This is a genomic window from Sulfuriroseicoccus oceanibius (assembly GCF_010681825.2).
Classification (GTDB): domain Bacteria; phylum Verrucomicrobiota; class Verrucomicrobiia; order Verrucomicrobiales; family SLCJ01; genus Sulfuriroseicoccus; species Sulfuriroseicoccus oceanibius.
On sequence record NZ_CP066776.1, the window covers coordinates 2939164 to 2995805 of the forward strand.

The following is a 56642-nucleotide window of genomic DNA, read 5'->3' on the forward strand; positions in this document are numbered from 1 at the left end:
GCCTCGATCATCACATTCACACACACCGATGCTCCAGGCGACGCCCCCAACAACGCCGAAATCGACTTGTCCGCACTGGTCACCACTTCCGTGCCAAAATGCACAATCCCCGCCGAGCCATCCTCCTCGGTGATCGCCTGCACGCGGATCCCCGCATCGATCAACCTCCAGTCCTTCTCGTCAGCTGCCGGGTAAAACCGATGCAACACATCCATTCGGTCCTTCATGCTCTGCGTGCCCTGCTGCACCAAATACTTCACCAGGCCGAGGTTGTAAGCTCCCACTTTCAACAGGGTGAACAGATTGCTAGGCTTCACCGACTTCATCAAGTCAGTCTGCTTGCCGCCCTGATGAAGAAACTTCATCGTCCACGACGCAAACGGCCCAAACAGAATCGCCTTTTTGCCGTCAATCACACGGGTGTCCAAATGGGGTACCGCCATGGTTGGTGCCTCTTCCTGTGCCTGACCGTAAACCTTCGCCTCATGCTGGCTCACGATCTCCGGATCGTCACACACCAGCCACTGACCACCAATCGGAAAACCGCCATAGCCGTGAGCCTCAGGAATCCCAGCCTTTTGCAACAGCGGCAAACTCCCGCCCCCCGCACCCACGAACACAAACTTTGCCGTGTTCTTCTTCACCTCGCCGGTCTTGAGATCCCGCACTTCAATCTCCCAGCGCCCATCTCTCTTCGACAGATCCGTCACCCGGTGCGATGCCACCGCATTGCACCCATCTTGCGCAGAAAGCCACGCAATCAGTTTCCGCGAGACCTCACCAAAGTTCACATCCGTCCCATTCTCCATCTTGGTCGCCGCCACCGGCACGTCGCCCCGCCCGTCCATCAACAATGGCGCCCACTCACCAATCATCTCGCGATCCGTCGTGTACTCCATCGTTGAAAAGAAGTGATGCTTGGAAAGCGCCGCGTGCCGGTCCTTCAAAAAGTCCACCTGCTCCTGCCCATGCACGAAACTCAAATGCGGCACCCGGTTGATGAAATCTCTCGGATTCTCGATCATCCCACTGCGCACCGCATACGCCCAAAACTGCCGCGTCTGCTCAAACTGCTCAAAAACCTCGAACGCCTTGTCCACATCCACCGTTCCATCCGCACGACGGTTCGGCGTGTAGCTCAACTCACAGATCCCCGCATGCCCGGTCCCCGCGTTGTTCCACGCATTGGACGCCTCCTCGGCAAACCCATCAGCCACCTCATAAAGCTGAATCCTCAACTTCGGGTCCAATTTCTTGAGCAACGCTCCAAGATTCGCCGACATCACGCCACTGCCAATCAACACAACATCCGGGTTCTCAATCTGCATGCGCCGAATCTAATCAAAAGCTATCATATAGGAAGCGGGAAATTCGCCTAATACACCAATTTGTTTCCAAATTCACTCCACCGCATAGCACGCCCTCCCGTGGACTCATTTCCCCAAAAAAAGCTGTAAGAAACCTCGTCCCATCGTGTATCCACCTGCACATAAAGTTGCACAAACAGACCGCCATCTAATCCCAACGCACGCCCGCCCCCAACGATCACCTTCAAGCCCTGCCAACCATGCCAAAAACACTCACCCTCGCCTCGCTCGCTCTCGTAACCAGTACTCTCGCGGCAGACCAGAAAATCATTCAGTCCTATCAGTTCACCGGCAAGGAAACCGCTGCAGAGAAAATCGAGATCGCCGCAAATATCGTCCCTCACGAACGACAACTGGCCTATCACCACGAAGAGTTCATCGCGTTCATCCACTTCGGACCTAACACCTTCACAGGAAAGGAATGGGGCAACGGCATGGAAGATCCAAAAGTCTTCAACCCCACCAAGGTCGACACAGACCAGTGGTGCCGGATCATGAAGGACGCAGGCATGACCAAGGTCATCATCACCATGAAGCACCACGACGGGTTCTGCACTTGGCAAACCCGCTACAATGACCAGTTCTCTGTGCTGGCCTCACCATGGAAGGACGGCCAAGGGGATGTCCTCAAACTCCTTTCCGCCTCAGCCAAGAAATACGGCCTCAAGCTCGGTGTCTACTTATCACCAGCCGACCTCTATCAGATCGAGCACCCCGAAGGCCTTTACGGAAACCTCTCAAAAAAGGTCGATAGCGTCATTCCCACAGCACCGGACTCATTCCACTCCGACCCCATGAAGCAGCGCGAGATCGACCACGATATGCCTGTCTTTCACGCCAAGGTCGACGATTACAACCGCTACTTCATGAACCAGCTCTACGAACTGCTCACCGAGTATGGAGAAATCCACGAGGTCTGGTTTGATGGAGCCCATCCAAAGCGCAAGGGCGGCCAAACCTACGACAAAAAATCGTGGTTCAAAATGATCCGTCAACTCGCCCCTGACGCCGTCATTTTCGGCGGACCAGACATCCGGTGGTGCGGAAACGAACACGGAGGCACCCGGAAAAACGAATGGAACGTGATCACCATGCACGACATGGACGATCATTCCGGTCTCGATCGCCGCGAAGAAACCATCGGTTACGAGTCGGAAATCGTAAAACCGTCCTTCACCGTCTACGGCAAGGAGTGGAAAGCAAATTTCCTCAACTACTCTATCTCTGAAGTCGACACCTCGATCCGCGGTGGATGGTTCTGGCGCAATGATCATGAACAACCCGTCAAAAGCGCAGACTGGGTATTCGACGTCTATGAACGCTCGGTCGGAGGCAACGCCGTCTTCTTGCTCAACATCCCACCGAACAAAGATGGCGTCTTCTCTGAACGGGATACCCAATCGCTCCTCGAAGCCGGTCGCCGTATCAAAGCCACCTACAGAACGAATCTCGCCGCAGGATTGCAATCTGATGCCCCTAATCTGGATGATCAGGACCTCAACACCTTCTGGCAACCCGATGGCTTGTCCGGCCAGTTCACGCTGACGCTGCCACAACCACAAACCATCAACCGCTTCACCCTCCAGGAGTCCATTACCAAAGTGGGCCAACGGGTCAAATCCCATGCCGTAGACGCATGGATCAACAACCAATGGCAGGAAGTCTCGGCGGCCGAAGCCATCGGCTACAAACGCATCCACCGCTTCCCGGCTGTCACTACGAATCAATTCCGCGTCCGCATTCTCGACGCCCGGGCAACACCCTCCATCGCCGAAGTCGCCGCCCATTATTATCAAGCCCCTCCGAAGAGCGTTACCATCACCGCGCATCACGGTATCGTCACCTTGAACACCGCCTCCACCGCCGGCCACGACACGCCTTCCCCGGACTCACTTGAAATCCGATACACGCTCGATGGCACTGAACCCACCCAGACATCGCCACTCTACTCCGGCCCCATCACACTCAATGAGGGCGGCACTGTATCTGCCCGCAGCTTCGCCGGCAACGCGATGGGGGAAGTCACAACCACTCGCGTCGGGATAAGCTCCGAGGGATGGAAAACCACCGCAAGCAGCGCCCACGCCGGGTACGACGCCTCCAAAGCCACCGATGGAAATCCAAACACATTCTGGCATACATCGTGGGCACCCGGAGCTCCCGCACACCCACACACGCTTACCATCGAACTCCCTCAGCCTCGCAAAATTACCGGCTTCACCTATCTGCCCCGCCAAGACAAACGAGTTCCAGACTCCATGATCGAGAGCTTCAAGCTCGAAGCATCTCTCGATGGCAGCACCTGGTTCGCTCTGGGACATGGAGAGTTCGGCAACATCCTTAACGATCCTTCACAGCGCACGCATCTCTTCAAAAAAACGACACACCTCAAATTCTTCCGCCTCACCTCTTTGAGTTCCCCACAAGGCAAACCCTACGCCGGCGCCGCCGAAATCAGCCTCCTCGCAAACTAGCCTCCCAGCACTCTCTCGTCCTCGCCCCGACCGCGATTTGATGCCAGCCATCAATTGCAATCAATTGCACTCGCAGCACCACCAAAACACACAACCGACTCATAGCAAATCACTTCCAAACCACTAGAAATAGAAACCAACTGACCAACGTTGGCGCAGAGATGGCGCAGAAAAGATCACACCACGTCTCCATCGCCGCCTACTCCGAATCAAGAAAATCTTCCCTCCCGGAAAAATATGAAATATTTCTCTATTTCTACCTAATCCATTGCCTAACTCCACCGTTCCTTACACAGCGGAGGCTCTCGCGCTTATGTTGCGGCGCAAAGCTCCGTTAGTCGCTAGTTAGACTGGGGTTGTTCTGACTAGCGACGTTTTTTTGCCCAGATCTCACTCAGTTCACCTTAGCCCCAGACATCCTTCACAAGATTCTTCATCGTGAAGTGATTCTCATCCTGCAGCCTCCCCCGTTTATCAGGAACGCGTATCCGACTCGCCAAAGTCTTTCTCTTGTCAGAGAAGCTCCCCGCGTAGCGCCGGAAGGCATCCTCCACAAAGCCCCGCGTTCCAATAACCAAGCTGTCGCTGAAATACCGCGTCCTCCGCATCAAATGACGCGTAAGCGCTGAATCGTTGGTGGAACCCTGTCGATCACCAACACGAGCTTCACGTGCGATTACAAAAGCCAACGCCTCCCGGTAGAGCTTACGCGCCGTCCCGTCACCTCGCTCCCAACTGTCCACCGCACAGTGCACAGCCTTGCAGATCCCTCGGCGAGCCCGGCGACTCCCACCAGCCTCAGCTTCCGCCCAGCCGCACCATCGATAATTCACGGGATCATCCACAAGCCTGGCCCTCACTGGGTTCAGATCAATATACAGAGCCACACTACGCATCGCCGCATCACTGCCAATCAACACACTCTTGAACCGCTCCATCCAAAGCGTGCCTTTGCGTTCATGCCTACGATTGTACCAACGGGTAAACCGGACCTTCACCTCATTCACAAAGCGTGACACATCGCACATTCGCGCCAGCAATCGCTCGATAATCTCTTTTCTCGCCTTCTCCTCTCCCCGCTTGCGCAGCGTCTGCAGCTGGTTCTCTAGGATCTGCACCGCATCGAGCGAGTACAAACACGAGATATGCTTCAGCAGCAATTTTTCTCCGCCAGGTTGCCTGAACTTCTCCAACGTCTTCTCCGCATCCGGCACCACGGCCAACACGTGGAAATGGTTTCCCATCACCGCGTACGTCACCACCTTCACCATCGAAAAGCGCGCCATCTTCCAGATCAGCTTTCTCAGAGCCTCCTTTTCCACATCATCGAAGAACACCTCGCCCCCCACGGTGCGACTCATCACGTGGTAACAAGCATCACGCCCCTTCTCCCCGAGAATCCGCTTTCGTTTGCGCTGCATACTCACCACTTTTCCGTCCGGTCCCTCGCGCAGATCCCACCATCCTGCGCCAACTTTCGCCGCGGTCTTTGCCTCGATACCAACCAACGCCCTACGCAAATCATCGCCCATTCCACGGGCCTTCGCTGTCGTTCTCATACCAATGATTACGTCGCGAAATGGTGCGCGGCCGCATTTGATGGCTGGCATCAAATTGTAGCTTCCTTTGCCTGATGGGTGTTAGCGGGCGCTTGAAAAGCGCAACATGGAGCAAGGCGAGGCATCTGATTTTGGCTGCGCCTCGTAGGTGGGGTGCGCGCGCTGTTACCACATGGCGCGAAGGAATCTACCACCTCAAAGACCACCAACGATGAGCGAACTTGGAAAATGCCCGATCACCGGAATGTCCGCCCGCCCTGCTGCCAGCGACGGAACAACTAACAAAGACTGGTGGCCCGACCAGCTCGATCTATCGATCCTTCATCAAAACCCACCGGCAGGTGACCCGCTGGGAGCGGACTTTAACTATGCCGAGGCGTTTCAGCAGCTAGACCTTAAGGCGCTCAAGGAGGATCTCTACGCGCTGATGACGGATTCGCAGGACTGGTGGCCGGCTGACTACGGGCACTACGGTCCGTTCTTCATCCGCATGGCCTGGCACAGCGCCGGCACGTACCGCACCGGAGACGGCCGCGGCGGCGCACGTTCCGGAGGACAACGCTTCGCCCCGCTCAACAGCTGGCCTGACAACGTTAACTTGGACAAAGCACGACGTTTGCTCTGGCCGATCAAACAAAAGTACGGCGAAAAAATTTCCTGGGCTGACCTGATGATTCTTGCCGGCAACTGCGCGCTCGAATCAATGGGGTGCCCAAGCTTCGGCTTCGGTGGCGGCCGAGAAGACGTCTGGGAAGCGGAAAAAGACATCTACTGGGGCACCGAAACCGAGTGGCTGGGCGACAAGCGCTACTCCGGCGACCGCGACTTGGAAGATCCGCTCGCTGCAGTACAGATGGGACTCATCTACGTCAACCCCGAGGGGCCAAACGGAGATCCAGATCCAGTCGCCTCCGGGCGTGATATCCGCGAAACCTTCGGCCGCATGGCAATGAACGACGAAGAAACCGTCGCACTCATCGCCGGCGGGCACACCTTTGGCAAATGCCACGGTGCTGGTGACCCCGATCTCGTCGGCCGCGAGCCCGAAGGCGCCCCGATCGAACAACAAGGCCTCGGCTGGATGAGCAGCCACGGCTGCGGCAACGCCGGCGACACCATCAGCAGCGGCATCGAGGGTGCTTGGAAAGCCAAGCCCGCCGAATGGAACATGGGCTACCTGAACACACTCTTCAAGTACGACTGGGAATTGGTCAAGAGCCCGGCAGGTGCCCATCAATGGCTGGCCAAAGACGTCGACGAAGAAGACATGGTCGAAGATGCCTTTGACCCGGCAAAGAAGCATCGCCCGATGATGACCACCGCCGATCTCTCCTTGAAGTTCGACCCAATTTACGAGCCCATCGCGCGTGACTACCAGCAGAACCCGGAAAAGTTCGCCGACGCCTTTGCCCGTGCGTGGTTCAAGCTCACCCACCGCGACATGGGGCCTCGCGTTTGCTATCTCGGACCGGAAGTCCCAGACGAAGACCTCATCTGGCAGGATCCCGTCCCTGCAGTTGATCACGAGTTGGTCAATCCACACGACATCGCCGATCTAAAACAACAGATCCTCGCCAGCGGACTGACAACCGCCGAACTGGTCGCCACTGCGTGGGCGGCGGCCTCCAGCTTCCGCGAGTCCGACCGCCGCGGGGGCGCTAACGGCGCCCGCATCCGTCTGGCACCGCAGAAAGACTGGGCGGCCAACGAACCGGAACAACTCACCAAGGTACTGACCGCTCTGGAAGGGATCCAATCCGCGTTCCATATCGCTCATGGCGACTCCAAACGAGTATCGCTGGCAGACCTGATTGTCCTTGGCGGGTGTGCAGCGGTCGAGCAAGCCGCGCTCAGCGCCGGGCATGCAGTGCAAGTCCCCTTCACCCCGGGCCGCACCGACGCCAGCCAAGAGCAAACAGACGCCGAAGCCTTCGCTCCGCTTGAGCCCATCGCCGACGGCTTCCGCAACTTCCTCAAACCCAATGTCGCCACCAAAGCGGAGAAATTGTTACTCGACCGGGCCCAACTGCTCACGCTCACTGCACCGGAGATGACCGTCTTGGTAGGTGGCCTACGTGTGCTGGGGGCCAACCACAAACAATCCGAGCACGGAGTCTTCACCAAGCACCCGGGCACGCTCACCAACGACTTCTTCACCAACCTGCTGGACATGCGCACCACGTGGCATCCATCCAACGACGTCGAGGGGATGTTCGAGGGGCGCGACCGCAGCACAGGTGCGGTGAAATGGTCTGCCACCCGGGTGGACCTGATCTTCGGGTCCAATTCGCAACTGCGCGCTCTGGCCGAGGTATACGCGGCGCAAGATGCCGAAGCCCGGTTCGTCAGCGACTTCATTACAGCCTGGGACAAAGTCATGAACCTCGACCGCTTCGACCTCGCCTAGTCCCACCTCTCAAAGCACGTGCCGGCACGCCAACGACAGCCGACGCGTGCTTCCCATATACCCCACCCCTTGCCTCCCATGAAAAAGGCCATCCTTCTCATCGATCTCCAAATGGACTACTTCCCTGGAGGTTTGTTCCCGTTATGGAATGCAGACCCATGCCTCGATGCGGTCAAACACGCCATCGATCTCGCAAAACAACGCGAAGTCGAGATCATCCACATCCAACACATCGCGAATCCGGAGGCTGGCATCGCCCCGTTCTTCAACAAAGGTACCGACGGCGCAGCCATCCACCCAGATGTACTCGCCGCCGCACCGGAAGCTCCGGTAGTGATCAAAGAATACGCTGACTCGTTTCATGAAACCGGTCTCGAGCAACTACTCACCGACCTCGGAGTCGGGGAGCTCTTCATCTGCGGAATGATGACCCAAAACTGCGTCACCCACACTGCAATCTCGAAAGCAGCCGAGAAATACAAAGTCACTATTCTGCCCGACTGCTGCACCTCGGTCAGCGAGCCAATCCACCTGATCGGCCTCCACGCTGTCTCCACCCGCGTCCCGCTCATTCCCGCCGATCAAGCACTCGGCAGTCAATAAACTGCGCACCATTTCCAACTGCTCCCCCATTCTCCGCAATGAAACATCCACTCACCGTGTTGCTGGCTGGCGCTCTGATCGCCTGCCCGCCAGCCCATGCTCAGAAGGACGGCCAGCCGCCGCTCAAAGTCGAAGCCTCATCGGCCAAACAATGGACCGGAGTCGCGATTAGCTCCGACGGACGGCTATTCGTGAACTATCCGTATTGGTCCGATAACGTTCCCGTCAGCGTAGCGGAGATCAAAGACGGCAAAGCAGTTCCCTACCCGTCGCCCGAGTGGAACGACCGCACCAGCGACGCGCATTTCAACGCGGTGCAATCCGTAGTCATCGATGCCAAAGACCGCCTTTGGGTCCTCGATACCAACAACCCGCAATTCAAAGGCGTACAGAAGCAGGGCCCCGTGCTCTACCAAATCGACCTCAAAACCAACCAAAAGGTCAAAGCCTACCCATTCCCGGAAGGAGTCTACCGCCCCAACTCCTACTTCAATGATGTGCGCATCGACACCGAATCCAACGTCGCCTACCTCACCGATTCCGGTAACGGTGCGTTGATCGTGCTCGATCTCAAATCCGGCGAATCACGCCGCCTGCTCGAAGGACATCCGTCGGTGAAAAGCGAACTCGACCAGCTCGTGTGCGACGGCGTCGTCTGGAAAAACAGCGTGGACGCCGACGGCATCGCCCTGACTCCTGACCGGCAGTATATCTACTTCATCGCCCTCACCAGCCACACGCTCTACCGGGTTGAAACCGCAGCTCTCACAAATCCCGAGCTCTCCCCAGACGAGCTGGCAGAGCAGGTCGAACAGGTCGCCAAGGTCCCAGCCACCGACGGGATGATGTTCGATTCCACTGGCAACCTCTGGCTCGGAGGCCTCGAAACCAACAGCATCAACCAACTCCACCCCGACCACAAAGTCAGCGAAGTCCTGCAGGCGCCGAGCATCCGCTGGGCCGACTCATTCGCCATCGGCCGCGATGGACGGATCTACTTCACCACCTCACAGATCCACATTCCAGAGGACAAGCGCCAGCAATACCAAGTGCTCTCGTTCACCCCCGCTGATCCTGCGGACACCACCGCTCCACCAGAACCCTAACCTCACCCGCTAATGAGCAATCAAACCATTCTCATCACCGGAGGCAACGCCGGCATCGGTCTTGCAACCGCCAAGCTCTTCGCCTCCAATGGATACAATGTCGCGATCATAGGGCGTCGCGCGGAGCAAAATGAATCCGCGGCCGTTGCTATCAAGGAGATCGGCGCAAGCTGCCTTCCCCTCACAGGCGATGTCACCGACGAAACATTCATCCGCGATGCCGTGGCTCGGACCAAAAGCGAATTCGGCGGCCTGCACCATGTGTTCAACAACGCGGGCGTCGAACAGGTTCCATCGCCACTCCCCGACCAAACGATCGACGACTACCGCAAGATCATAGATGTCAACGTGATGGGCGTGTGGCTGGTGATGCGCGAGACCATTCCAACCATCATCGAATCCGGAGGGGGCTGCGTGGTGAACACATCATCCGTCGCGGGACTCATCGGCATGGTTCAAATCCCACTCTACATTGCCGCCAAGCACGCCGTGATCGGCCTCACCAAAGCCGTCGCGCTTGAATACGCGCAACAAGGCGTGCGCATCAATGCCGTCTGCCCCGGTGCCGTGCAAACCGATCTCTACGATCGCTTCACCGGCAAAAACGCGGAGATGGAACAAGCCATCGAAGCCATGCACCCCATGGGCCGCAGCGGCACACCTGAGGAAGTCGCCTCCGCCGTGCTCTACCTCTGCCGCGACGCCACCTGGACCACCGGCCAAAGCATCGTCATGGACGGCGGGTTCACCGCGCAATAGCGCCAGCACATCGCCTCGAGCACCGGGCAAGGCTCACTGATGCATGGTGGGCTCCCGGTGGCTCCAGCGCATAAATGGGAGCAAAAATCCTCTTGTTGAGAACTCGCTAGCCCCCCTAAGCTCCGCGCGATATCCGTGCCTCGTTAACCATTTGGTTAACCAGTGCAAGAGAGCTCAACAAACGATCTTCGCCCCTATGAAATACCCCACCCTGATCCTTCTTTCTTTGCACCTTGGCTTCAGCGCATACGCTGACGATGCACTCTCCGCCTGTGTCGCGGAAGTTGAGCAAAAGTTCGTCGACATCGACCAAACCATCACCAACTACTTCAACCAGAGCGACGCCACAGCCGAGCCGCTCCCAGCCAGTGAGGTGATCGTCCGCCAAGTGTGCATGGAAGGGATCGAAGAAAATACCCAAAAGGTCAACAGTCTGAGCGCAGACGACAAGGTCAAGAGGGCCGCCAGAAAAGAGACCAAACGCATCAAAAATGCACTGGTTCACCAGCACCAAGCCGAACTTACCCAAATCGCGCTCGACATTCTCCAGCGCAAAATCAGTGAATCGCTCAAGAGGGGCAGCGAGCTGATTGTTAAAAAGGCCCGCTCCGAGGACCACACCTTAAAGGGCTTCGACGGTGAATGGCTTCAAGAAGCCATCACCACCTACCGCATCTCAAAGCGCCGCCTGGATGCGATTGAAAGCGCTGCCGCAGAGTAATCGGAGCGGCTTTATCCTCCGCACGCCAGCTTCCCGGCAGGGTTTCTCTCCCCCATCCCCCGAGCGATGTACTATTTCGTAACCGCCACCTGGCTTGTCGTAACCACCGTCAGCTACGTTCAGGGCAACCGTAAGTTCCCCATGGTGCTTGCGGTTCTTGGAGTATTGCTTCAGCTGGGAATCTGGATGCTGGGCATCGGCTACATCGGAATGGTTGGTTTGGCGATCCTTGCAATCGCCGGAATGTTCTCCGTACCTGAGATCTTTTTCCCGGGGCGTTGATGACTTGTCTGCTAGAGTCACTGCCGAATGGTCAATATCCAGACATGGCATAGGATTTGCCTTAGCGCTTACTTGATTTTTCCAAGTATCCTCGCCGTATGGATGCTTCCGAAAGACTCGCCTTGGCAGCTAGCCGCGATCATCGGGATAGGATGGGGACTCTTCATCGCGGTGACCGGCGCCGTCATCGGAGTCATTTTCACCTTTGGCAAACTGCGCTTCGGCTGCCCCCGCTGTCATGCTCCGAGTTTGGCAACTGGAGGCGGCCGAACCATGGGCCTGCAGTGCCCACGTTGTGGCATTTTAGAACTCCAGCCAGGGCGACTTTCCGGGCTATACGTTCAGCCCAAGAAAAGACCATCACAGCTTGCGGAGAAGCTCCGGCTAGCACCGATCTCACCGCTGCTAGCTCCGATGCGGCATTGGTTCGCCTTCTCCATCATCTTCTCCCCCGTCGTAGCATCAGTGATCGCTGCGTCGGTGATTCACAGGTTCAGTTTCATTTACCTCCTAATCCCAGGCTTCTGGTGCTATGCCGTCGGCGGCTTCATCATTGCAGCGATCGCTAGCGGCCAAATCAGCGACAATCAGGGCACCGCCACTCGAACGCAGTCGCCGCTTCGCTTTTGGAGCAAAGTGGGACTGTGGAGCCTGTTCTATCTTTTTGCGGCAGCATCTCCCATCGGCATCGCCCTGCAAGAAAGCGCCAAATAGCCATTCAGCAAGGATCCACAACGAGACTGCCAACGACTTGCCAACGTTTCCTGCCCTCGACTTTCCAGCACCCTCTCAGGGTGCGCGATCGGGGCGTCCATCAACCCACAGGGCTGAAGCCCTGTGCTTTGGTCCAACCTCCTTTCAGGAGGGATGCTGGAAGGACAGCGCTGCAGCCTGATGATTGGCCGCACCAACGCATTCTTCGGGATGAATGATTGTTGCGACGCGATGCCGATAAATGAAAAGCGATGTCCACGCCTTAGCCGACGCTGCCGCTTCCGCATCGACAGAAAATCCACCAGGCAACTCGATGCGGGCCATACCTTCCCTGAAAGGGAAATGGAACCCAGCCCAGGGTGACGGGAGCCTCAGGCGACCACACCCTGGGGAATCGCACCGCACCAGCCAACCGGCCGAGCGGGCGTCGCCACCGAAGCGGACTGCCTACCCGATGGCCGCCTCCTGCCATCATCGGACACCTTAATGTCGTGCAGCGCGGCTGCGTCAATCAGGACACGTTTTGTTCAATTCGACCTGAAGCAAAGCGCGTTGATCACCACCACCGGCTCCGCCTGCAATCGAAAGCAGTGATTCTCACTGCACTCCCAAACGCCATCGCTTCATCGGCCGGTAATCTGCAAAGTCCCACGCAAAAAGATCAGATTACCGAGTCGCCTACCTTTTCGTGGCTTCTCGTGTTTCTTGCGGCCCATCCGTCAGGACACGTTCGTCCTGCCTTCCCTACCCTCGGGCGACTTGGCGGAGCATGTCTTTGAGCGCTTTGGCGGAGGCTAGCAACGCTTGCTTTTCCTTCGGCCACAAATCGATCTCAAGATGCTTCTCCACCCCGTGTCGTCCTACAATAGTCGGTACACTCAGGCAGACATCGCGCAGACCGTAGGCTCCCTGTTGGAGACTCGAGACGGGCAACAACTGCTTCTTATCGAGCGCGATGGCGTGAACAGTTTCGGCAATCGATGCCCCGACCGCCCATCCGGCCCCGCCCTTGCGCGAGATCACTTCGGCTCCGCTCTTCTTGGTACGTTCAAAAACCTGGCGCTGGTAATTGGCGTCGCACCCATTCACTCCGGCAAGCGGCAAGCCGCCCACAGTAGCAGACGACCACACCGGCAACATACTGTCGCCGTGCTCGCCGAGAATCAGCGCCTTCACCTGGGTCGGAGCCAGCTCAAGGTCGTTGGCGATCAGCGAGCGGAAACGTGCCGTGTCGAGCATCGTGCCCAGTCCGATCACCTGTTGCCATGGCAAACCGAGATAGCTCACCGCGAGATGCGTCAGAATATCCACCGGGTTCGAGACGACGAACACAATCGCGTCGTCCTTCATTCCCGCCGACTTGATGCTGTGGAGGATCTGGGAAAACAACCCCACGTTCCGGTTGATCAAATCGAGTCGTGATTCGTCCGGCTTGCGGCGCAGACCTGCGGTGATGATGAACACATCCGAGTCCGCGGCACGGGCATAGTCGCCGGCATAGATGCGCTGGTCTGACAAGCACGAGGCCCCGTGGAGCAAATCGAGCGCCTCGCCCTCGGCGAGCGCTTCATTGGCATCGAGAATCTGGATCTCGGAGACGATGCCGGCGCACTGGAGGCAGATCGCCGCATTCGACCCGACGCGGCCACCGCCGCCGATGATGGAAACTTTCATGAACTGGTTATTGGGGATTGGTTACTAGGGACTAGTAATTAGGGAGAAGTGCGACGCTGGGGCGTCGGGCTATTTCTTGGCCGCCATGATCTCGTCGGTGATGCGTTTGACCAACGCCTCGGCATCCGGCACGAAGTCGGCCGAGTCATCGACCATCGCGGGGCTGATTGCGGTGAACGTACCAGGGCGGAAATCGTCGTGGCACAACTCACATTCCTTCATCCCCTCGCGAGGATCCTCCATCCCGATCGAGCGCCGGATGTCGAAGATATCCTGCATCTTGTCGCTCGGGATGCGCTGGAGCTTGCCGCCATTGAGCTGGCTTGCCACCCACACGGTCTGGCAGGCGGTCTCCATATTTTCCAACTTCCAATAAGCATCCTCCACGTCCGTGCCCCAGGTCATCACGCCGTGGTTAGCGAGCAGGATGGCGGGGTTGTCTTTTCCGATCTCCGCCACCGCCGACGCATTTTCCGGGCTACCCGGCGTCTGGTACGGCACGAGGCGAATGGGTCCGGTGAAGATTTCGGCTTCCGAGCAAAGGCAGGTCGGCGGTTCGATCCCCGCCACCGCGTAAGCCGTGGAATACGGAGGGTGTCCGTGGATCACGCTCTTGGCCTTCGGCTGCAACTTCATGATCGCCAGGTGCGTGTTCGCCTCACTGGTTCGCTTGCGCCAGCCGGCTTTCTGATTCCCGTCGAGATCAACCAGCGCGATGTCATCGGCGACCAATTCCCCCTTCGAGCGCAGGGTCGGCGTGCAGAGCACCAAGTTGTCCCCGACTCGCACCGTGATGTTACCGCCATTGCCGTCGACCATATTGCGCATCCACATCTTGTGGCCAACGTGCACGATGGCCTCCTTCAACTTCTGGATCTCCGGAGAATAGAAGAACCGCTGGATCTCCTCGGGCGTCTGAGGGTCCTGCCCGGCAGGCCAGTGATACTCAAAACTCGGGACAATCGGCTCCGGCGGCACGGTCGGCACGCCGGGTGGCAACGGTGGAAATCGGTCGGCGGCAGATGGGGCGGACTTAATTCCCTGCCCCGATGCGTATGCCGGTGCTTGTTTGCCCGCTGCGCGGATCGCATCACGCGCCGACGGTGTGAGCACCGCCCCCGCGGGGATGGTGTCGAGGCTCATGCCGCTGCGCAGCATTTGCTGGATGTCTCGTTCGGTAAATACCTTCTTCATACTAGCTAACAGGCTGGTAATGGATTGAATCAAAAATCGTGACGCTGATAGCGTCGATGGGTGTGGGTCGGTCGAATGGCGCGGCGGCTTCCGCTCCCTCGACAAACCCGATAATGTCGCCCTGCCCCGCTCCAACGGCGTCGTACACGACCAGTGTCGGCTGGGCGGTGATGGCAGGTGCTTGGGTGAGGCAATCGTTGAGCTGCCCGGCGTCCACAGGGTTCACCAACAACCAGCGGCCGCCATCGAGCGACGGTTCCTGGGTGTTCATGACCACTCTGCCGATAACGTGTCCGATCCTCATGCCTCTACCTCGTCAATGATTGCCTGGATGAACATGCGGGCCGGTGACTTTTCATCGTGGACTAGTCCGCGGGCGGCGATGCCGTCGCTGCTCACGACCACCCGTTGGTGCAAGCCGGCACCCAGCGTATCGAGCGCCACAATCGGCGTCCCCGCGGCTGCACCGTCGGCATCCAACGGTTGCACCAGCAACATCTTGAAGCCACCCAACGACGGGTGCTTGGTAGATGCGACTGCGTTTCCAACGACTTGGGCGTGAAGCATAGGGTTGATCAGTTCAGCGATGGGAAATTGTCAGACTTGAGCCTCGTGGCATCACACGATGCGCAGGTTCTCGACCATGACGCAGCGGCGTGTGCGGGTGAATGTCTTCGGTGTGGTGATCCCTTCCCCCGTGGTCGTGGCGATCGAGTAACTCAGGTAGCCTTCGCCGCCCAATCCGAGCCCCGCCACGCACGAGCCATTTTTGATGAAGATCGTGGTATCCAAAGCTCGCGCCATGTAGGTCATGCGGTCGACATTGGTCGAGTGAATGATCGCCGAATGGCGGTAGCCGTGCTCGGTCTCCTTGGCCTGCGCCACCCCGGTCTCAAAGTCAGGAACGCGCACCACTGGCAGCATCGGCATCATTTGCTCTTTTTGCACAAACGGATGCTCGAGCGGAGCCTCGGCAAAAAGCAGCTCTGTCTTGGATGGAACCGTGACGCCCGCGTGCTTCGCCAGCACCGCCGCATCCGCACCGATCAGGTCGCGGTTGAGTACCTTCTGCGCACACCCACCGCCGCCGTCGACGGTTGAAAACGCCACATCACCGAGCTTCTCGAGCTGTGCTCCGTTCAAGCGCACGGCGCCGGCTCGCTCCATCTGCTGCAGGAACGCCTCAAATACGGAGTCCACCACAAACACGGCCTTCTCACCGATGCAGAGCAAATTGTTATCGTAGGCAGCACCAGCGATGATGCATTCCGCTGCCTTATCGAGGTTGGCGGTTTCATCCACCACCACCACCGGATTGCCGGGACCGGCGCAGATCGAGCGCTTGCCCGACTTCATCGCAGCTTCTACCACGGCAGGGCCACCGGTGATGGCCAGCAGCGCGATGTGTGGGTTGTTACAAATTTTATCGAACGTTTCGATGGTAGGCTCCTCGATCGTGCAGATCAGATGCGAGATCCCGAGCTCCTTTTCGATCGCCTGGTTGTAGGCGCGCACCGCCATTGCCGCGCTCTTGGCTCCGCCTGGATGCGGGTTGAAAACCACCGCATTGCCAGCTGCCACCATGTTGATCACATTGCCGGTCAAGGTCGGCACCGAATGGGTGACCGGCAGGATCGCCCCGATCACACCAAAAGGCGCGTACTCCTCGAGCATGATCCCATAGTCGCCGCTCATCGCATCCGGCCGCAGCCACTCGACCCCCGGCACCTTGTCGATAATCTGCAACTTCTCGATCTTGTGGTCGAGGCGGCCGATCTTCGTCTCGTTCAATTCAAACCGTCCCCACGCTTCGGCGTTGGTCAAACAAACGCGTTTGACGATCTCAATCACTTTGGCACGCCCCTCCACCCCAAGCTCCTTGAGCTGGAGAAACGCCTGATGCGCCGCCTCCGACGCCTGACACACGTGCTTGAACACACCATACGTGCCCCCCACACCCGGTGCCTTGGCGCAGGGCTTCTCCGCCGACGCTTGCGCTGGCGCTGATGCCGCAGGCGCAGGTGCGCTTGGTGCCTGCCCTTCGATGACTCCCAGGCGGGCGATCACGTCTTCCACCACCCCGCGCAATGTGTCTTGATCGATTGTTCTCATACCTTTCTTTACCCGTTGCAGCGATAGATTTTGCTTCCCTGGACGTCGACCGAATCCACGATCGCGATCACCGCGGCGTCCACCGGCAAGGGCTTGAGCCCCTCCGCCAACCGCGCCGAACTTCCCTGGACAAACATCACCAACTCCCCTTCTCCAGCTCCCACATTGTCCACCGCGACAATCGTGTTCGACCCATCGCGGAAGCGCGTCGGATCCTTTTCATCGACCAATTGCGGCCGCAGCATCAGCAGCTTCTTGCCACTCATGCTCTCGTCTTTCTTGGTGGCCACCACGTGGCCGATGACTTTTGCTAGAAACATGGGATCTGGGAGTTGAAATAAGGTAAGACCTGGTGCCTGTCGGCCCGCCCGATCTGTTCATCGGGCCGCCGTGGCGTTACTTGCCCTTGGCTGCGGTTGTTGGCAGCACGTCGCTGATCGCTTCATCCGGGCGTGCGATCACGTGGGCGCTGATCACTTCGCCGATTTGGGAAGCGGCGGCGGCACCGGTATCAATCGCCGCCTTCACAGCGGCCACATCGCCCTCGACGACCACGTTGCACATCGCGCTACCGATCTGCTGCATCGGCGCGGCGAGTTGAACGTCTGCGGATTTGAGCATCGCATCAACACCAGCAACCAGGCAGGTGAGTCCACGGGTTTCTAGAATTCCAATTGCTTTATTAGCCATAATATTTGGTTGGTTTGGTTAGAAAATGAATCATTTGCAGGTCGCACATCCGGCGACCTTGCGTTGGACCTCGCGCACCAGCACGAGCTCCTCGTTTGCCGGGATAACCAGCACGCGAACCTTGGAGGCGTCGCTGCTGACCACCGCCTCGCCGCCCCGGCAGTCGGCATTGCGTTTTGGATCGATCTCCACGCCAAAGCCCTCGAGCCCACGGCAAATCGCATCGCGCAGCCACGCGTTGTGCTCGCCGATCCCAGCGGTAAAGACCAAGGCGTCGAGCCCGCCGAGATCGAACAAAAAGCTCGATGCCCATTGACGCGCCGAGTGGACCAACAACTCGATCGCACGCTGTGCGTCGGCATTCCCATCATCGGCAGCTGCCCTCACGTCACGCAGGTCGTTGCTCACACCGGAAACTCCGAGCAAGCCGGACTCCTTGGTCAGCACGCGCTCGGCCTCATCCAACGTGATGCCGAATGTCTTGAGCGCATAAGGCAGCGCCCCCGAGTCGAGATCCCCTACCCGGTTGTTCTGCGGCAACCCGCTCTGCGGAGAGAACCCCATGCTGGTGCCGATCGCGACACCATTGCGGATCGCCGTGACCGAACTACTGCCCCCCAGGTGAAACGAAATCACCCGCAACGGAGCGCCGGCCACCTCGCGAGGGCCATCGGTGTACAATCCCCGCGCCACCTTAGCCACGTCGTCGCGCCCGAGCAGTTCCGCCGATCGCTCGGCAATGAACTTGTGGCTGGCGCCGTGGAACCCATAACGGCGGATCCCGGCGTCGTGCCACGTTTTCGGAACCGCATACCACGTCGCCGCTTCCGGCACCCACTGGTAGAACGCAGTCTCAAACAATGCGATCAATCGCGCCTGCGGCAACAAGTGCTGAAACTGACGAATCCCTTCCGCATACGGCGGATTGTGCGCTGGTGCCACGGCGGCAAAGCCTTCGAGCGCGGCGATCACCGAGTCATCGGCATCGACACAACCCGACAAATCCTTGCCCAGCACAGTCTTGAATCCCACCGCATCAATCTGCGATGGCTCGTCAACCGCACCGTCGGCCACCAATGCGTCCAGCGCCTGGCGGATCACATCGGCATAATCGGTGACACGCTCGTAACCACCGGACGCGACCACGGATTCGGTGCCGCCCTCTACCCTGTAGAGACGGTACTTGAATGAGGTGGACCCCAGGTTGGCAATCAGAATTCGCACGGCGATCAGATCAGTATGAAATGCGCTGACGGATCAGTTACTTGATCCAAGGACCAAGCTTGCCCAAATCCTCGTGAGGGCGTGGGATCACCAACACCGAGTTCACTTCGCCCACCTGCGCTGCAGCTTCCGCGCCGGCATCCACGCCAGCTTTCACCGCAGCGACGTCGCCGACAAAGAACCCACAAACGAGTCCCGAGCCGATTTTCTCCCATCCGGTCATCGTCACATCCGCAGCCTTGATTGCTGCGTCCGATGCTTCGATCAACGCGGTGAGCCCTTTGGTTTCGATCATTCCAAGTGCTTGTTTTGCCATAACTTTCTCCTTTTGAATTGTGGAAGGTTTCTTATCGATCGGTGGTTAGATCCCGAACTGCTTGAGCAAGCCAGCTACCGGACGGGCGATGACGTGCGCGCTGACCAACTCGCCGACACGCGCGGCGGCTTCCGCACCGGCATCAACAGCGGACTTCACGCTGCCGACATCGCCCTGCACGAGAATCGTGAGGTAGCCCGCACCGATCTGCACCTGCTTGACGATTTCCACGTCCGCCGATTTGGCCATCGCATCCGATGCCTCGACGCTGCCGACGTAGCCTACTGTTTCGATCATACCCAGAGCCTTGTTCATGGTAGTTTTGTGTTAGTGGTATTGGTTGATGGTTAGCGCGCTGAGATTCACTTGATCAGCTCGCAAAATGTGTCCGGCTTGAGCCCGCAGGCATTGCCTTCATCGGTGTCGATATGCGCCTCGAGCTTGAAGCTCTCGTCCACGCGCACGACCAGGTTGTCGAAGGTCACACCGCACTCGCCGTGGACCTTGAGTTTCATTTTGTCCATGTGGGAGACGCCGTAATACGCCGCGTCATCCGGGTGCATGTGCACATGCGGCGCGGCGCGGATCACGCCCTCCTCCATTTTGAAGTAGCCGTTCGGCCCCATCAGCATGCAGCCCGGCGTCCCCGCCACATCGCCAGACATCCGGGTGGGAATATCAAAGCCCAGCGAGATCGCATCAGTGTACGCCAGCTCGATCTGGTTGAGATCGCGGCACGGACCGAGCACCCGCAGGTTCGAGATCACCCGGCTGCGCGGACCGATCAAGGTCACCGCCTCAGCCGCGGCATAGGCACCATGTTGGTAGAGGTCTTTGACCGGCGTCAGCTGGTGGCCCGGCCCGAATAGAGCTTCCACCGCCTCTTGGGTCAGGTGGCAATGACGGGCACTCACATTTACTACCAAGCCATTTGGCGCCTTCGCCTGACGCGGCAACGGCAATCCCATTTCCCGATAGACCCGCTCCCGAACCAAGTGTTCGACAACGGCGCGAGGTGTTTGTTGATTGAAGGATCCAGCCATGAAAAATTTCGTTCGATCCGAGTCGATTTCCCATATTGCGATTGACAAGTCAACGCATAATCAAGATTTTCCCAAATAAACCCAACCAAACGCAGATTTCCACCATGCTTGCCGCCGAGAGACACCACCAGATCATGAACAAGATTGCGTCCCAGGGTTCGGTCCGCACCAAGGAGCTCGCCGATGAACTCGAAGTCACCGACGAGACCATCCGGAAGGACCTGGAGCTCTTGGAAGGCCAAGGCGTACTGGTGCGCACGCACGGTGGCGCCGTTCCCGCGCGCCGCGGCCAGCGCGAGTTGACCCTGACCGAACGCCAGCTCCTCAACCGGGAAGCCAAGCAAGCCATCGCCAAAGCGGCAGCACAGCGCATCCAACCCGAGGAGACCATCTTCATCGACGCCAGCTCGACCGCGCTTGGAGTGACCCAATACCTCCCCGACTTTCCCATCACCGTCATCACCAACTCCCACGACGTCATCTCCGCACTGGCGGGGATCAGCACGGTGGAGCTGGTCTCTACCGGCGGCGTGTTCGAATCGCGCTCGCGCTCGTTCATCGGACTCGACGCCGAGCGCTCGCTGCAACGTTACAACATCCACCGCATGTTCTTCTCCGGCAACGGGCTCGACCTGCAGCGCGGAGTAAGCGAAGGCAACTCCAGACAGGCCGCATTCAAAGAGCACGTGATGGCGGCTTCGGAGGACGTCTGCTTGCTAGCCGACGAAAGTAAAATCGGCCGCCGCTCCGCCTTCTTCTTCGGCGACTGCACGCAACTGAGCACGCTCATCACCACCTCCAAGGCGGACAAGAGTATCACCGACTCGCTAAAAAACTTGGGAATCGAAGTGATCACTGCTTGAGATAATCCCAAAAATTCCCAAGCATCCAAAAATCTCCCCCACCTGATGCAAGTATTCCTCGCCATTGATCTAGGAGCCGGATCCGGCCGTCTCGTCGCCGGAAAATTCGACGGCGCCCATCTCAGCCTCGATGAAGTCCACCGGTTCGGCAACGAAGGCGTCGAGATCAACGGCGGCTCGTACTGGGACACGACCCGGCTATTCCACGACATCCTCGACGGCCTGCAAATTGCCGCCAAACGTTATGGCGAGTCGCTCGTCTCCGTTGCCACCGACACCTGGGGCTGTGACCACGCGCTGCTCGATGCCAACGGCAACCTGCTGGGCGGCCACCACCAATACCGCGACCCTCGCAGCAACGGCATGCAGGAAGCCATGTCCGAGCGTATCCCGCTCGACCAGGTCTACGCCAGCACCGGTATCCAACCGGCATTTTACAACTCGAGCCTCCACCTGTTAGCCGAGCGGATCAAAGGCAACCCGTGCTTCCAGATTGCGCACCGTTTGCTCTTCACTCCCGACCTGCTCGCCTACTGGCTGAGCGGTGTGATGGCCAACGAACGATCGATTGCCAGCACCAGCCAGCTCTACAACCCATTAACCCGCGACTGGGCGTGGGACGTCATCGACGCACTGGAGCTCCCCCGCTCCATTTTCGGTGAAATCGTCCGTATCGGCACGGTGTTGGGTGAGATCACCGAATCCGTCGCTGCCAGAACCGGTGCGCCGGCCAAGCTAAAAGTCGTGGCATCCGCCGGGCACGACACCGCGTCCGCCGTGGCAGGGCTCCCGATGGAGCGCGGCGGGCTTTGGCTCTCGTCCGGCACGTGGTCCATCCTCGGAGTGGAGTCGGAAAAACCGGTCACCACACCGGATGCGTTTGCCGCAGGGCTTTCCAACGAAGGTGGCGTCAACAGAACCACGCGCCTGCTACACAACGTCTCGGGTCTCTGGTTGATCCAAGAATGCCGCCGCCACTGGGCGGACAACGGGGACGATCTGAGCTACGCAGAGATGGCAGATCTTGCCGAAGCCGCCCCCGCGCACACCGCGTTCATCGACCCGAACGATCCGTCATTCGCCACACCCGGCGACATGCCGCAGAAGATTCAGGCATTCTGCCGCAACAGCAGCCAACCCGTCCCAGAAACCAAAGGCGAAATCCTGCGCGTGGCCACCGAGAGCCTCGCACTGAAATACCGCCAAGTGGTCGAATCACTCCGCTCGGTGACCGGACGCACATTCGCCCAACTTCACGCCGGCGGCGGAGGCATCCAGAACGAGTTGCTGATGCAGTCCACCGCCAACGCCATCGGGATTCCCGTCGTAAGCGGACCTACCGAAGCCACATCCTGCGGCAACATCATCACCCAAATGGTCGCCACCGGAACCATCCGCGACGTCACCGAAGGACGCGGGATCGTCGCCCGCTCGATGGAGACCAAAACCTTTACCCCTGATCCAGAGCAGTCATGGGACGCGCATTACCAGCGTTTCCTCGCCATCGCTCATCACTAGGCCCATTCAACCTGTATTACCCCCAACTATGAAATCCGTGTTCACACCTGACAACCTACCGAAAATCGGTATCCGCCCGACCATCGACGGCCGCCGCGGCGGCGTCCGCGAGTCGCTCGAAGAACAAACCATGAACCAGGCCAAGGCCACCGCCGCCTTGATCTCGCAATCGCTGCGCTACCCGGATGGCTCGCCGGTCGAATGCGTCATCGCCGACACCTGCATCGGCGGCGTGGCGGAAGCCGCGGCCTGTGCCGACAAGTTCCGCAAAGAAAATGTCGGCGTCTCGCTCACGGTGACTCCATGTTGGTGCTACGGATCCGAGACCATGGACATGGACCCGCACACACCAAAGGCGGTTTGGGGGTTCAACGGGACCGAGCGCCCAGGCGCGGTCTACCTTGCCGCGGCGTTGGCGGGGCATTCGCAGAAAGGGTTGCCGGCCTTTGGCATCTACGGTCGTGACGTGCAGGAAGCCTCTGACACATCGATCCCGGACGACGTCGCCGCCAAGATCCTCGCCTTCTGCCGCGCCGGATTGTCGGTCGCGTTGATGCGCGGCAAGTCCTATCTTTCTCTGGGCGGCACGTCGATGGGCATCGCCGGCTCGGTCGTCGATCCCGACTTCTTCCAAGACTACCTCGGCATCCGCGTCGAAGCCGTCGACATGACCGAAGTCGCCAGACGCATGGAACGCGGCATCTACGACCCGGACGAATACGAAAAGGCCCTCGCTTGGGTGAAGCAGAACTGTCCGGAAGGCAAAGACTACAACTCGCCGGAAACCCAGCGCTCCCGCGAGCAACTCGACTCGGAATGGGAGCAATCAGTCAAAATGGCGATCATCGCGCGTGACCTGATGGTCGGCAACGAGCGCCTGGCCGAGCTCGGCTACGGTGAAGAAGCCCACGGCCGCAACGCGATCTGCGGTGGATTCCAAGGCCAGCGCCAATGGACCGACCACTACCCGAATGGCGACTTCATGGAAGCCATTCTCACCACGTCCTTCGACTGGAATGGAAAGCGCGCGCCTTATCAGTTTGCCACGGAGAACGACGCCCTCAACGCAGTGACCATGCTCTTTGGCAACTTGCTCACCAACACGGCACAGATCTTCGCCGACCTGCGCACCTATTGGTCACCGGACGCGGTCAAACGCGTGGCGGGCCACGACCTCACCGGCGCGGCATCCGACGGTCTGCTCCATTTGATCAACTCGGGACCGGCGGCACTCGACGGCACCGGCAAAATGTCCGTCGACGGCAAACCTGCGATGAAGCCGTTCTGGGACATCACCGACGACGAAGTCAAAGCCTGCCTCGACGCCACCACCTGGCATCCCTCGATCACCGAATACTTCCCGGGCGGCGGCATGAGCACCCGCTACGCAACCAAAGGGGGCATGCCCGCCACCATCGCCCGCCTCAATTTGATCAAAGGCATCGGTCCCGTGCTTCAGTTGGCCGAGGGCGTCACCGTCGAGCTGCCGCAAGACGTCCACGACGCGCTCGACGAGCGCACCAACCCATCGTGGCCTACGACTTGGTTCTGCCCGAAACTTACCGGCGAAGGCGCGTTCACCGACACGTATTCCGTGATGAACAACTGGGGCGCCAACCACTGCGTCATGAGCTACGGCCACATCGGTGCCGATCTGATCACCCTCGCCTCCATGCTGCGCATCCCGGTCTACATGCACAACGTCAGCCACGAGCGCATCTTCCGCCCATCCTCGTGGGCCGGCCACGGCACGGCTGACAAGGAGTCCGCCGATTTCCGCGCCTGCACCAACTACGGGCCGCTCTACAGCTAACCGAGCATCTGAGTTCGTGCTTCAGATTCGCAGTCAACCCGCCGCAGTCCTTCCGGGCCGGCGGGTTGATTTGTGTTCAAAATGGGTAAGTTATGCCGATCTATAATACGGTAATCACAAGAGAGTTGCCCTTGCCCAACCTCAATCCGTGAGGCATGAGTTACATTTTGACCGATCACCCACCCGCAGCCATGTCCAAAACGAGCCCCACACCAGGTCACGACGAGCATGTTTCCCTCAGTGCCAAGGTTGAGCACAGCTTGAAAGAGCGCATCCTCAACGGCGATTGGGAAGAAGGATTCAAATTGCCATCCGAAGGCAAGCTCTGCACCGAGTTTGGCGTCAGCCGTACCGCGGTACGTGAAGCCATGCGCCAGCTGCGCGGTCAGGGGTTGATCGAAACCATCAATGGCAGCGGCAGCTACGTCAGTGGCGGACGCTTGGAAAACGTAGCCCAGGCCATGGTCGCCTACTCGCGCCTCGCCGGCACCCGCGATGCCTCTCAGGACTTGGTCGACTTCCGCATCGTCATCGAAGGGGAAGCCGCCAGCCGCCTCGCCGAACAGGACGACCGCAGCGCCTTGGCCAGCAAAATGTGGGAGGCCTACCACGAAATGGAAAGCGCCGACAACGGCCTCGACTTCGCCAACGCCGACATCCGCTTCCATTTGTCCCTCCTCGAGACCTGCGGCAATGCATTCATCAACATGATGGGCCAGGCGCTCAACGCTCACTACGAGCGCTTCATCCGCCTCGCCCACTCGGCCGACGACCCAACCACCCGCAACATGACCCTCGACGAACACAAGCGCATCCTCGATGCCATCGAGTCGGGCGACAGTACCATGGCTCGCGACACCATCGGCGCCCACCTCGGGTCCGCCGCCAGCCGCCTGCGCAAGATCGACGAGTGATCATCACCAATTTCCACCAAGCGCCGCCTCCTCCCCGGGACGCGGCGCTTTTTTCGTACTCACGCAGAGCCGCCAAGACGCAGAGGCTCTGCTTCTCAATATCTCTCTGCCCTACGTGGTTCCAATCACATCACCCGTGATCGCTTTTACGGATCCGCAGATGACGCCGATTCCGCAGATTTCTTTTGGCAGGAACGGTATTCAGGAAGTCCGGTCATCTGCGCAAAGGGCCACGTCGCCATCATCCGGTTTAATAGCCACGAAAAACACAAAGAGCCACAAAGAGGCTTCGTCTCTCCGCAACACGCAACGCCCCCTCGGACCGCCGGTTTCCCATCCGGCCACCAAACCCAACGGAGCGCAGCGACCACTCCCCCTCGGATTGGCAGATCCCCGGTCGCTCGTGACCGATACTCACGCAAAGTCCCCAAAGACCCAAAGAGGAAGACATACTAAAACTTCGTGCTCCTCATGCCCTTCGTGGTTCCAATCACATCACTCGCAGTCGCTTTTTAGGATCCGCAGATTCCACCGATTCAAATCATGTCGATCATGTAAATCCTGTCTAAAAAACACCTACCCCGAGCGCAGCGACCATTTTCCAAACATAAAACCTAATCACCTAACCACGTAAAACAGGGAACCTCACGCAAAGCGCTCAATAAACGAAAGGCGTCGCCGCTCCGAAAACCTCCCCTCCACCAATAAAAATGCGCCCCACCCACCGGAGATTTCCGGGAATGGGACGCATGATAAATTCATCGAGAACCACCCTTAGTCACGGCGGCCGAGAAGGATCATCAGCCAGTAGCCCAACTGAGCAAGCGCGGTGAGCGCACCGACGACATAGGTCATCGCCGCCCAGAACAACGCATTCTTCGCGCGATCGTGCTCAATGCGTCCGGCAATGCCGCTGCGCTCCATCCACGCCAGTGCGCGGTTACTCGCATCGAATTCCACCGGCAACGTGACCAACGAGAAACCAGCGATCACCGCCAGCGAAATCACCATCGCCCACAGCATCCATACCGAGCCCGTGTAAAACAGACCGAAGATAAACGCGAACATCAAGTACTGCTGGATCTGGCTGGCAAAGCTCACCGCCGGCACCATCTTCGAGCGCAGCTGCAACCAGTGGTACGCCTTTTGGTGCTGCACCGCGTGGCCGCATTCGTGCGCCGCCACGGCTGCCGCCGCAACATTCGCCATGTGGTAGACCGGCTCACTCAGGTTCACCGTCTTATCCATCGGATTGTAGTGGTCGGTCAATTGGCCAGGTGTACTGATCACCTGGACGTCCGTGATGCCATTGTCGCGCAGCATTCTTTCCGCCACCTCGCGCCCGGTCATCGGCAGAGGAATGTCGGAGTACTCGTGGAAGCGCCGCTTGAGCGTGTGGCTCACCAGCATACTCAGCAGCATCATGCCGCCGATGATAATCAGGTAGGACATGCTGAATCCGCCACCCTGGCTTTGCTGGGTAGCGGCGATCACGTCTGGGAGGAAGTCGATGTTCATCATAGATTCTATACGAGTCGATCTACTAAACGTCACCGGAATCACATCGCGACTAGAAATCAGATGGAATTTTCCACCCGCCCGCAGCCGGTGCCTGCCTGCCCAATTTGCACAGGATCCGCACAGACTCAGGAGACGCAATGGCCGGTTGGTTGCAAATCGTGTAAAATGATCGACTTTGCACCACTTTTATTCCCGCTTTTCCCATGCTCCACTGGCTCCAAGACAAATCCGCGTTCCCCCTCTACCTGGCTCCCATGGCCGGGGTGACCGACTACGTCTTCCGCCAGATCTGCCACGAGCTCGGCGCCGACGTCATGGTCACAGAGTTCGTCTCCGCGGAAGGCATCATCCAGCAGGACGAGCGTACCCGTCGTTACACCGAGTTCCCGGACGAACAGCGCCCCGTCGGGGTTCAGCTCTTTGGCGCCAATCCGGAGAACCTCGCCAAAGCCGCACAGAAGGTCGTGGCCTGGAAGCGCCCCGACTTCATCGACATCAACTTCGGCTGCCCGGTGAACAAAGTGGTCTCCCGCAACGGCGGATCTTCGCTCTTGCGCGACTGCCCATTGCTCGGCTCGGTTGCTGAGGCCATCGTCAAAGCCGTCGATGTCCCCGTCACCGCCAAAATCCGCGTCGGCTGGGACCAGCAATCCATCAACGCGGTCGAGGTCTGCAAACTACTCGAAAATGTCGGCGTCCAAGCTGTCGCTATCCATGGCCGCACCCGCTCGCAGGGCTACACCGGCGAAGCCAACTGGGACATCATCGGCGAATGCGCCGACAACGTGAACATCCCCGTCATCGGCAACGGCGACATCGCCACCGGCGCCGACGTCCAGAAGCGCAAGACCGAAACCAATGTCGCAGGTGTCATGATCGGCCGCGCCGCCATGCAGTACCCATGGGTCTTCCGCGACGCCAAACATTTCCTCAAGACCGGCGAACTACCAGAACCCGCCTCCGTCCAGGAGCGATGGGAGTTGATGCGCCGCCACGCCACCCTCGCCATCGAACGAGGCCACAAAGGCAACGAGCGCCAAACCCTCACCGGCATGCGCTCACGCTTGATGGCCTATTCGAAAGGCTTGCCTGGCGGTCGCACACTGCGCACACAGTTCTCCCAAGTCTCATCCATCAGCGAACTCGAAGACATCGCAGCGACCCACATGGCATCGTTAGACGACCTTCCGGAGCACCAGCGCTCCCTGTCGCACCCACAGATTTCCGGCAAAGGCATCTAACCCCACGCCCTTCCGCCTCCCCTTCCCAGGTCCCCGTCTCTATCACATGACTCCCTTCGCCATTGCGCTCCTCATCATCGTCGGTGTTTTTCTTTTGGAAAGTGTCGCCACCGTTCTAAATAGCAGATCCACAGCACCGCGTCCGCCGAAGGGATTCGAAGGAGTTTACGATCTCGACCGCTACGCCCGCTCGCAGGAGTACAAGCGCACCAACTCGGAGTTCGGCTTGTTCCAGAACATCCTCTCGCTCGCGGCACTGCTGGCATTCTGGTTGCTCGGCGGCTTTGGCTGGTTGCACGAGTGGTCGCAGACCTGGCAGATGAACGAAATCCTGCGCGGTGTCTGCGTGATCGGCCTCGTCGGAGCGGTATCAAGCCTGATCTCGCTGCCATTCTCGATCTACGACACCTTCGTCATCGAGGAACGTTTCGGCTTCAACAAAACCACGCCACGCACGTTCATCACCGACCAACTCAAGTCCATCCTGCTGGCGGTGCTCCTTGGCGGACCGCTGATCGCCGGCGTGCTCTGGATCTTCCACACCTTCGACAACGCCTGGCTGTGGGCGTGGGGCAGCCTTACCGCCGTCACACTCCTCCTGTCCTATCTGGCACCGCGCTTCATCATGCCGCTCTTCTACAAGTTCACCCCACTTGAGGATGGTGAGCTGCAAAGTGCCATCAACGTCATGGCGGAGCGCTGTGGGTTCCCCGTCACCGGCATCTACGTCATCGACGGATCGCGCCGCTCGTCCAAGGCCAACGCCTTCTTCACCGGCTTCGGCAAAAACCGCAAGATCGCTCTCTTCGACACCTTGATCGACAACCACACCACCGAAGAACTCGTCGGTGTGCTCGCCCATGAGATCGGCCATTTCAAACTTCGCCACATCATCCAGCAAATGGCGTTCGGCATCCTGCAGACAGGCCTGATGCTCTATTTGCTCAACTACTTCGTCACCAAGCCGGAGATCTACCAAGCCTTCAACGTGAACCCAGGAACTGATCTGCCCGTTCACTTCGGCATTATTTTCTTCATGATGCTCTACGGCCCGATCGCCCTGATCCTCGGCATCATCACCAACAAACTCAGCCGCATCCACGAGTTCCAAGCCGATGCCTACGCCGCCAAGGCCACCGGCACGCCGAAAGCCCTCGCCTCCGCGCTGAAAAAACTCACCGCCGACAGCCTCGGCAATCTCACCCCGCATCCAATGGAGGTCTTCCTCCACTACTCCCACCCGCCGACACCAAAACGCGTCGCGGCCCTGGAACAGATGCCCGTCAAACCTCTCGACCCCGCCCCAGCAGCTGCCCAGGGAGAAAGCGCGTAATTCCATTAAACGGTCACCTTGGTATAGCCGATAGGATTGACTGGGTGGGATCAGAGATGAAGAAAGTGATCTTGGAGGGATCTTTTCGAGTGCTGCTGCGCTGCCCATATCTCAGGTAGCCCGCTAGCATCGCGGTTCGCGCCTTGCCTCACTCGAAAAAGCTCTCCGCCATTCCGTCAAGTTGACCGTTCAATTGCTATTAGACCGCCCTTGCAGGGCCCGCCTCCGGCGCAGGGTGAGATCCGAGTGCGTGGGCTGTCGATTGCGTGGGCTGTGTGGGATCCAAGAACGCAGGACGAGTGTGGATCCGTGGAGCACGGGTAGCTGAACGCGAGATAGCGCCGGAGGTGCGGACTAGCTCAGCCCACGGCAACGCCGTGGGGATTGGCGAGTTAGACGATGGAGCCCTGCAGGGGCGGTCCAATTGGTGATTCAAGGAACTGATGGCGGATCTTCGGGGATTACACCATTTGAACGGTCACCTTGGCGTAACCGATGGTGAATAGGATTCCGCCCCCTAAATAACGACGACTTTCGCCGAGAGTAGGTGCACATTGGTGATCAACGCCGTCGCGAAGCGACAGATTACCGGCTAGCCGGAGGTTTCAACCTCCGGATATCAGTGCTCGGGTGCAGCGTCCCGTAGGGACGGTTTACACGAGTCGGGGGGGCTGCGAGGTAAACCGCACCTCCGGCGTAAATTGATTAGAGCGACCAGACCTGCGGATGAATCCGCTGGCTAACCGGTAAGTCATCACTTCGCGATGGAGGGTGAGCTAGGTTTGTCCGGAATGGAACTAACTGAAGCCCTCTGGCGTAAAAACCTCCCTGCAAGGGAGACGCAAACCAGCCCAGGGTGCAGGGAGCCTCAGGCGACCACACCCTGGGATATCCCGCGCAGAAGCAGGCAAGGCCAAGCCAGCGACACCGCCGACGCGCATCACCCACCCGCCGGCCGCTCCCGACACGGCGAGATGCATCAAGAGTCTGTCGGACATTGCCGTTAAAGCTCCTGAGAATCGCATATTCGCACGCACAAGATTTTCAAAACCCAATGAATTGAGACTGTGGCCATCAAGAGCGCATCTTATTGATATTGGGCGAAAAATTACCGCAAGTCCGACAGACTCTTCAGCCCCGGCAGCATCAATTTCTCGCTGAATGCGAGTCTCATAACAGCCTGGGGTCAGCGCACCTCAGGCGAGTGCCCCCCCAGGAAAATCCACCACAGCCCCTCGGCCGAGCGTGCGATACCGCCAACGCGCAGCCCCCGTCCCGACGGCCGCTCCCAACACGCCAAGGCGCGTTAAAGCCCCCTGAATCGGTGCCGGCAATCGCCCGCGACATCACTCCATCAACTCGATCTCACCTGGCTTCCAGCTCTGGTCGAACCACGACTCCAGTGGCCCGTAGATCCGCAAAATCGCAAACCACCCCTTGCCTCGCACGGTTTGGATCCAGTTGGCTTCCTTGCCCTCTGGGGCTCTGGGACCAAAGTACAGATCCACCGACCCGTCGGCATTGGTCTCATACTCGCTCTTCTTACTATTCAGACTTGGGAGCGGCTGATCCGTCTGGAGCTGCGACCTGGTCTGTGGGTCGTACACCACCACCGACCAGAAATCCTTCGCCGGCACGTCGGCCGGAATATTGAGCCGATAGGTCTCAGATCCATTGAGGAAGTCCCCCTCCTTGTCGCGGTCGATCCACGCATACTGAGATCCAACTCCCACCATCTTTGCAGCCATGGCCGGAGTGTTCACCGTCGCGAAGTAAAAGAACATCGTGCGCGCATCTTGGTAGCGTCCACCATGACCGCCATCCTTGAGCCAGCGATAATCGCCCCCAATAAATGCCGTCTTCCATTGACTGTCTTCGTAGATGAACGCTGCCGGATCACGCGCATCGAAGCTAATCGCACGCGCCATCCCATTACCAACCGCCGCCGCCTCCTTGAGTAGCTCCGCAGTTCGTGCGTCCGGTTTGAACGGCTTGCCTTTCTCAATCCCGATCGCTGCCGCCAGTCCCCGCAGCTCAGGGTCCACCAAACCGACCGGTTCCTTCTGGATCACGTGGTTCAGCTCCTCATAGAACATTTCATTGTTCGCGTGGATGGTATTGAGCACCTTTTTGGAAAGGTTGAGAAACTTCATCTGCGGCGGCCGCTTGGCATCCTTCAGTGGGTAAATCTTCAGTCCGTCCTTGAACATCTTCACCGACGCGTCCGGCTTTCCATCCACGAGGAACCCTCGCAGGATCAGCCAGTTGGTATACGACGGCGATTGCACCACATAATAACTCTCTGTCTTGCCCTCGACCGTCACCGGCACCACTTGCCCCGCTTGCGAAAACGCTATCGGCATCCCGATATAATCCGGCGGCAAAATCAAATACTTCCCCCCTTGCCCGCGGTCAGGTCCCGGAGCGCCCATGTCCACCACAAACCGAAAGAACGCATCGTTCACCGTTCCCGGCCCGCAGTTCGGAGGGATCTCCACCACCGTCGGCCCATCGCGCTCCAAATCCAGCATCGCCGAGGCATACACCGTGTCTGTGTTCCCCGTCAGAAACAGCGGATTCGAATCCATCAAATCCTCAGTGATCCCTACATGATGCGCTTCCGTCACCCCTGCTTGCAGGTGCCCCACTCGCAGCGCCTCAATCGAACAAGCCGGCATCCAGTTCAGAAAAACCTCCACCGCCCGCAGGTACACTAGGTGGTCGTAGAGCTTCTGCGACGTCTCCTCACTCGGACGACCATCATCAAAAACCAACTCCCCCAAATACGCCGTGTCCACTTTGTCAGGCGTTAGAATCTCCGGTGGAATGATTGTGTTATACCCCTTCGGAACCTCGGGATCGGCAGAGAGAGGGTGAATAGCAAGAGAGGACAGTGCGGCAATGACTGCAAGCTGGGAAGTTTTCATGACAAAGCGGAGTGAATCGGATCAGGGACGCAGAAGCGCTACGCCCACCGCTCAACCAGCGGACGCCACAGTCACTCCGCCTGCACCAGATTCCGCCACGAGGCCATCACCAGCACCTCCAATCATGGGATCGGCGGCGGCACATTCGCTCCACTCACCGGCTCCTCCTTGGGTGCGTTTAGTAACTTAACCAGCCCCCATATCGCCAGCCCTAGCCCAACCACGACAATCAACGCAGACACCCCGAACACACCGAATATCAGCTTGAAAACCTCCATGAAGCGCGACTTCCCAAACGAAAACACACGCGGCTCAAAGCGCCCATCCACAACAACCGTCAACTGCTCCGGCCCATCCAAATCCACATAGCCCACACTCCGACTCGACCTCCCGCCACTGGTCGATGAAAACGACCGATCCGCGAAAAATGCCACCCGCTCGCCTGCTCCATCAGTCACCACAACCTCCAATCCATCCGGCAAATCCTCGGGCCGATGATAATTCCGCCCGTCATAGAAGCTTTGGAAGTCATTCATCAAATAATAGCGACCAGACTCAGCCGCTTGATAGTCGATCGCGCCCGGCCCAAGGAACTGTTGTTGCTTCGTCTCCTGAGTGATCACCGGCAAAATCCACAACACCGGCACCACAAACACCCCGGCAAACAACAACACAATCCCCGCGATCAAAGTCTTCAGTCCCTTCTTCATACGCCCCATTGCTAGCGGATACCCTCCACCAAAGCAACACCTCCCCCGCGCTGGTGGGTCGACATTCCCGTCGACATCCACCCCAGAGCGCAGCGACCACTCTCTCCGACGCCGGCTACCTCCCCCCCCTCCCCCTCGTGAGGGAATGAAGGAATACTCACGCAGTGACTCCAAGACGCAAAGGATCCTAATTCGCCCCCGATTCAGCGCGCCTCGACCCTCACTGGTCTGATAGCCACGAAAAACACAAAGAGTCACAAAAGCCCTTCATCTCTCCACAACACGCGACGCCCCCTCGGACCGCCGGTTTCCCATCAGGCCGCCAAACCCAACGGAGCGCAGCGACCACTTCCCCACTGGAACGCCGAGCTCCAGATCGGCAAACCGCCCGATCCGGCGCAGCCGCACTGCAAACCTAACCACGCAAAGCAAATAGCCTCACGCAAAGCCCCCAAAGCCCCAAAGTTTCCGTTCTTCAAAGCCTCTGTGCCCTTCGTGTCCTCTGTGGTTCCAATCACATCACCCGTGATCGCCTTTACGAATCCGCCGATTCAAATCATCACCATCCTGTAAATCCTGTCTAAAAAGCACCAACCCGGAGCGCAGCGACCACTTTTACAACATAAAACCTAACCACCTAAAACGCCCTCCTGAAACCTCTGTGCCCTCCGTGTCCTCTGTGGTTCCAATCATATCCCCGCAATCGCCTCCAGCGATCCGCCGACTCAAATCATCCCCATCATGTAAATCCTGTCTAAAAAGCACCTACCCGGAGCGCAGCGACCACTCTCCCAACATAAAACGTAACCACATAAAACCTAAAACAGCCCTACCCGGACACCCTCCATCCCCCCACTTTGCATCCTGCGATATCGGCGTATACTGTCGCCGTTGTGTCACTCCTGCCACCCAAGCCACCTGTCTCGTCCGCCGCACGTCACGTCGTCTTTTTCGATGCCGAATGCCTGATGTGCGACGGCACCGTGCGCCTGCTCATGGACAGGGACGAAGGCAATGTCCTCCATTTCGCCACGCTCCAAGGCCCGCACGCCCGCAAGCTCATCGACGACGGCCATCTGCCCGACACACATGACCTTCTCGGCACACTGGTTTTCGCCGAAAACCTCGGCGATCCCACCCACCAAAAGGTGACCCTGCGCTCGACTGCCGTCCTCCGCATCTGTGACAAAATCGGCGGCTGGTGGCGCGTCGTGGGATGGCTTCGCATCATCCCCCGTCCAGTCCGCGACGCCGTCTACAAGTTCATCGCGGCCAACCGCTACAAGTGGTTCGGCAAACGCCCGAACGACGCCTGCTTCCTCCCCGATGCCGACCAGGCCGCCAAGTTCATGGACTAAGCGCCCGCAACGCATCCACTCCGGCGCATCCCTTCATTCCGGGACACTCACGCAGAGACCACGCTGTCGCTAAGACGCAGAGCCTCCAACGCGGAGAACCTTCGGGCCCTTCGAGCTTCCAAGCACATCAACGCTGATCGCTCTCACGGATCCGCAGATGACGCCGATTCCGCAGATTTTTTTGGCAGGAACGGCGTTCAGGAAAACCGGTCATCTGCTCAAAGGGCCATGTCGCCCTCATCCGGTTTAATAGCCACGAAAAGGCATCCTATCTCCGCAACACGCAGAGCCCCTCGGACCGCCGGTTTCCCATCCGGCCACCAAACCCAACGGAGCGCAGCGACCACATTGCCAACATAAAACTTTAATCACCTAACCACCTAAAACGCACATTCCTCACACAAAGCCCCCAAAGACCCAAAGTTTCCGTCCCTCAAAACCTCTGTGTCCTCTGTGTCCTCTGTGGTTCCAATCACATCCCCGCAGTCGCCTTCAACGATCCGCAGATGACGCCGATTAAAATCATCACCATCCTGTAAACCCTGTCCAAAAAACCTCCCCCCAGAGCGCAGCGACCACTTTTCCACTGGAACGCTGAGCATTGCTCGGCAAGCCATCCCATCCGTCGCAGCCGCACTAAAAACCTAACCACTTAAAACACACATTCCTCACCCGCTGCGGATCATCACGTGGTCCATCGGGCTCTTCACCCCGCAGCCATTCACGCCTTTGGCCACGTGCGTATAGATCTCCGTCGTCGTCACATCCGCGTGGCCCAGCAGTTCCTGGATCGTTCGCAGATCCGTGCCGCCTTCCAGCAAATGGGTGGCAAAACTATGACGCAGCGTGTGACTCGTCACCCGCTTCTGCACCCCGGATGCGGCCACCGCACGCCCCAGCGCCCGACTATAACTCTTCGCCAGCACATGATGCCTGCGCACCAGCCCCGTGGTCGGATCGCGCGACATCTCATCCGCTGGAAACATCCAAAACCACGCCCACTTCTCCCCCGCCTTCGGCCACTTCCGCTCCAACGCCGGAGGCAGCCACACACCCGGGGCCTCCGCCTCTCGATCCTTCTCATACAACGCCCTAAGCGACTCCTTGTACTCCAGCCAGCGGTCACCCATCCCCTGCGGCAACACCGTGACCCGGTCCTTGTCGCCCTTACCACCGTGCACCGTCAACTGCCCACGCTCCAGATCCACATCCTTCACCCGTAACTGCACCACCTCCTTGATCCGCAACCCAGCTCCATACTGCAACTCCGCCATCGCGCGCCACCGCCCCTCCATTTTGTCCAGGATCGCCACAATCTCCGCCACCGACAGCACCGTCGGCATCCGCCTGGGCGTTTGCTTCAGAGTCACCATCAAATCCACCTCCTCCCGACCACACACATCGCGGAAAAAAAACGCCAACGCATTCAGCGCCTGCTTCTGCGTCGCAAACGCCACCTGCCTCTCATCCACCAGATAGGCCAGCCAATCCCGCGCCACCGCCGAATCCATCACCCGCTCCTCGGTCTTGGCCCACACCGCAAACCGCCCGCACCACCCCGCATAGGTCTCCCTTGTCCTCAGCGCCAACCCGCGCCGACACCCCACACGGTGCACCGCTTGCCGCACCCGTTCATCCAGCGTCGTTGGGGTCACCCCACGCTCCCGACACCGCTCCAGCCAATCCAAATACCACCGCATCGCCTCCGCCCATTGGTCCAGCTGCCAACGCTCACGCGGCGCACTCAGCACCTGCGCCCGCCAAAACTCCCGCGCCGATTCCGCCCCCGGTGCCAGCCGATACCGCTGCCGCCACTGGTCATACCACCCCACCACCACTTCATACCGCGCCTGATCCTGGGCCGACACATCACGCGCCGCCAACAAATCATCCCGCCATGAGACATTTGAACACCTGTTCATAGGAACACACTAAACCTCCCAACCACACCCAGCCCAGCAAAAAATCGCTCCTTAACATCCGCTGACATTCCAATGAATCGAAGCGAATGTTCAACTCCAACACCTCTCCCAACCATCAACCAATCCAAACTTCTCCCCGCCACCAAAAAAACCACCCCAAACCGCCCCCAATCCTTGACTCCATAGGCCCTGCCGCCCACACTCCCTCCCTCAAACCACCCGCCCCAAGCTCACCCGATATTGAGCCCGTGGGCGTAAACTAATACTGTTCTCCAAAAATAAATGCGACCACTCCTTATCACCATGGGTATTCTATCCTTTTTCAGTTCAAGCAAGGGGCAGGAAAAGCCTCATAAACAACAGCCAATCGCCATTGTTGTGGATCTCAAAGAACATAAGATTGGCTCAACCTTGCTAGGTTCTTCAATTGCTGCCACCGACTCTTTTCAGACAGTTGGACAAGGTTGGGAGGTTGGCACCAAAAATGGATTACTAGACTACGGGCTCTTTGAGATTGGTTGCTTCCAGGGCTCTTACACTCGCGCTGGAGAGCCCATCGAGATTGGAAAGGACACAACTCAGAATGACATTTTGAAGATGTTCGGAGAGCCATACTGGACTGACCGTTCCGATGGCGAGGTCATTATGTTCTATGAGTATAAGGCTGGGACAGTTGAGCTTCAGTTCGAGTTTCCGGATGGCAAGTCTCTCGGCATTATCACGCTCCTAAAGGATGGTGTTCTATCTGAAGCCACCCAGCGCAAAGCATATGGAGTGACCAAGCCTTGGCCGCCAAAGTAATCGTCTGGGAGAACAAGCCGGCGCAGCCAACCGCGATAACGCTGGATGTTGTTCGCAGGATCTGTAGGCTTTCACAGTTGCCTGGCGCGGTTGTCTGGCCTTTTACGTTCGCCCCAAAAATGAACCTTCTTGCAGACATCGAAATTGGGCGGATCGTGAGCGTATCGTTGATCGCGATGGTAGTCCCGATTGTACTCGGCTTCCTTTATCGATCAGCTCAACGAGATTCACATCAGGCGGCCACAGAGAAGCGAGTCGATTATCCGAAGACGCTCAAGATACTCGTTTGGGCAGGATGGGGCTTCACGATTGCGATTGCCATCATTGCAGCCTTCACGGCTAGAGGACACGATTTTTGGCCCGCCTTCTTGTGTGTTCTACTTTTCGTTGGACTCACCCTATCTCTCCATCTGGAAGCCTATTTCGTGACGATCACCTGGGATGACGGAACCATCTATACCCGCTCTCCGTGGCGGTGCTCCAGGATGATTCCGCTATCCAGCGTCAGGCACTGTGATTTTTCGCAGACGCTGCAGTGGTATCGCATCCGCACCCAGGGCTACGGCATCGTCAGGTTGCACATATTTGCTCGGGGCATCCCGCAGCTTCTTGCCGCACTACCGGTTCCGAATCCCGGGTATCCGCCGAAGCAACAAAATCAAGGCGAACAAGTCGGCGCAGCCAACCGCGATAACGCTGGATGTTGTCCGCAAGATCTGTAGGCTTTCATCGTTGCCAGGCGCGGTTGTCTGGCCTTTTACGTTCGGCATTAACAATGAGAGCACTTATCACCGCGGCACTGATCTCGCTGGCTGGCTTCGCTAAAAGCCAAGAGATTGAGCAGAAACTTGAGACGCTCAATCGCGAGGTTGAATCCCTCCAACGAGAAATCCGTGAAATTGAAGATCCCGACCAAAAGGCATCAGCTTGGGAGGCGCTTAGGGAATACACGGCTGCGTGGTATCCATTCTCCTTTCTCTATGCTCCGAATGGTTCGGACGATCTCCAGGAGGACTCTACTGAGGAGGTGCTTCTTGAGGCCGTCTATGGCGCCTTTACAGCCGAACAGGCTCATTATGGTCGCTCAATAATCCACACGGAAGGAGATGATGAGAGGGCGCGGGAGCTCATGATTCTTCGAGCGGAGACTCTTTGTCGAATCTATCCACTAGGACGACGTATCGGGTTTGAGGAAGATGTCTATTTTGCTCAGATCATCTTGCGTATCTATGAACATTCTCCTCATGCCGTAGCCGCAGCACTCAAGGATAACCTTAGTAGGTGGCACGGTGACGAGCGAGCTATTGCGCTTTTAGTCCTTGGACATCAAGGAGACATCACCGCCCAAAATGAGCTTGAGGAGTTGGACAGCGAACGAGTTAAGAAGCTATCTGTGGTGGCGAGAGCTTATTTTAATCCCGAAACAGGCAAAGCCGAACAAGGCGTCGCACCACAATCCGCTACCCGCGCCGAGTCGGAGTCAGAGAGTAGCTACAAACCTCAACCAGATTCGGAGTCGCGCTCCCGGTAGCGGATGTGTGGACTTCGACGTTCTGCTGAAAATGATGCCTCACCGGAAAGCTCTTCTTCTTGGAGCATGCGGAACTGTCCAAGGACGATTCGGCCGATGGTTCAACCCGATCTTGGCGGAGATCTCCAACGAATATGACCAAGTCCTCAAATCACAACGATGGCTTGATCAGCGAGAGGATTTCGACACCGTTCATCACGTGATACGGTTCGGCGAGAGCGATCGCGAGGAGATCGAGATCGGAAGGGTCTCCTCAAAGCACGCGGAATTACCGACAGCCTCATTTCGTTCGATGGCTGGCCTTCACCGAGTCTACCTCGATCAGGAGGCTCTTCGGCACTACTTGGATGCAGAGGTGATCAGAGCACTGAACTTGATTGGAAGTCGCCTTGGTTTGCCCAAGCTCGCCCCCGAAAAAAAATCGGCAGAACAAGTCGGCGCAGCCAACCGCGATAACGCTGGATGTTGTTCGCAAGATCTGTAGGCTTCCATCATTGCCAGGCGCGGTTGTCTGGCCTTTTACGTTCGCTCAAGAGAATATGCGGCTAAACCTCATCATAGCCCCGGCGCTACTTCTGCTTTCATGCAAGAGCCCCTCAATTGGAGAGACGCACACAACCCTGCCAGACACGTGCAGGATAACCGTAGTATTCCAAGCGCCAGGTGACACCAACGAGACAGTTCGGACACTCTGGCAGAAGAGCTATCCGAAAGAGTATTCTGAGTTGCTCAGACGGGCTAATGCATCTCGCAGCGGAGAGGATCCTTTCGCAGCTTCAATCGACATCCCGGACGAAGAGCTAACGCCGGAGACTGCCGGTCTTCTCGGATGGGAACGAGGAATCGTTCCCCGCGTGTTCGATGAGCTAGGCTATCCTCTAAAGGATGGGGCGGAGGCAGACTACGAGGCTGCTTCGGGGCTCTTCACGGTTACGCATTCCCATTCTGCGATTAGAACGTTTCAGGCACGCTTCCCCGAATTCACAAAACTACAAAGCGAACAAGTCGGCGCAGCCAACCGCGATAACGCTGGATGTTGTTCGCAAGATCTGTAGGCTTTCACAGTTGCCAGGCGCGGTTGTCTGGCCTTTTACGTTCTGCAAGAAAATGAGTCGCAGCATTCACAAAACCATCAGACAGATCTCAAGAGACAACTCAAAGAACGATTTATCTGACTCGACTAATCCTGACCTCGTTGAGTACGCCAAAAAGCGCAAATACAAGTCCGAGGAGCGAGCGAAACGACATAGCCAAAAGGCGGCTAAGAGGATTGACCCGACATAAGGCAGTCTTGAGGAATTGCGTAATAGTCCCCCCAATTGCTCGCACGCCGGTTGGGGCATGGATTAAGAGCCATTATCCTCAGGGCGACGTTCACTCGAATAGAGCTATTGCTTGTTGATCGAATTATCGCGGTTCCCCCCGTCTCTATCATCTCGCTTTTTGCGGGACAGGTGGTCGCGGGAGTTCTTCACCAAGACCCGCCCAAGAATCGAAGAGCAGAACAAGTCGGCGCAGCCAACCGCGATAACGCTGGATGTTGTTCGCAAGATCTGTAGGCTTCCATCATTGCTAGGCGCGGTTGTCTGGCCTTTTACGTTGTGCAAAAATGAAACGATTGCCCCGACACTTATCAATTGCGCTCGTAGCTGCGATCGTTGGGTTTATCGCTGCCCCTCGAATATTGGGAGTATCCGCGGAATCTGTCCTTCGGGGGATTGAGTGGCATGCTGCCATTGTTTCTGCAGGACTTTGGTTCACTTTTAGCCTTCTCCTGCGCAAGCCGAAGATACAGCAATGGCTGATAATTGGATTCGTTTCACCATTTATCGGAGTGCCTCTCTTCTATCAAATGGCGGCTTGGAAGTCCGGATATGGGTCACAGCTTCCTGAACTTGGTTCCGCACTATATGTTGGTTTGATAGCGGCAACGCTACTATCGTGGCTACTGATTCCGGTCGGACTTCTTACAGGCGGACTTGCCGCAATCGTAAGTCGCCCTTTCGCAAAAATCGAAGCACAACAAGTCGGAGCACAGAACCCCTGACCCGCCTCCAGTTCTAGCCGTAATGACCACTACAACCTCAACCCGCAGTCGAAGCCGCGCCCCTGGTCAGGGGTCCTGTGTCCTTTGACGTTCGCTTTAAAAGATGGAAACCGCTACGAGCTTTGGAGGCCCATTCATTCTCCTCCCCAAGAGACTTGCCGACGATTGGTCGAAAGCCATCGGTGACAACCCCGAGCCAGACAGTGGATTGTATGGTGAGGTTTGCGGGAGCGAGGACTTCATGCATCTGATCACCTTCCAAGGGATTACCGTTGTAAGGATCGCTGAAGAGCCGAGTGATCTGTTTTGGATTCCTGACGAGCGAGGAGGCCTCGTCCTCCAGTGGATCGGGGCTGATTCCCTCGATGATTTGATTGTATTCGGCCAGGAGGTTGCTTCGACCAGTGAATGGCAGGAGACACTTGAATTCACCATTACAGATCCGGAACTTCGGATTATGGATTCGTGTGGGTTCGAAGGAGATGACCAGCCTAAGATCGACTTATCCATAGATCCGGGAGAGTATCAGATCAGTGCCACATACGCCGAAGATGAGGACACGATGGCGACCGTCTTTCGGCTTACCAAAAAGGACTAAGCGAACAAGGCGTCGCTCTCAACACCTGCCCCGCCGCGAGTTCAATCGCCATGACAATTCAACATTTCACCCACAGTCGAAGCCTCGCCCCCGGGCAGGTGTGAGAGGACTTCGACGTTATCCAAAGAATGTTTCCTTCGAGAGACGCCATTATTGAACACTCAGGCGGGGGCGTGGCGATCTCCACTTTTGCCAAGCGTCCCTGTATAGAGATCATCGCGTTTGTGTCGTGGGTGATTCCTTGGTTCGGATTCGGATTATTTGGGTTACTCGGCATATTTGGCCAGATCTCACCTGAGACGATGAGTGTCAGCGTCAGGGTGTTTCTGTCGATCTGGCTTCTACTTTGGTTCATCGGAGGAGCGTTTTTCGTCAGAACAGGCTTTCTCCGCGCTTTCTCTCGCCTCCAAGTTCTTGCGGACTCGACCGGTATATCACTCCATCGGAAGTTTCCATTGGGATCGACATCTCAGTGCTACCCTTGGGACAGAATCGAATACGTCTCGGAATACCTACACGACGGTCGTTCATATGGTGGCGTGGTGATGCGTACGGATAAGCGACTGATTACAATTGATGAGAGGTTGCCGAACCGGGTTGCAGCTTTGATGGCTGATGCATTAGGTGCCGCCTTTCCCAGCAAGACAAGAAAGGATAACAAGTCGGAGATGGCGACGCCGAGGAAGCCGTCTGATCAATTTTGAGCCTTTCCCCGGCGACGCCATTCCTCTAACGTTGTCCCAAAAAATGAACGAAGAGCCGGCACAGGAAAATACGAAGCGTTTGCACTTCGGTCTTTTGTTGCTGATCTCATTCGCGCTCTTCAATCTCGGTTACATCGTCGACCAGACAGTGCGGTGGAGCGATCACGCTCATGGATTCCTGAATGGTGTCTTTCACATTCTCGTTTTCGGGATTGCTTGGTGCTTCTATCTTGTTCCGTGGAGTCTCGTGGTGTTTGCGCTGTATCGATGGCGCAAGTGGCAACGGTTCAGGACCCAGTGGGTATTGGCACCAGCGGTTTTGGTGCTTCTCGCCACAATTGGAGGCCTTCTTGTTCAGCCGCCGACACCATCAAAACGCTTCAAGAATTTCGCCAAGACTGAACTGCCCTCAAACGTTCAGAATCTTCGCTATCACTTTTCAGGTGGCGGAATTGCAGACTACGGCGACACCTACTACTTTGAAACAACCCCAGAGGAGGTTGACCGCATTGTCCGCGAGATGCGTCTGGAAGAAGACGAGTTCTACGGTAGGGAGGGCTTGACTCACACCACTATTTCACCCCTTGCTGATTGTCCCGATTTTTCGACCTGGGACGGAGCTAAGCAATACAAAGGCTGGGACGACAGGCAGCATTGGTTTTACTACCTGATTACCGACCTATCGCGGACAAAGGTTTACATGATGATCGGATGCATCTAAACCGAACAAGGGACAACAAGGCGTCGCTCTCAACACCTGCCCCGCCGCGAGTTCAACCCGCCATGACAATTCAACCTTTAACCCACAGTCGAAGCCTCGCCCTCGGGCAGGTGTGAGAGGACTTCGACGTTCTGCAGAAAAATCATGACCGGTCCATACCACTTCGAACTCAACGCGAATGGTCGATGCGGCACGATTAAATGCACGAAGGGCAATCTGGTTCTGGAACTGGATTGGGAGATGTCTGGAGTTCCAGGCAAGGACATCCTCCTCACGCCAATGGATCTCACTCACTGGGTATCGGGAGAGGCCGTCGCGAAGGCGGAGCAAAGAATCCTTTTGGAACACCTTCGGACTTGGCTTGCTGCGAAGAAGACTCGCGCGGACATTGATCGCCCTACGATGGAGATTGAGCACTCAGCGAAGTGCGCCTGGAGTGATTGCGAGGAGCCGTCGCTGAAGGGCTTCGCGTATTGCGGCACCCACTACGACGACACGCTCCTAAGGAAATGAAGATGCAGAACAAGTCGGCGCAGCCAACCGCGATAACGCTGGATCTTGTTCGCAAGATCATTAGACTTTCACAGTTGCCGGGCGCGGTTGTCTGGCCTTTTACGTTCGGCAAAAAATGAAACTTACCCTTCCCCTTCTACTGGCAATTTGCTGCGTAGCATTGGGATGGATCGGAGGTTGCCTCTTCAACCCCTACGAGACTACTCGAGAACGGCTGATCGAATCGTGGAGACTAATTGAGCCTGGAATGCCGGTCGAAAAAGTTGACTCGATTCTAGGTCTCCCAATGTATGATTTCAGCGCCGGTAGTGGTCGCCCTGGTTGGGTTGCGGAGGTGCTGCCCGAGGAGATCATGAAGGGCCACAGCATTCGCGCTTACTACATTGATGGATTTGGCCCACAATTTCTATTGGTGGCGTTTGATGCTAGCGACCAGGTTGCCTTTGTGGGCAGCACCGACACCTAAAAACTTTCAAGCCGAACAAGTCGGCGCAGCCAACCGCGATAACGCTGGATGTTGTCCGCAAGATCTGTAGGCTTTCATCGTTGCCAGGCGCGGTTGTCTGGCCTCTAACGTTATCTCAAAATATCCCTATGACGATCGACTGGAATGCGTTCGAATCCGCCGTTGTTGAAGTTTGCTCAAAGAGTCTCGCCTATCTCGATGCCAATGCCACCGAGGACAGCATATATGGATTTGGTATCGAGGGCGGTATAGAACAAGGACGCGTTTTTGTCAGCGCTAACACTGTTTCCTCTCGAAGCTCGGACACCGAGTGGTGGCTGCCCGATTGGAAGCTAACCTATATTGATGAGCGTTTGGGGGACGACTCTTGTGACGAGCTTTTTGCGCCATTCGCAGAGCCATTCGATGAGATCGTTTCGGGCGACTCGGAGGAGATGGACTTCGAGGTGTTGTGCAGACACTTTCGCCTCAGTTGCTTGAAAGCTCTACGGGCTATCTCAAGCGCGATCAAGGACTACGATTTTCCAAGGTCGCCTGACTTCACGCTTGTCTACATGGACGAGGCTGAGGCGTTCTATCGAGGTGATGACCAGATTGAAGCGGCGATACGCGAGTTGGAATCAACCGAGAGATAACAAGCCGGCGCAGCCAACCGCGATAACGCTGGATGTTATCCGCAAGATCTGTACGCTTTCATCGTTGTCAGGCGCGGTTGTCTGGCCTTTAACGTTATGCAGAAAAGAGAATACGAAATCGACGGCAATCGGTTCTCTGATCTGCAGGGGTTCTTCGATCAAATCAGCGAGAACCTAATCCTAGGAGCCGAGTGGGGTCGGAACCTCGATGCATTCAATGATATCCTTCGCGGCGGATTCGGAACACCCGACGAGGGCTTTGTTCTCATTTGGAGGAACTCCGAGGAATCGAAGAGGAGACTGGGATACACTGAGACAGTGAAGCAGCTTGAGAGACGGCTTGAGCGATGCCATCCCACCAACCGCGAGGACGTGACGAATGATCTACAAAAAGCGCAACGCAACAAGGGAAGCACCGTTTTCGACTGGCTCGTGGAGATCATCGAAGTTCATTGCAAGGGCGGTGAGGAGGAAGAAGATGCTGTCGAACTTCGCCTCGCATGAAACGAATTTGCATAACAAGTCGCGGCACCCAATCCCTGACCGCGCTCTGTTTTCGGATCGATTTTATGATTACAATCGTTAACCTGTCATCCACGTGCGCCTCCCGGTCAGGGATTGGTGCGCTATGACGTTCGGCAAGAAATGGACACGGCACTATACTGGTCGAGATGGATAGTCGCTCTTCCTCTCGGTGCGATCTTCCTGCTCTGCGCGATCGGTAATTGGCAGCTCCTGATTGGAGGAATGATTCGAGCGATCAAAACCGGCAAATCGCTCTCCGGATCGATGATTCTTCCCTTCATCGGGCCTGTTCTTGGAATCGGATTCTTCCTCCTTATTCCCGTCGCTCCAATGAACTCATTATTCTGGCTTGCTCCCATTATCGAACCCACATGGATGGTCGGTTTGTATTGCCTTCTTACTGGTCCGTTTGCCAAGAGAATGAAGGCCGATAGGAACAACTAAATCAACAAGCCGAACAAGGCGGCGCTCCTAACACCTGCTCCGCCGCGAGTTCTATCCGCCATGATCATTCAACCATCAATCCACAGTCGAAGCCCCGCCCTCGGGCAGGTGTAGGAGGCCTTTGACGTTCTGCCCATGAATAAGGTTGCTGCAAGCTTGCTTGGATTTTGTGGGGCAATCATTCCGCTCCTCTGCCTCGGCTTCCTGCGGGAAGGTCTTGAGGACGGTCTTGAGGGCAGTTCAATCCCGATGCTATCGCGAATAGTCCTAGGTCTAGCGCCCATTGGCCCCATGCTTCTTGTGGTTCCCGCCCTTGTGGCAGTGGGTGTCTGGACTCGAACGAAGAGCATTAGCGCAAGCGATGCGGTTTGGGCGATTCTCGGAGCGGTTCTAATGTTTGCCTGTGTGGTCGGCGCTGTAGTGCCGGTCTACGACAAGGTTATATTCCTCGACGGTGGATCGATGGCATCTCCGTCGGTTGGGCGATGGATCGGCAATCTGCTTTTGGGGGCTGGTTCAGCCCTGTTCGCTGTGGTCGGAGTCCGCAATAATCACCGGAGCAGAACAAGCCGCAGCACCACAACCGCCTGACCCGCCCCGGGTCGTGGAGTAGAGATGATTCGAACCTTTAACCATGAGTCGGAGTGCGGCTGCCGTCAGGCGGTGGGTGTGCTTTGACGTTCGCCAAAAAAATGCTCACCGCCCTGAAGAGAATATCTCTGGCCATTAAGCGCCTTTTTCTGGCACTCGCAGGGGCACTAGGCGGCGGAGTGGTAGCTATCCTCCTTTCGCTACTCCTTTTCCATCTTCGCACTACGTACGCTCTGGATATCTCCCCCCTGGGGACCAAGATAACGATCCTAAGTCTAGCCTGTATCGCTGCCGGTATAATTGCGCCGAGACATTTTGCCATGTTCTTCATCGCCCCCTTGAGCTGGATCTTGAATGCAGACGATTCAGGAGGAGGTGCGCCATTAGAGACAGAGACATCCACGTCCACATTCATGCTAAATGTTTCCTATATGCTGGGTTTGGCGCTCTTTCCTGTCGGGACGCTTTTTTCCCTCCCATGGATAGCCGGAATCGGCTTTGCGGGAATCCTCATTTTCTCGCTCGGGGTCTTCCGGTTCGGGTTAGGAAATCCCGTCGGCGAACAAGCCGGCGCAGCCAACCGCGATAACGCTGGATGTTGTTCGGAAGATCTGTAGGCTTTCACAGTTGCTAGGCGCGGTTGTCTGGCCTTTTACGTTCTACCAAAAATGAGGATCTCCATACCAATCATCTTGCTCTTGGTTGGAACCACCCCGCTCTATTCGGATGATATCTGCGATCCGTTCAAGGCGCACGATCCTCAAATGGTGTCCGACTGCCAAGCCTCCGATAAACTCACCTCGATCTTTACCTGCATATCCAGTGGGACGCTCCAAGGCAGCGAGATCAGTTCTCGATCCACCGCGATCATCAGCACGATTTCGAAGTTCCACGAAAAGAACCACCGCGTACCGCATACGCTTGCCGAACTACGATCATTCGCCAAGTTGCATGGGTTTGACCTACTCGATCTGCAGCGACTTAGTCAGGTCGTGTTCGATGACGGCATGTTCCACTATTCGGCGACCTACGCGCGCGGGACATTAACACTCTCACATCTTCCGGATCGCCTTTGGTCCTCGGCACCTTTGGATATTCCTGAGGTAGAACAAGTCGGCGCAGCCAACCGCGATAACGCTGGTGATTGCTCGCAAGATATGTAGGCTTTCATCGTTGCCAGGCGCGGTTGTCTGGCCTTTTACGTTAGCTCAGAAAATGAAACTCATTACATTGCTGGCTTCATTTGGCGCGCTTGCTTACAGCTCGTGTGTTCCCTACAGAACCTCAGTTCAGCAAGAACAGATCTTAGCTACCAGAGGGGATGAGGTAATTGTAGAGAAAACTATTAGACAGGATATGATCGTGCTGGCAAATCCGGATGGAGGATCCAGCGGTCATTTGCATCATGATAAGTACTACCTGAAAAAAGGTGAGAAAGAGACGCCCTTGAAAAAATTGAGCATCCCATACATGGATGCTCCATACAAAAAATTCTATCCGATATCAGGTTCAAATCGATGGGTATATGTGGCACAGAAAATTGCATCTGCAGGTCGCATTGACAATCACGTTGTAGTCTTCAATGAAAGTAAGGTTTATGACGAGTTCGAAGTGAATAACTGCAAACGAAATCAAGGTGATTGGGGGGTATCACTGCGCGACGATAAAATTGTATTTTTTGGAGAAAGAGAGCTGACATACAACCCGACAACCAATCAGTTTGAGAATTAGACCCACGTGTAAAAGCCAGCTAACAAGACGTGGCTAGCAACAGGCTACCCGCCGCGGATCGAGGATTCGGCACAGCTAACCATTAACCTTGAAATCAAAGTGCGCCCTCTGGCAGCCTGTGCCCGCACTTTACGTTCTGTCCAAAAATGAACACTGCAGTCCAAGCGGCCCCAATACTCGTTTATGTGGCGTTGGGGATTTGCTTCGCTGGAAGGTGGGTCGTGAAGCCGCCTCCCAGCATACGAAAGTATCCCCGAAAATTGAGAATCGCGGTACTCATTCTGGGATGTTGGATCGGAGCTTTCATTGCGTCCTCCATGTCGAACAAGATTGGATTGATCCTAGCCGGAAGCTTTGCTTACGACGTGGGAGCCGAGCCTCCGTATGGTGTGATGCATGACGGTGTTGGCAGCAATATCGTGAACCTGTTGTTTGGGTGGGCTGCCGGATTTCTGTTTTGGGGCATCGCAACGTTGATCTGGAAAAATCGTACAGAACAAGTCGGCGCAGCCAACCGCGATAACACTGGATGTTGTTCGCAAGATCTGTAGGCTTTCATCATTGCCAGGCGCGGTTGTCTGGCCTTTTACGTTAGCCCAAGAAATTTGCCGCCCATGGAGATCCTCTTCGACTTGCGAAGCCAACCAGAATCACCGCTCGTGGATTTGGCGAATAATCGCCTCAGAAAGGAGCGTCCGGATTACTTGGAGCGATTTGGAGCGATAGGATCGGCGGAGTGGTGGGCGCACTTTGATGCGGGATCGATCTGCCGAACCATTCACTCTGGTATTATAACGCACCTCGGGATTGCCGAGGACACCAACCATCCTGAGGGGGAAGACATCATTCGGATTTCAACCGATAGACGAGACATCGAATACGACAGAGAAGGTTTCTGGCTGCGTGACGAGATTGCTATTGGAGATCAAGTTGAGATCACGAAGGTGCAGGTTGTGACCCCCAACTGCACCACAATCCTTGACGTCAAAGTGACCCGGAAACCAAAGGGCTAACAAGTCAGTGGTGGCAACGGCGGACAGCGCCGCTAGTTCGCTTCGCTCTAGACGCCCTTTCCCCGCCGTGCCACACTTCAAACGTTCGCTAAAAATATCCCAATATCTAATTATGAAAAGCATTGCAGGAAGCATCCTTGTATTAGCAGCTGCCATACTGCTGCAGCCCGTAATTGAAAATTTTAGTCGCATGGGAGAAGCCATGCTGTTTGCTGTTCCGGTATTGATATTTGCTGTTGCCTACCTGATCGCAGGATTAAGGTCAGAATCCTAGACCTGTTGTTTAAACGCGGCTAATAGGGATGATAGAATAGAGGCTTTATCCATTTGATATTTGATTATTGAATACTCTTGGAGTGCTTTTCAGGGACTCGAAGTCTTATGAAATTAGGGATTGTGAGCTTACGGGAATTTTATCGTCATTATATAATCTAAGCGAACAAGTTGGCGCAGCCAACCGCGATAACGCTGGATGTTGTTCGCAAGATCTGTAGGCTTTCACAGGTGCCAGGCGCGGTTGTCTGGCCTTTTACGTTCGGCAGGAAAAATTGAGCGTGACGAGCAAAAACCACATCGAGCCCTTTCGGAAGGCTCTAGGCTCTAACTGGGAGCAAGAATTGGAGCGCGATGAATGGTTCTTCGCACACCTCACGGAGAACATACTTGCCGGATTGTCACCTGGGGATGCGTTTTCTGCGATTGACGAATTAGTAGAGCTTCTGCGGGAGCAGAATGACCCTACTGTGAGATATTTCTGCGGAGTCCTTCTCCTTGGTCTTGTTCGACGTTCGGATACTACGGAGATGCCCCGCGATCTTCGCGATGCTTGGAGTGAAGTTGAGGACCTTTTGAGAGAGTATTCAGATCTCGTGGATCAATTGAGAGACTGGTATCGGCGATCATGAGCACTAGACAAAAATTCGCCGAACAAGCCGGCGCAGCCAACCGCGATAACGCTGGATCTTGTTCGCAAGTTCTGTAGGCTTCCCCCTATTGCTAGGCGCGGTTGTCTGGCCTTTCACGTTCGGCAAGAAACTCTCGAGATGAGAATGCTTCCCTACATCCTCAGATATGGCTATCGCGAAGCCCGTGAGGAAAGACTCAATGAGTGGACTGCATCAAGAGAACGCGGATTCCTACAAAACCTCGTTAGACGCTACAGCCTTGCTTTCATTGCTGTGGCTGTCGTTTCAATCTGGCGTGAGCGAGAGGCTGGCGAGACACTTATCAATAGCTTAAAGAATTCGGGGCGTACTCTCGTGCCCTTCTTCGTAGCGTTCGTGTCAGCTGCCTATTTCGTATGGCGGGCAACCGAGAAGGAATGGAGGGCGTGGAAAGCTCTAAAAAACCAAAACAAAGCCGAACAAGTCGGCGCAGCCAACCGCGATAAGGCTGGTGGTTGTTCGCAAGATCTGTAGGCTTTCACCGTTGTCAGGCGCGGTTGTCTGGCCTTTTACGTTCTGGCAAAGAAATGAGACACCTCCTACCCATTGTCATCTTCCTGCTGGCGTCCATGTCTCTCCACGCGAGCGGCAATTCAGAGTTGACCGTTATCGAGCGAGAGATCCGGCAGGTCATCGACAAGTCCGATTGGGAGATTTCAAGAGATCCTAGCGGACTTACCCTGATCAGAAGAGGCGTTACCCTTATGAATCCCAAATCAGCCGCATTCTCTGGACCGGACGAGGACATCTGGCTGAAGTATTCGTTCAAATCAGACTATAGGATTACAATTACAGTCGGACCAAAGATTACTGAGGACGACTATCGCGAATTGACCCGTATGCGTAATCACTGGAGAGGAGTTCGGGGCTCAGTTATACCCGAATCCCTCGATAGGAATGCGCCTGGACCAATCCAATTACCAAAGCATCATATCGGCTGGGTCGCGGTTTACGTGGACGGCACCGATGATCAGTACGAGGTGCGCCCTGCCTCGATCGTTGCCACTCGAGGACGGATCATGCAGCTGTTGGAGAGGACATGCCAAGAATATGAACAGAAGCCAGAACAAGACGGCGCAGCCAACCGCGTTAACGCTGGTGATTGTTCGCAGGATCTGTAGCCTATCAACAGTTGCCAGGCGCGGTTGTCTGGCCTTTTACGTTGTGTATGAATAAATGAAGAAGGAGCGGCTATCGGGGTGTAACGAATACCGCAACGCGGAAGACGTGCTTGCTGGATTAGACTGCCTGAACGAAAAGGAGAAGCGACTGATCTGCCGCAAAGCGAACTCAGGGCGGTCTGCGGTGTTCTGCGGGACCGCGTTGATCTTAGCTGGCCTTCTATATCTGTTCACCTACAGGGATAGCGTAGAAGCATGGCTCAAATTCGCCGAGATGGACCCGACCGAGAGAAGCGCCCTCCACTATGGATCAATGGTTTACTTAGGCGGGGCATTCCTCGGCTCGATTTGGACAGTGTTTGGTCTGCATACCATGCTGCAAGCCCGTTCCAATCGATCCGTTAAGTTGCTCCTAAAAGCATTAAGTACACAACAAGTCGGCGCAGCCAACCGCGATAACGCTGGATCTTGTTCGCAAGATCACTAGACTTTCACAGTTGCCAAGCGCGGTTGTCTGGCCTTTTACGTTGTGCAAAGAATGACTGGGCCAGATCAGATCGCAGAGGTGTTCGGAATTTTCCACGATGGCACCATTACTGCTGGATTGAAGCCTGGATCACCCCATGAACTAGTGGTGGAGATTGAGTACCTTGCGGAGCGTATTAGTGAAGATTTCGAGCGGTTCACAATCCGTCTGAACGGACTTGAAGCAGCCCGATTTCTTCCATGGGTCGATGAAGATTCGGCCGCAGCCTCCGTCATCACCGATTTTAGCGAGATTCTCGGAATGGATCTTGAGATATTGAGTGCGGCAGTCAGGGACGCGACGGTTATAGTCACCTGCAATCAGAGCATGCCACGATACGGGTACAGTGGAGGGTTCCTTGAGATCACCGCTGATGGATGCCAAGTCTTCGATGAGGCCGGACTTGAGCGGTCGTTGGAAGAGCTACGAAAGCTTGCTGATGATTATTGGAGCGATTGGCAAGCTCGAAAAACACAGGCACAACAAGCCGGCGCAGCCAACCGCGATAACGCTGGTGATTGTTCGCAAGATCTGTAGGCTTTCACAGTTGCCAGGCGCGGTTGCCTGGCCTTTGACGTTCGCCCCAAAAATGCTCACCGCCCTGAAGAGAATATCTCTGGCCATTAAGCGCCTTTTTCTGACACTCGCAGGGGCACTAGGCGGCGGAGTGGTAGCTATCCTCCTTTCGCTACTCCTTTTCCATCTTCGGACTACGTACGCTCTGGATATCTCCCCCCTGGGGACCAAGATAACGATCCTAAGTCTAGCCTGTATCGCTGCCGGTATAATTGCGCCGAGACATTTTGCCATGTTCTTCATCGCCCCCTTGAGCTGGATCTTGAATGCAGACGATTCAGGAGGAGGTGCGCCATTAGAAACAGAGGCATCCACGTCCACATTCATGCTAAATGTTTCCTATATGCTGGGTTTGGCGCTCTTTCCTGTCGGGACGCTTTTTTCCCTCCCATGGATAGCCGGAATCGGCTTTGCGGGAATCCTCATTTTCTCGCTCGGGGTCTTCCGGTTCGGGTTAGGAAATCCCGTCGGCGAACAAGCCGGCGCAGCCAACCGCGATAACGCTGGATGTTGTTCGGAAGATCTGTAGGCTTTCACAGTTGCTAGGCGCGGTTGTCTGGCCTTTTACGTTATCTCAAAATATCCCTATGACGATCGACTGGAATGCGTTCGAATCCGCCGTTGTTGAAGTTTGCTCAAAGAGTCTCGCCTATCTCGATGCCAATGCCACCGAGGACAGCATATATGGATTTGGTATCGAGGGCGGTATAGAACAAGGACGCGTTTTTGTCAGCGCTAACACTGTTTCCGCTCGAAGCTCGGACACCGAGTGGTGGCTGCCCGATTGGAAGCTAACCTATATTGATGAGCGTTTGGGGGACGACTCTTGTGACGAGCTTTTTGCGCCATTTGCAGAGCCATTCGATGAGATCGTTTCGGGCGTCTCGGAGGAGATGGACTTCGATGTGCTGTGCAGACACTTTCGCCTCAGTTGCTTGAAAGCTCTACGGGCTATCTCAAGCGCGATCAAGGACTACGATTTTCCAAGGTCGCCTGACTTCACGCTTGTCTACATGGACGAGGCTGAGGCGTTCTATCAAGGTGATGACCAGATTGAAGCGGCGATACGCGAGTTGGAATCAACCGGGAGATAACAAGTCGGCGCAGCCAACCGCGATAACGCTGGTTCTTGCTCGCAAGACCACTAGACTTTCACAGTTGCCAGACGCGGTTGCCTGGCCTTTTACGTTCGGCAAGAAACTCTCGAGATGAGAATGCTTCCCTACATCCTCAGATATGGCTATCGCGAAGCCCGTGAGGAAAGACTCAATGAGTGGACTGCATCAAGAGAACGCGGATTCCTACAAAACCTCGTTAGACGCTACGGCCTTGCTTTCATTGCTGTGGCTGTCGTTTCAATCTGGCGTGAGCGAGAGGCTGGCGAGACACTTATCAATAGCTTAAAGAATTCGGGGCGTACTCTCGTGCCCTTCTTCGTAGCGTTCGTGTCAGCTGCCTATTTCGTATGGCGGGCAACCGAGAAGGAATGGAGGGCGTGGAAAGCTCTAAAAAACCAAAACAAAGCCGAACAAGTCGGCGCAGCCAACCGCGATAAGGCTGGTGATTGTTCGCAAGATCTGTAGGCTTTCACCGTTGTCAGGCGCGGTTGTCTGGCCTTTTACGTTAGCAATAATGAAGACTCGAATCATGGCGATATCCGCAGTCACTATGATGGCAGCTCTTCTCGTGGGTATTTGGCACAGGTCGCCGATCTTCCCTGAATCCCAACACGGGAAGTATTTGATGGTGGGCTATGGGCGCGACGTAGGCGATGGAGAAGAAGGCGGCATGAAAGTCATGGTTGGCCTTGATCAAGGCCGAGGAGTATCTCACAAGACCGTTTACTCTTCAGGAACCACTGGGGAAGGCGTCGCAACCTTCAGGGTTCGGGATGCTACCGACGACCATTTCGCTGTGGAGTGGAACTTCGACTATGAGTCGAGTGTCACCGGCAAGTATTCAAAGTCTGGTTACTACGTCCTTTCGTATGAAACACATCCTCCAGATCAAGGAAGGATCGATCTATCCGAGGGGTATTTCATCGTAGTGAGGGTCGAGAATGAATAATTTTCTTTCGCTAACAAGACAGCGCTGGCAACCGCGATAAGGCTGGATGTTGTTCGCTAGATCTGTAGGATTTCGACAGTTGCTTGGCGCGGTTGCCAGGCCTTTACGTTCTGCAAAAAATTCATATGCTCGTTGTAGAACTCATTCATTGGCTCTTCATTCCCTTTGTGGCTTGGGGAGTCATCAAGCGGGGCAAAGCTGTTCGGCCACGGGATGGAAAGAAGCTTGAGATCTGCGCGGCATCTTCCGCAGCAATGCTGATCTTGAATTCTGATCTATGGAGCCTATTGCTTTGGAACGTATTTGGGATCCCATACAGTGGTTTTTGGGGTGGATCCGGCAGCAGTGAACTTCTGTCTTTCGGGTATAGCTTTGTCATCGTAGTTCTATCCATTGTCGGAATCCGAAGAATTAGACGGAATGCGGGTGGATTATACGGTTTTTCCTACGCGGTTCCCGGTCTGATTTTAGGCTTGGGCATTGTCTGTTTTTGGCTGTGGATCGGTTCTATGTTTTTTTTCGGCTTGGACCTAATCATCCCGACGTGGAACCGCAGTCACTTACCTGCAGAACAAGTCGGCGCAGCCAACCGCGATAAGGCTGGTGGTTGTTCGCAAGATCACTAGACTTTCACAGTTGCCAGGCGCGGTTGTCTGGCCTTTTACGTTCGCCAAGAAAATGACACTGAAAGAGGAGCACTACTACTGTGACAAGAGCAGTTGTCCCAAGTGGTGTTTGTGCGGAGGGCAAGGGCCATTGATTCTGCTAAGCTGTGAAGCATGTGGAGCGATTATCGCATGTTGCGGACAGACGGATCATTACATCGGCTACTATTCCAGCCCAGTGAGCCAAGGCATCGAGAGAGCAGATCCCGAGATTACTGATTACGCCTGCCCCAAGTGTTCGGATCGGCTAGATTCTCATTACTACGCAAGTGCCGATGAGCTTGCCAGATTCGGTTTCACGCCGGGTGTTTTGAGGCAGTATGTGGGGGCTCCGGAGTATTTTGTGGATTGTCAGACATGGACCACCAAGCAGGAACAAACCAACGGCGAACAAGCCGCGCCGTGACAACCCCTACCAGCCGCCCTGTTTCGATGATCTCCCGTAATTACAACATAAACCCCGTGATCGACGTGCGCCGCCGCTGGTAGGGGTGCACGCGCTCTACGTTCGCCCAAAAATGAGTGTACTCACACGTGTACAGGATGCTTTTCGCTCAGCGAAAGGACCAGCTTTCTACAAGTTCTCTTCCAACGGCCATTTTTACAACGATGACATAGGGGCTGAGATCGAGTCTGCTCTATTGAACCTCGATCCCAGCGACCTGACTAAGGATGACATTAACCCTGATCCACTGGCAGAATTCTTGCCGAGCTGGACCACAGATCAAGGGCTAAGATGGTTGATTCCTGGTATTGTGAGAGTCGCCTTGGAACCTGGAGCCGAGTCACCAGAGATTCTCGATGATCTTTTTTCCGAGCTGCGAAAACGGCTCAAAGATGACCCTGAGTTCCTTTCCCACGAGGAGTGCCAGCTATTGGACGAGGCATATGAGCAGTCATGGTCTGCCGTTTTTCCGTATAAACCGATGGCGAACAAGCCGGCGCTAGGCAACCGCGATGGGGCTGGTGGTTGTTCGCAAGACCTGTAGGCTATTCACAGTTGCTTGGCGTGGTTGCCAGGCCTTTAACGTTCGCCCCAAAAATGTTCACCGCCCTGAAGAGAATATCTCTGGCCATTAAGCGCCTTTTTCTGGCACTCGCAGGGGCACTAGGCGGCGGAGTGGTTGCCATCCTCCTTTCGCTACTCCTTTTCCATCTTCGCACTACATATGCTCTGGATATCTCTCCCCTGGGGACCAAGATAACGATCCTTAGTCTAGCCTGTATCGCTGCCGGTATAATTGCGCCGAGACATTTTGCCATGTTCTTCATCGCCCCCTTGAGCTGGATCTTGAACGCAGACGATTCAGGAGGAGGTGCGCCATTAGAAACAGAGACATCCACGTCCACATTCATGCTAAATGTTTCCTATATGCTAGGTTTGGCGCTCTTTCCTGTCGGGGCGCTTTTTTCCCTCCCATGGATAGCCGGAATCGGCTTTGCGGGAATCCTCATTTTCTCGCTTGGGGTCTTCCGGTTCGGGTTAGGAAATCCCGTCGGCGAACAAGCCGGCGCAGCCAACCGCGATAACGCTGGATGTTGTTCGCAAGATCTGTAGGCTTTCACAGTTGCTAGGCGCGGTTGTCTGGCCTTTTACGTTCGGCAAAAAATGAGAAGCTTTAGCAAATTATCCCCGTACAGAAAATTTCTTTTTATCCTTGGAGCTGTCCTGATAGGAGCTGGGATCGGAAATTTAGTTAAAGGGTATAGAGATAGAAACGACTATATCGACCCTTTAAATGAATTGGTTTCTAAATCGTTGAATGGTCACTCCAAATATTATGATACAGATGGGCAAGCAAAGGTTCATATTGAATTAACGCAGGAGGAAACACATTTTTTGGCAGTCCACCAACTCTATGAAAAGCGATTTCAAACTAAACTGACGAGAATGCCATTTTGGGTAAATCTGGTAGTTATTGTAATTGGGGGTTATGTCCTAGCATTGTCTTTGGGAACAAAACTAGCCGAACAAGCCGGCGCAGCCAACCGCGATAACGCTGGTGATTGTTCGCAAGATCTGTAGACTTTCATCGTTGCCAGGCGCGGTTGTCTGGC

At 56.3% G+C, this 56642-nt stretch carries 63 protein-coding genes (1 of these 63 running past the window's edge); 45 read left to right on the top strand and 18 right to left on the bottom strand.

What is annotated here, in order from left to right; genetic code table 11:
- Positions 1-1328: the 5' portion of a malate dehydrogenase (quinone) gene (gene mqo, locus G3M56_RS11730; RefSeq protein ID WP_164363748.1), read on the bottom strand. 151 nt of this gene lie to the left of the window's left edge; the window shows 1328 of its 1479 coding nt (coding positions 1-1328); its start codon is at positions 1326-1328; its stop codon lies beyond the left edge, outside the window.
- Between the two features lie 239 nt (positions 1329-1567).
- On the opposite strand from mqo, the gene G3M56_RS11735 reads away from it, so the two are divergent.
- Complete coding sequence (locus G3M56_RS11735) at positions 1568-3841, top strand: alpha-L-fucosidase (RefSeq protein ID WP_164363750.1); 2274 nt, start codon at positions 1568-1570, stop codon at positions 3839-3841.
- Between the two features lie 404 nt (positions 3842-4245).
- Here G3M56_RS11735 and G3M56_RS11740 read toward each other — a convergent pair whose 3' ends face one another.
- Positions 4246-5400, bottom strand: a complete 1155-nt coding sequence (locus tag G3M56_RS11740; protein WP_164363752.1) for a transposase — start codon at positions 5398-5400, stop codon at positions 4246-4248.
- A gap of 211 nt (positions 5401-5611) precedes the next feature.
- On the opposite strand from G3M56_RS11740, the gene katG reads away from it, so the two are divergent.
- The 7 genes from katG (at position 5612) to G3M56_RS11775 (ending at position 11992) form a co-directional block, all read left to right on the top strand.
- Positions 5612-7807 (top strand): catalase/peroxidase HPI, encoded by a 2196-nt coding sequence (gene katG / locus G3M56_RS11745; protein WP_164363754.1) that lies wholly within the window; start codon positions 5612-5614, stop codon positions 7805-7807.
- Between the two features lie 78 nt (positions 7808-7885).
- Positions 7886-8410 carry a cysteine hydrolase family protein gene (locus G3M56_RS11750; RefSeq protein WP_164363756.1) on the top strand — a complete coding sequence of 175 codons (525 nt, stop codon included), beginning with the start codon at positions 7886-7888 and terminating at the stop codon, positions 8408-8410.
- A gap of 38 nt (positions 8411-8448) precedes the next feature.
- Positions 8449-9516 carry an SMP-30/gluconolactonase/LRE family protein gene (locus tag G3M56_RS11755; RefSeq protein WP_164363757.1) on the top strand — a complete coding sequence of 356 codons (1068 nt, stop codon included), beginning with the start codon at positions 8449-8451 and terminating at the stop codon, positions 9514-9516.
- Positions 9517-9528: 12 nt separating this feature from the next.
- The gene (locus tag G3M56_RS11760) at positions 9529-10275 is read left to right on the top strand and encodes an SDR family NAD(P)-dependent oxidoreductase (protein ID WP_164363759.1); all 747 of its coding nucleotides are present in this window, start codon (positions 9529-9531) and stop codon (positions 10273-10275) included.
- Positions 10276-10471: 196 nt separating this feature from the next.
- Positions 10472-10996 (top strand): hypothetical protein, encoded by a 525-nt coding sequence (locus tag G3M56_RS11765; RefSeq protein ID WP_164363761.1) that lies wholly within the window; start codon positions 10472-10474, stop codon positions 10994-10996.
- A 66-nt stretch (positions 10997-11062) separates the two neighbouring features.
- Positions 11063-11278: a hypothetical protein gene (locus G3M56_RS11770; protein ID WP_164363763.1), complete on the top strand. Its 216-nt coding sequence runs from the start codon at positions 11063-11065 to the stop codon at positions 11276-11278.
- Positions 11279-11305: 27 nt separating this feature from the next.
- Positions 11306-11992, top strand: a complete 687-nt coding sequence (locus G3M56_RS11775; protein WP_164363766.1) for a hypothetical protein — start codon at positions 11306-11308, stop codon at positions 11990-11992.
- Between the two features lie 144 nt (positions 11993-12136).
- Here G3M56_RS11775 and G3M56_RS11780 read toward each other — a convergent pair whose 3' ends face one another.
- The 12 genes from G3M56_RS11780 to pduL form a co-directional block, all read right to left on the bottom strand.
- Positions 12137-12316, bottom strand: coding sequence for a hypothetical protein (locus tag G3M56_RS11780; RefSeq protein ID WP_164363768.1), 180 nt, complete (start codon positions 12314-12316; stop codon positions 12137-12139).
- 420 nt (positions 12317-12736) lie between these two features.
- Positions 12737-13666, bottom strand: a complete 930-nt coding sequence (locus tag G3M56_RS11785) for a lactate/malate dehydrogenase family protein (protein ID WP_164363770.1) — start codon at positions 13664-13666, stop codon at positions 12737-12739.
- A 69-nt stretch (positions 13667-13735) separates the two neighbouring features.
- Entirely contained in the window at positions 13736-14860 is a 1125-nt protein-coding gene (locus G3M56_RS11790; protein ID WP_164363772.1) for a class II aldolase/adducin family protein, read from the bottom strand.
- A gap of 1 nt (position 14861) precedes the next feature.
- Positions 14862-15131, bottom strand: coding sequence for a EutN/CcmL family microcompartment protein (locus G3M56_RS11795; protein ID WP_164363774.1), 270 nt, complete (start codon positions 15129-15131; stop codon positions 14862-14864).
- A 29-nt stretch (positions 15132-15160) separates the two neighbouring features.
- Complete coding sequence (locus G3M56_RS11800) at positions 15161-15427, bottom strand: EutN/CcmL family microcompartment protein (RefSeq protein WP_164363776.1); 267 nt, start codon at positions 15425-15427, stop codon at positions 15161-15163.
- Positions 15428-15478: 51 nt separating this feature from the next.
- Positions 15479-16972, bottom strand: a complete 1494-nt coding sequence (locus tag G3M56_RS11805) for an aldehyde dehydrogenase family protein (RefSeq protein WP_164363778.1) — start codon at positions 16970-16972, stop codon at positions 15479-15481.
- Between the two features lie 8 nt (positions 16973-16980).
- Positions 16981-17292, bottom strand: a complete 312-nt coding sequence (locus G3M56_RS11810) for a EutN/CcmL family microcompartment protein (RefSeq protein ID WP_164363780.1) — start codon at positions 17290-17292, stop codon at positions 16981-16983.
- 76 nt (positions 17293-17368) lie between these two features.
- Positions 17369-17662: a BMC domain-containing protein gene (locus G3M56_RS11815; RefSeq protein ID WP_164363782.1), complete on the bottom strand. Its 294-nt coding sequence runs from the start codon at positions 17660-17662 to the stop codon at positions 17369-17371.
- Positions 17663-17692: 30 nt separating this feature from the next.
- Positions 17693-18886 carry an acetate/propionate family kinase gene (locus tag G3M56_RS11820; RefSeq protein ID WP_164363784.1) on the bottom strand — a complete coding sequence of 398 codons (1194 nt, stop codon included), beginning with the start codon at positions 18884-18886 and terminating at the stop codon, positions 17693-17695.
- Positions 18887-18923: 37 nt separating this feature from the next.
- Positions 18924-19202, bottom strand: a complete 279-nt coding sequence (locus G3M56_RS11825) for a BMC domain-containing protein (RefSeq protein ID WP_164363786.1) — start codon at positions 19200-19202, stop codon at positions 18924-18926.
- A gap of 45 nt (positions 19203-19247) precedes the next feature.
- The gene (locus G3M56_RS11830) at positions 19248-19517 is read right to left on the bottom strand and encodes a BMC domain-containing protein (protein WP_164363788.1); all 270 of its coding nucleotides are present in this window, start codon (positions 19515-19517) and stop codon (positions 19248-19250) included.
- Between the two features lie 47 nt (positions 19518-19564).
- Positions 19565-20245, bottom strand: coding sequence for a phosphate propanoyltransferase (pduL, locus tag G3M56_RS11835; RefSeq protein WP_164363790.1), 681 nt, complete (start codon positions 20243-20245; stop codon positions 19565-19567).
- A 104-nt stretch (positions 20246-20349) separates the two neighbouring features.
- On the opposite strand from pduL, the gene G3M56_RS11840 reads away from it, so the two are divergent.
- From G3M56_RS11840 to G3M56_RS11855, 4 genes are all read left to right on the top strand, one after another.
- Positions 20350-21108 (top strand): DeoR/GlpR family DNA-binding transcription regulator, encoded by a 759-nt coding sequence (locus G3M56_RS11840; protein WP_268839997.1) that lies wholly within the window; start codon positions 20350-20352, stop codon positions 21106-21108.
- A 45-nt stretch (positions 21109-21153) separates the two neighbouring features.
- Positions 21154-22626: a rhamnulokinase gene (locus G3M56_RS11845; RefSeq protein ID WP_164363794.1), complete on the top strand. Its 1473-nt coding sequence runs from the start codon at positions 21154-21156 to the stop codon at positions 22624-22626.
- A 28-nt stretch (positions 22627-22654) separates the two neighbouring features.
- Complete coding sequence (locus tag G3M56_RS11850; protein WP_164363796.1) at positions 22655-24439, top strand: L-fucose isomerase; 1785 nt, start codon at positions 22655-22657, stop codon at positions 24437-24439.
- A gap of 191 nt (positions 24440-24630) precedes the next feature.
- Complete coding sequence (locus G3M56_RS11855; RefSeq protein ID WP_164363798.1) at positions 24631-25353, top strand: FadR/GntR family transcriptional regulator; 723 nt, start codon at positions 24631-24633, stop codon at positions 25351-25353.
- A gap of 774 nt (positions 25354-26127) precedes the next feature.
- Here the strand turns inward: G3M56_RS11855 and G3M56_RS11860 are convergent.
- Positions 26128-26874, bottom strand: a complete 747-nt coding sequence (locus tag G3M56_RS11860; RefSeq protein ID WP_235203423.1) for a zinc metallopeptidase — start codon at positions 26872-26874, stop codon at positions 26128-26130.
- 203 nt (positions 26875-27077) lie between these two features.
- On the opposite strand from G3M56_RS11860, the gene dusB reads away from it, so the two are divergent.
- On the top strand, positions 27078-28115 hold the full coding sequence (gene dusB / locus G3M56_RS11865; protein WP_164363800.1) for a tRNA dihydrouridine synthase DusB: 1038 nt from the start codon (positions 27078-27080) through the stop codon (positions 28113-28115).
- A gap of 46 nt (positions 28116-28161) precedes the next feature.
- Positions 28162-29448: a M48 family metallopeptidase gene (locus tag G3M56_RS11870; RefSeq protein WP_164363802.1), complete on the top strand. Its 1287-nt coding sequence runs from the start codon at positions 28162-28164 to the stop codon at positions 29446-29448.
- A gap of 1346 nt (positions 29449-30794) precedes the next feature.
- Here the strand turns inward: G3M56_RS11870 and G3M56_RS11875 are convergent.
- Positions 30795-32375, bottom strand: coding sequence for a DUF1254 domain-containing protein (locus G3M56_RS11875; RefSeq protein WP_164363803.1), 1581 nt, complete (start codon positions 32373-32375; stop codon positions 30795-30797).
- 122 nt (positions 32376-32497) lie between these two features.
- Positions 32498-33085 (bottom strand): hypothetical protein, encoded by a 588-nt coding sequence (locus tag G3M56_RS11880; protein WP_164363805.1) that lies wholly within the window; start codon positions 33083-33085, stop codon positions 32498-32500.
- An 893-nt stretch (positions 33086-33978) separates the two neighbouring features.
- Between G3M56_RS11880 and G3M56_RS11885 the strand changes: the two genes are divergently transcribed.
- Positions 33979-34443, top strand: a complete 465-nt coding sequence (locus G3M56_RS11885; protein ID WP_164363807.1) for a thiol-disulfide oxidoreductase DCC family protein — start codon at positions 33979-33981, stop codon at positions 34441-34443.
- Between the two features lie 668 nt (positions 34444-35111).
- Here the strand turns inward: G3M56_RS11885 and G3M56_RS11890 are convergent.
- On the bottom strand, positions 35112-36365 hold the full coding sequence (locus tag G3M56_RS11890; protein WP_164363809.1) for an integron integrase: 1254 nt from the start codon (positions 36363-36365) through the stop codon (positions 35112-35114).
- A 303-nt stretch (positions 36366-36668) separates the two neighbouring features.
- Here G3M56_RS11890 and G3M56_RS11895 point away from each other — a divergent pair, with 303 nt between their 5' ends.
- The 30 genes from G3M56_RS11895 to G3M56_RS12040 all read left to right on the top strand — a co-directional run bounded on the left by G3M56_RS11895 (position 36669) and on the right by G3M56_RS12040 (position 56610).
- A complete protein-coding gene (locus G3M56_RS11895; protein WP_164363812.1) occupies positions 36669-37166 on the top strand; it encodes a hypothetical protein in 498 nt (165 codons plus the stop codon).
- A 119-nt stretch (positions 37167-37285) separates the two neighbouring features.
- Positions 37286-37888, top strand: coding sequence for a hypothetical protein (locus G3M56_RS11900; RefSeq protein WP_164363814.1), 603 nt, complete (start codon positions 37286-37288; stop codon positions 37886-37888).
- 53 nt (positions 37889-37941) lie between these two features.
- Positions 37942-38697: a hypothetical protein gene (locus G3M56_RS11905; protein ID WP_164363816.1), complete on the top strand. Its 756-nt coding sequence runs from the start codon at positions 37942-37944 to the stop codon at positions 38695-38697.
- Positions 38698-38704: 7 nt separating this feature from the next.
- Positions 38705-39181 (top strand): Imm39 family immunity protein, encoded by a 477-nt coding sequence (locus G3M56_RS11910; RefSeq protein ID WP_164363818.1) that lies wholly within the window; start codon positions 38705-38707, stop codon positions 39179-39181.
- A gap of 1125 nt (positions 39182-40306) precedes the next feature.
- Positions 40307-40744 (top strand): hypothetical protein, encoded by a 438-nt coding sequence (locus G3M56_RS11915; RefSeq protein ID WP_235203424.1) that lies wholly within the window; start codon positions 40307-40309, stop codon positions 40742-40744.
- 103 nt (positions 40745-40847) lie between these two features.
- Positions 40848-41342 (top strand): Imm21 family immunity protein, encoded by a 495-nt coding sequence (locus G3M56_RS11920; protein WP_164365758.1) that lies wholly within the window; start codon positions 40848-40850, stop codon positions 41340-41342.
- A gap of 128 nt (positions 41343-41470) precedes the next feature.
- A complete protein-coding gene (locus tag G3M56_RS11925; RefSeq protein WP_164365759.1) occupies positions 41471-42046 on the top strand; it encodes a hypothetical protein in 576 nt (191 codons plus the stop codon).
- Positions 42047-42089: 43 nt separating this feature from the next.
- Positions 42090-42767: a hypothetical protein gene (locus tag G3M56_RS11930; protein WP_164365760.1), complete on the top strand. Its 678-nt coding sequence runs from the start codon at positions 42090-42092 to the stop codon at positions 42765-42767.
- A gap of 144 nt (positions 42768-42911) precedes the next feature.
- Positions 42912-43280 carry a hypothetical protein gene (locus G3M56_RS11935; RefSeq protein WP_235203425.1) on the top strand — a complete coding sequence of 123 codons (369 nt, stop codon included), beginning with the start codon at positions 42912-42914 and terminating at the stop codon, positions 43278-43280.
- A gap of 115 nt (positions 43281-43395) precedes the next feature.
- Positions 43396-43746, top strand: coding sequence for a hypothetical protein (locus tag G3M56_RS11940; RefSeq protein WP_164365769.1), 351 nt, complete (start codon positions 43396-43398; stop codon positions 43744-43746).
- Between the two features lie 128 nt (positions 43747-43874).
- The gene (locus G3M56_RS11945; protein ID WP_235203426.1) at positions 43875-44381 is read left to right on the top strand and encodes a hypothetical protein; all 507 of its coding nucleotides are present in this window, start codon (positions 43875-43877) and stop codon (positions 44379-44381) included.
- A 96-nt stretch (positions 44382-44477) separates the two neighbouring features.
- On the top strand, positions 44478-44885 hold the full coding sequence (locus G3M56_RS11950) for a barstar family protein (RefSeq protein ID WP_164365762.1): 408 nt from the start codon (positions 44478-44480) through the stop codon (positions 44883-44885).
- A 141-nt stretch (positions 44886-45026) separates the two neighbouring features.
- On the top strand, positions 45027-45350 hold the full coding sequence (locus tag G3M56_RS11955; RefSeq protein WP_164365761.1) for a hypothetical protein: 324 nt from the start codon (positions 45027-45029) through the stop codon (positions 45348-45350).
- A 692-nt stretch (positions 45351-46042) separates the two neighbouring features.
- Positions 46043-46558, top strand: a complete 516-nt coding sequence (locus tag G3M56_RS11960; RefSeq protein WP_235203427.1) for a hypothetical protein — start codon at positions 46043-46045, stop codon at positions 46556-46558.
- Positions 46559-46609: 51 nt separating this feature from the next.
- Positions 46610-47104 carry a hypothetical protein gene (locus G3M56_RS11965; protein ID WP_235203428.1) on the top strand — a complete coding sequence of 165 codons (495 nt, stop codon included), beginning with the start codon at positions 46610-46612 and terminating at the stop codon, positions 47102-47104.
- Between the two features lie 52 nt (positions 47105-47156).
- Entirely contained in the window at positions 47157-47672 is a 516-nt protein-coding gene (locus G3M56_RS11970; protein ID WP_164365768.1) for a hypothetical protein, read from the top strand.
- 317 nt (positions 47673-47989) lie between these two features.
- Positions 47990-48223 carry a hypothetical protein gene (locus tag G3M56_RS11975; protein ID WP_164365774.1) on the top strand — a complete coding sequence of 78 codons (234 nt, stop codon included), beginning with the start codon at positions 47990-47992 and terminating at the stop codon, positions 48221-48223.
- Positions 48224-48286: 63 nt separating this feature from the next.
- Positions 48287-48685, top strand: coding sequence for a hypothetical protein (locus G3M56_RS11980; RefSeq protein WP_164365757.1), 399 nt, complete (start codon positions 48287-48289; stop codon positions 48683-48685).
- A gap of 112 nt (positions 48686-48797) precedes the next feature.
- Complete coding sequence (locus G3M56_RS11985) at positions 48798-48959, top strand: hypothetical protein (RefSeq protein WP_164365756.1); 162 nt, start codon at positions 48798-48800, stop codon at positions 48957-48959.
- A 775-nt stretch (positions 48960-49734) separates the two neighbouring features.
- Positions 49735-50103 (top strand): hypothetical protein, encoded by a 369-nt coding sequence (locus G3M56_RS11990; protein WP_235203429.1) that lies wholly within the window; start codon positions 49735-49737, stop codon positions 50101-50103.
- Between the two features lie 95 nt (positions 50104-50198).
- Positions 50199-50750: a hypothetical protein gene (locus G3M56_RS11995; RefSeq protein ID WP_164365754.1), complete on the top strand. Its 552-nt coding sequence runs from the start codon at positions 50199-50201 to the stop codon at positions 50748-50750.
- Positions 50751-51288: 538 nt separating this feature from the next.
- The gene (locus G3M56_RS12000; protein ID WP_164365752.1) at positions 51289-51813 is read left to right on the top strand and encodes a hypothetical protein; all 525 of its coding nucleotides are present in this window, start codon (positions 51289-51291) and stop codon (positions 51811-51813) included.
- A 271-nt stretch (positions 51814-52084) separates the two neighbouring features.
- A complete protein-coding gene (locus tag G3M56_RS12005; protein ID WP_235203430.1) occupies positions 52085-52381 on the top strand; it encodes a hypothetical protein in 297 nt (98 codons plus the stop codon).
- A gap of 58 nt (positions 52382-52439) precedes the next feature.
- Entirely contained in the window at positions 52440-52946 is a 507-nt protein-coding gene (locus tag G3M56_RS12010; protein WP_235203431.1) for a hypothetical protein, read from the top strand.
- Between the two features lie 120 nt (positions 52947-53066).
- A complete protein-coding gene (locus G3M56_RS12015) occupies positions 53067-53435 on the top strand; it encodes a hypothetical protein (protein WP_235203432.1) in 369 nt (122 codons plus the stop codon).
- Between the two features lie 49 nt (positions 53436-53484).
- Positions 53485-53919: a hypothetical protein gene (locus G3M56_RS12020; RefSeq protein ID WP_235203433.1), complete on the top strand. Its 435-nt coding sequence runs from the start codon at positions 53485-53487 to the stop codon at positions 53917-53919.
- A gap of 125 nt (positions 53920-54044) precedes the next feature.
- Positions 54045-54545: a hypothetical protein gene (locus G3M56_RS12025; RefSeq protein WP_164365738.1), complete on the top strand. Its 501-nt coding sequence runs from the start codon at positions 54045-54047 to the stop codon at positions 54543-54545.
- Positions 54546-55102: 557 nt separating this feature from the next.
- Complete coding sequence (locus tag G3M56_RS12030; RefSeq protein ID WP_164365739.1) at positions 55103-55573, top strand: hypothetical protein; 471 nt, start codon at positions 55103-55105, stop codon at positions 55571-55573.
- Between the two features lie 53 nt (positions 55574-55626).
- Complete coding sequence (locus tag G3M56_RS12035; protein ID WP_164365740.1) at positions 55627-56142, top strand: hypothetical protein; 516 nt, start codon at positions 55627-55629, stop codon at positions 56140-56142.
- A gap of 51 nt (positions 56143-56193) precedes the next feature.
- Positions 56194-56610: a hypothetical protein gene (locus G3M56_RS12040; protein ID WP_164365741.1), complete on the top strand. Its 417-nt coding sequence runs from the start codon at positions 56194-56196 to the stop codon at positions 56608-56610.
- Positions 56611-56642 lie beyond the last annotated feature (32 nt).

Coding starts and splice junctions, on each gene's coding strand:
- G3M56_RS11735 (WP_164363750.1), top strand. CDS start 1,568: ATGCCAAAAACACTCACCCTCGCCTCGCTCGCTCTCGTAACCAGTACT.
- G3M56_RS11740 (WP_164363752.1), bottom strand. CDS start 5,400: ATGAGAACGACAGCGAAGGCCCGTGGAATGGGCGATGATTTGCGTAGG.
- katG (WP_164363754.1), top strand. CDS start 5,612: ATGAGCGAACTTGGAAAATGCCCGATCACCGGAATGTCCGCCCGCCCT.
- G3M56_RS11750 (WP_164363756.1), top strand. CDS start 7,886: ATGAAAAAGGCCATCCTTCTCATCGATCTCCAAATGGACTACTTCCCT.
- G3M56_RS11755 (WP_164363757.1), top strand. CDS start 8,449: ATGAAACATCCACTCACCGTGTTGCTGGCTGGCGCTCTGATCGCCTGC.
- G3M56_RS11760 (WP_164363759.1), top strand. CDS start 9,529: ATGAGCAATCAAACCATTCTCATCACCGGAGGCAACGCCGGCATCGGT.
- G3M56_RS11765 (WP_164363761.1), top strand. CDS start 10,472: ATGAAATACCCCACCCTGATCCTTCTTTCTTTGCACCTTGGCTTCAGC.
- G3M56_RS11770 (WP_164363763.1), top strand. CDS start 11,063: ATGTACTATTTCGTAACCGCCACCTGGCTTGTCGTAACCACCGTCAGC.
- G3M56_RS11775 (WP_164363766.1), top strand. CDS start 11,306: ATGGTCAATATCCAGACATGGCATAGGATTTGCCTTAGCGCTTACTTG.
- G3M56_RS11780 (WP_164363768.1), bottom strand. CDS start 12,316: ATGGCCCGCATCGAGTTGCCTGGTGGATTTTCTGTCGATGCGGAAGCG.
- G3M56_RS11785 (WP_164363770.1), bottom strand. CDS start 13,666: ATGAAAGTTTCCATCATCGGCGGCGGTGGCCGCGTCGGGTCGAATGCG.
- G3M56_RS11790 (WP_164363772.1), bottom strand. CDS start 14,860: ATGAAGAAGGTATTTACCGAACGAGACATCCAGCAAATGCTGCGCAGC.
- G3M56_RS11795 (WP_164363774.1), bottom strand. CDS start 15,131: ATGAACACCCAGGAACCGTCGCTCGATGGCGGCCGCTGGTTGTTGGTG.
- G3M56_RS11800 (WP_164363776.1), bottom strand. CDS start 15,427: ATGCTTCACGCCCAAGTCGTTGGAAACGCAGTCGCATCTACCAAGCAC.
- G3M56_RS11805 (WP_164363778.1), bottom strand. CDS start 16,972: ATGAGAACAATCGATCAAGACACATTGCGCGGGGTGGTGGAAGACGTG.
- G3M56_RS11810 (WP_164363780.1), bottom strand. CDS start 17,292: ATGTTTCTAGCAAAAGTCATCGGCCACGTGGTGGCCACCAAGAAAGAC.
- G3M56_RS11815 (WP_164363782.1), bottom strand. CDS start 17,662: ATGGCTAATAAAGCAATTGGAATTCTAGAAACCCGTGGACTCACCTGC.
- G3M56_RS11825 (WP_164363786.1), bottom strand. CDS start 19,202: ATGGCAAAACAAGCACTTGGAATGATCGAAACCAAAGGGCTCACCGCG.
- G3M56_RS11830 (WP_164363788.1), bottom strand. CDS start 19,517: ATGAACAAGGCTCTGGGTATGATCGAAACAGTAGGCTACGTCGGCAGC.
- pduL (WP_164363790.1), bottom strand. CDS start 20,245: ATGGCTGGATCCTTCAATCAACAAACACCTCGCGCCGTTGTCGAACAC.
- G3M56_RS11840 (WP_268839997.1), top strand. CDS start 20,350: ATGCTTGCCGCCGAGAGACACCACCAGATCATGAACAAGATTGCGTCC.
- G3M56_RS11845 (WP_164363794.1), top strand. CDS start 21,154: ATGCAAGTATTCCTCGCCATTGATCTAGGAGCCGGATCCGGCCGTCTC.
- G3M56_RS11850 (WP_164363796.1), top strand. CDS start 22,655: ATGAAATCCGTGTTCACACCTGACAACCTACCGAAAATCGGTATCCGC.
- G3M56_RS11855 (WP_164363798.1), top strand. CDS start 24,631: ATGTCCAAAACGAGCCCCACACCAGGTCACGACGAGCATGTTTCCCTC.
- G3M56_RS11860 (WP_235203423.1), bottom strand. CDS start 26,874: ATGATGAACATCGACTTCCTCCCAGACGTGATCGCCGCTACCCAGCAA.
- dusB (WP_164363800.1), top strand. CDS start 27,078: ATGCTCCACTGGCTCCAAGACAAATCCGCGTTCCCCCTCTACCTGGCT.
- G3M56_RS11870 (WP_164363802.1), top strand. CDS start 28,162: ATGACTCCCTTCGCCATTGCGCTCCTCATCATCGTCGGTGTTTTTCTT.
- G3M56_RS11875 (WP_164363803.1), bottom strand. CDS start 32,375: ATGAAAACTTCCCAGCTTGCAGTCATTGCCGCACTGTCCTCTCTTGCT.
- G3M56_RS11880 (WP_164363805.1), bottom strand. CDS start 33,085: ATGAAGAAGGGACTGAAGACTTTGATCGCGGGGATTGTGTTGTTGTTT.
- G3M56_RS11890 (WP_164363809.1), bottom strand. CDS start 36,365: ATGAACAGGTGTTCAAATGTCTCATGGCGGGATGATTTGTTGGCGGCG.
- G3M56_RS11895 (WP_164363812.1), top strand. CDS start 36,669: ATGGGTATTCTATCCTTTTTCAGTTCAAGCAAGGGGCAGGAAAAGCCT.
- G3M56_RS11900 (WP_164363814.1), top strand. CDS start 37,286: ATGAACCTTCTTGCAGACATCGAAATTGGGCGGATCGTGAGCGTATCG.
- G3M56_RS11905 (WP_164363816.1), top strand. CDS start 37,942: ATGAGAGCACTTATCACCGCGGCACTGATCTCGCTGGCTGGCTTCGCT.
- G3M56_RS11915 (WP_235203424.1), top strand. CDS start 40,307: ATGAAACGATTGCCCCGACACTTATCAATTGCGCTCGTAGCTGCGATC.
- G3M56_RS11920 (WP_164365758.1), top strand. CDS start 40,848: ATGGAAACCGCTACGAGCTTTGGAGGCCCATTCATTCTCCTCCCCAAG.
- G3M56_RS11925 (WP_164365759.1), top strand. CDS start 41,471: ATGTTTCCTTCGAGAGACGCCATTATTGAACACTCAGGCGGGGGCGTG.
- G3M56_RS11930 (WP_164365760.1), top strand. CDS start 42,090: ATGAACGAAGAGCCGGCACAGGAAAATACGAAGCGTTTGCACTTCGGT.
- G3M56_RS11935 (WP_235203425.1), top strand. CDS start 42,912: ATGACCGGTCCATACCACTTCGAACTCAACGCGAATGGTCGATGCGGC.
- G3M56_RS11940 (WP_164365769.1), top strand. CDS start 43,396: ATGAAACTTACCCTTCCCCTTCTACTGGCAATTTGCTGCGTAGCATTG.
- G3M56_RS11945 (WP_235203426.1), top strand. CDS start 43,875: ATGACGATCGACTGGAATGCGTTCGAATCCGCCGTTGTTGAAGTTTGC.
- G3M56_RS11950 (WP_164365762.1), top strand. CDS start 44,478: ATGCAGAAAAGAGAATACGAAATCGACGGCAATCGGTTCTCTGATCTG.
- G3M56_RS11955 (WP_164365761.1), top strand. CDS start 45,027: ATGGACACGGCACTATACTGGTCGAGATGGATAGTCGCTCTTCCTCTC.
- G3M56_RS11960 (WP_235203427.1), top strand. CDS start 46,043: ATGCTCACCGCCCTGAAGAGAATATCTCTGGCCATTAAGCGCCTTTTT.
- G3M56_RS11965 (WP_235203428.1), top strand. CDS start 46,610: ATGAGGATCTCCATACCAATCATCTTGCTCTTGGTTGGAACCACCCCG.
- G3M56_RS11970 (WP_164365768.1), top strand. CDS start 47,157: ATGAAACTCATTACATTGCTGGCTTCATTTGGCGCGCTTGCTTACAGC.
- G3M56_RS11975 (WP_164365774.1), top strand. CDS start 47,990: ATGTCGAACAAGATTGGATTGATCCTAGCCGGAAGCTTTGCTTACGAC.
- G3M56_RS11980 (WP_164365757.1), top strand. CDS start 48,287: ATGGAGATCCTCTTCGACTTGCGAAGCCAACCAGAATCACCGCTCGTG.
- G3M56_RS11985 (WP_164365756.1), top strand. CDS start 48,798: ATGAAAAGCATTGCAGGAAGCATCCTTGTATTAGCAGCTGCCATACTG.
- G3M56_RS11990 (WP_235203429.1), top strand. CDS start 49,735: ATGCTTCCCTACATCCTCAGATATGGCTATCGCGAAGCCCGTGAGGAA.
- G3M56_RS11995 (WP_164365754.1), top strand. CDS start 50,199: ATGTCTCTCCACGCGAGCGGCAATTCAGAGTTGACCGTTATCGAGCGA.
- G3M56_RS12000 (WP_164365752.1), top strand. CDS start 51,289: ATGACTGGGCCAGATCAGATCGCAGAGGTGTTCGGAATTTTCCACGAT.
- G3M56_RS12005 (WP_235203430.1), top strand. CDS start 52,085: ATGTTCTTCATCGCCCCCTTGAGCTGGATCTTGAATGCAGACGATTCA.
- G3M56_RS12010 (WP_235203431.1), top strand. CDS start 52,440: ATGACGATCGACTGGAATGCGTTCGAATCCGCCGTTGTTGAAGTTTGC.
- G3M56_RS12015 (WP_235203432.1), top strand. CDS start 53,067: ATGCTTCCCTACATCCTCAGATATGGCTATCGCGAAGCCCGTGAGGAA.
- G3M56_RS12020 (WP_235203433.1), top strand. CDS start 53,485: ATGAAGACTCGAATCATGGCGATATCCGCAGTCACTATGATGGCAGCT.
- G3M56_RS12025 (WP_164365738.1), top strand. CDS start 54,045: ATGCTCGTTGTAGAACTCATTCATTGGCTCTTCATTCCCTTTGTGGCT.
- G3M56_RS12030 (WP_164365739.1), top strand. CDS start 55,103: ATGAGTGTACTCACACGTGTACAGGATGCTTTTCGCTCAGCGAAAGGA.
- G3M56_RS12035 (WP_164365740.1), top strand. CDS start 55,627: ATGTTCACCGCCCTGAAGAGAATATCTCTGGCCATTAAGCGCCTTTTT.
- G3M56_RS12040 (WP_164365741.1), top strand. CDS start 56,194: ATGAGAAGCTTTAGCAAATTATCCCCGTACAGAAAATTTCTTTTTATC.